The 56,435-nt window shown below is 71.7% G+C and carries 50 protein-coding genes and 1 pseudogene (2 of these 51 running past the window's edge); 29 read left to right on the top strand and 22 right to left on the bottom strand.

From position 1 onward, the window contains the following. Positions 1-422: the end of a small ribosomal subunit Rsm22 family protein gene (locus JT723_RS02945; protein ID WP_251512826.1), read on the top strand. The gene continues 595 nt to the left of window position 1, outside the view; only the last 422 of its 1,017 coding nucleotides appear in the window; its start codon lies beyond the left edge, outside the window; it ends in the stop codon at positions 420-422. A gap of 269 nt (positions 423-691) precedes the next feature. Here the strand turns inward: JT723_RS02945 and corA are convergent, their stop codons facing one another. From corA to JT723_RS02960, 3 genes are all read right to left on the bottom strand, one after another. Then, positions 692-1,810, bottom strand: coding sequence for a magnesium/cobalt transporter CorA (gene corA, locus JT723_RS02950; RefSeq protein WP_205042709.1), 1,119 nt, complete (start codon positions 1,808-1,810; stop codon positions 692-694). Beyond that, positions 1,807-3,348, bottom strand: a complete 1,542-nt coding sequence (locus tag JT723_RS02955) for a phytoene desaturase family protein (RefSeq protein ID WP_205042710.1) — start codon at positions 3,346-3,348, stop codon at positions 1,807-1,809. The genes corA and JT723_RS02955 overlap by 4 nt, the downstream gene beginning before the upstream one ends. A gap of 271 nt (positions 3,349-3,619) precedes the next feature. Continuing rightward, entirely contained in the window at positions 3,620-3,832 is a 213-nt protein-coding gene (locus tag JT723_RS02960; RefSeq protein ID WP_205042711.1) for a hypothetical protein, read from the bottom strand. A gap of 67 nt (positions 3,833-3,899) precedes the next feature. On the opposite strand from JT723_RS02960, the gene map reads away from it, so the two are divergent. Next, a complete protein-coding gene (map, locus tag JT723_RS02965) occupies positions 3,900-4,757 on the top strand; it encodes a type I methionyl aminopeptidase (RefSeq protein WP_205042712.1) in 858 nt (285 codons plus the stop codon). Between the two features lie 67 nt (positions 4,758-4,824). Then, positions 4,825-5,793 carry an SCO2278 family lipoprotein gene (locus JT723_RS02970; protein ID WP_205042713.1) on the top strand — a complete coding sequence of 323 codons (969 nt, stop codon included), beginning with the start codon at positions 4,825-4,827 and terminating at the stop codon, positions 5,791-5,793. Between the two features lie 24 nt (positions 5,794-5,817). Here the strand turns inward: JT723_RS02970 and JT723_RS02975 are convergent, their stop codons facing one another. Beyond that, positions 5,818-6,561, bottom strand: a complete 744-nt coding sequence (locus JT723_RS02975) for a bifunctional DNA primase/polymerase (RefSeq protein WP_205042714.1) — start codon at positions 6,559-6,561, stop codon at positions 5,818-5,820. Positions 6,562-6,795: 234 nt separating this feature from the next. On the opposite strand from JT723_RS02975, the gene ddaH reads away from it, so the two are divergent. Beyond that, positions 6,796-7,659, top strand: a complete 864-nt coding sequence (ddaH, locus tag JT723_RS02980; protein WP_372441201.1) for a dimethylargininase — start codon at positions 6,796-6,798, stop codon at positions 7,657-7,659. Between the two features lie 88 nt (positions 7,660-7,747). Then, positions 7,748-8,464 carry an NADPH-dependent F420 reductase gene (gene npdG, locus JT723_RS02985; RefSeq protein ID WP_205042715.1) on the top strand — a complete coding sequence of 239 codons (717 nt, stop codon included), beginning with the start codon at positions 7,748-7,750 and terminating at the stop codon, positions 8,462-8,464. Between the two features lie 197 nt (positions 8,465-8,661). Here the strand turns inward: npdG and JT723_RS02990 are convergent, their stop codons facing one another. Beyond that, positions 8,662-9,588 (bottom strand): NADP-dependent oxidoreductase, encoded by a 927-nt coding sequence (locus JT723_RS02990; protein ID WP_251512828.1) that lies wholly within the window; start codon positions 9,586-9,588, stop codon positions 8,662-8,664. A 145-nt stretch (positions 9,589-9,733) separates the two neighbouring features. On the opposite strand from JT723_RS02990, the gene JT723_RS02995 reads away from it, so the two are divergent. After that, positions 9,734-9,901 carry a hypothetical protein gene (locus tag JT723_RS02995; protein WP_205042716.1) on the top strand — a complete coding sequence of 56 codons (168 nt, stop codon included), beginning with the start codon at positions 9,734-9,736 and terminating at the stop codon, positions 9,899-9,901. 28 nt (positions 9,902-9,929) lie between these two features. Here the strand turns inward: JT723_RS02995 and JT723_RS03000 are convergent, their stop codons facing one another. Then, positions 9,930-10,700 carry a site-2 protease family protein gene (locus tag JT723_RS03000; protein ID WP_205042836.1) on the bottom strand — a complete coding sequence of 257 codons (771 nt, stop codon included), beginning with the start codon at positions 10,698-10,700 and terminating at the stop codon, positions 9,930-9,932. 523 nt (positions 10,701-11,223) lie between these two features. Here JT723_RS03000 and JT723_RS03005 point away from each other — a divergent pair. Then, on the top strand, positions 11,224-14,577 hold the full coding sequence (locus JT723_RS03005) for an AfsR/SARP family transcriptional regulator (protein WP_205042717.1): 3,354 nt from the start codon (positions 11,224-11,226) through the stop codon (positions 14,575-14,577). A 26-nt stretch (positions 14,578-14,603) separates the two neighbouring features. On the opposite strand, the gene JT723_RS03010 is transcribed toward JT723_RS03005, so the two are convergent. From JT723_RS03010 to JT723_RS03035, 6 genes are all read right to left on the bottom strand, one after another. Then, the gene (locus JT723_RS03010) at positions 14,604-15,437 is read right to left on the bottom strand and encodes an ABC transporter permease (RefSeq protein ID WP_205042718.1); all 834 of its coding nucleotides are present in this window, start codon (positions 15,435-15,437) and stop codon (positions 14,604-14,606) included. Next, positions 15,434-16,459 (bottom strand): ATP-binding cassette domain-containing protein, encoded by a 1,026-nt coding sequence (locus JT723_RS03015; protein WP_205042719.1) that lies wholly within the window; start codon positions 16,457-16,459, stop codon positions 15,434-15,436. Before JT723_RS03015 ends, JT723_RS03010 begins: the two co-directional genes overlap by 4 nt. Positions 16,460-16,652: 193 nt before the next feature. Then, positions 16,653-17,336 (bottom strand): anti-sigma factor family protein, encoded by a 684-nt coding sequence (locus JT723_RS03020; protein WP_205042720.1) that lies wholly within the window; start codon positions 17,334-17,336, stop codon positions 16,653-16,655. Continuing rightward, positions 17,333-17,824, bottom strand: a complete 492-nt coding sequence (locus JT723_RS03025) for a sigma-70 family RNA polymerase sigma factor (RefSeq protein WP_240165023.1) — start codon at positions 17,822-17,824, stop codon at positions 17,333-17,335. The genes JT723_RS03020 and JT723_RS03025 overlap by 4 nt, the downstream gene beginning before the upstream one ends. Before the next feature lie 281 nt (positions 17,825-18,105). Next, the gene (gene panB, locus JT723_RS03030) at positions 18,106-18,978 is read right to left on the bottom strand and encodes a 3-methyl-2-oxobutanoate hydroxymethyltransferase (RefSeq protein WP_205042722.1); all 873 of its coding nucleotides are present in this window, start codon (positions 18,976-18,978) and stop codon (positions 18,106-18,108) included. Positions 18,979-19,138: 160 nt separating this feature from the next. Next, positions 19,139-21,523: an ATP-binding cassette domain-containing protein gene (locus tag JT723_RS03035; protein ID WP_205042723.1), complete on the bottom strand. Its 2,385-nt coding sequence runs from the start codon at positions 21,521-21,523 to the stop codon at positions 19,139-19,141. 176 nt (positions 21,524-21,699) lie between these two features. On the opposite strand from JT723_RS03035, the gene JT723_RS03040 reads away from it, so the two are divergent. The 3 genes from JT723_RS03040 (at position 21,700) to JT723_RS03050 (ending at position 25,500) form a co-directional block, all read left to right on the top strand. Then, the gene (locus JT723_RS03040) at positions 21,700-23,292 is read left to right on the top strand and encodes an MFS transporter (RefSeq protein ID WP_205042724.1); all 1,593 of its coding nucleotides are present in this window, start codon (positions 21,700-21,702) and stop codon (positions 23,290-23,292) included. Then, entirely contained in the window at positions 23,289-23,903 is a 615-nt protein-coding gene (locus JT723_RS03045) for a TetR/AcrR family transcriptional regulator (RefSeq protein WP_205042725.1), read from the top strand. Before JT723_RS03040 ends, JT723_RS03045 begins: the two co-directional genes overlap by 4 nt. A 670-nt stretch (positions 23,904-24,573) precedes the next feature. Then, positions 24,574-25,500 (top strand): endonuclease/exonuclease/phosphatase family protein, encoded by a 927-nt coding sequence (locus JT723_RS03050; RefSeq protein ID WP_372441214.1) that lies wholly within the window; start codon positions 24,574-24,576, stop codon positions 25,498-25,500. A gap of 5 nt (positions 25,501-25,505) precedes the next feature. Here the strand turns inward: JT723_RS03050 and JT723_RS03055 are convergent, their stop codons facing one another. The 6 genes from JT723_RS03055 to JT723_RS03080 all read right to left on the bottom strand — a co-directional run bounded on the left by JT723_RS03055 (position 25,506) and on the right by JT723_RS03080 (position 33,807). Further along, a complete protein-coding gene (locus JT723_RS03055) occupies positions 25,506-27,269 on the bottom strand; it encodes an NAD+ synthase (RefSeq protein ID WP_205042727.1) in 1,764 nt (587 codons plus the stop codon). A gap of 70 nt (positions 27,270-27,339) precedes the next feature. Beyond that, positions 27,340-28,998, bottom strand: a complete 1,659-nt coding sequence (locus JT723_RS03060) for a glycoside hydrolase family 13 protein (RefSeq protein WP_205042728.1) — start codon at positions 28,996-28,998, stop codon at positions 27,340-27,342. A 129-nt stretch (positions 28,999-29,127) separates the two neighbouring features. Next, entirely contained in the window at positions 29,128-30,018 is an 891-nt protein-coding gene (locus tag JT723_RS03065) for a carbohydrate ABC transporter permease (RefSeq protein WP_205042729.1), read from the bottom strand. A gap of 14 nt (positions 30,019-30,032) precedes the next feature. After that, positions 30,033-30,986: a carbohydrate ABC transporter permease gene (locus JT723_RS03070; protein ID WP_205042730.1), complete on the bottom strand. Its 954-nt coding sequence runs from the start codon at positions 30,984-30,986 to the stop codon at positions 30,033-30,035. Positions 30,987-31,074: 88 nt separating this feature from the next. Next, positions 31,075-32,481: an ABC transporter substrate-binding protein gene (locus tag JT723_RS03075; RefSeq protein WP_205042731.1), complete on the bottom strand. Its 1,407-nt coding sequence runs from the start codon at positions 32,479-32,481 to the stop codon at positions 31,075-31,077. A 300-nt stretch (positions 32,482-32,781) separates the two neighbouring features. Continuing rightward, positions 32,782-33,807 (bottom strand): LacI family DNA-binding transcriptional regulator, encoded by a 1,026-nt coding sequence (locus JT723_RS03080; protein ID WP_205042732.1) that lies wholly within the window; start codon positions 33,805-33,807, stop codon positions 32,782-32,784. 297 nt (positions 33,808-34,104) lie between these two features. Between JT723_RS03080 and JT723_RS34800 the strand changes: the two are divergent. After that, a pseudogene (locus tag JT723_RS34800) lies at positions 34,105-34,383 on the top strand (hypothetical protein); the annotation flags it as partial. Positions 34,384-34,412: 29 nt separating this feature from the next. Here JT723_RS34800 and JT723_RS03090 read toward each other — a convergent pair. Then, a complete protein-coding gene (locus tag JT723_RS03090) occupies positions 34,413-35,714 on the bottom strand; it encodes a PucR family transcriptional regulator (RefSeq protein ID WP_205042734.1) in 1,302 nt (433 codons plus the stop codon). 416 nt (positions 35,715-36,130) lie between these two features. Here JT723_RS03090 and JT723_RS03095 point away from each other — a divergent pair, with 416 nt between their 5' ends. The 17 genes from JT723_RS03095 (at position 36,131) to glnA2 (ending at position 53,222) form a co-directional block, all read left to right on the top strand. After that, entirely contained in the window at positions 36,131-36,763 is a 633-nt protein-coding gene (locus JT723_RS03095; protein WP_205042735.1) for a hypothetical protein, read from the top strand. Between the two features lie 108 nt (positions 36,764-36,871). Next, positions 36,872-37,528 carry a PraA/PraB family alkane oxidation protein activator gene (locus tag JT723_RS03100; RefSeq protein ID WP_205042736.1) on the top strand — a complete coding sequence of 219 codons (657 nt, stop codon included), beginning with the start codon at positions 36,872-36,874 and terminating at the stop codon, positions 37,526-37,528. 181 nt (positions 37,529-37,709) lie between these two features. Continuing rightward, on the top strand, positions 37,710-39,398 hold the full coding sequence (locus tag JT723_RS03105; RefSeq protein WP_205042737.1) for a DUF6801 domain-containing protein: 1,689 nt from the start codon (positions 37,710-37,712) through the stop codon (positions 39,396-39,398). 31 nt (positions 39,399-39,429) lie between these two features. After that, complete coding sequence (locus JT723_RS03110) at positions 39,430-40,413, top strand: ABC transporter ATP-binding protein (protein ID WP_205042738.1); 984 nt, start codon at positions 39,430-39,432, stop codon at positions 40,411-40,413. Further along, positions 40,410-41,222: an MlaE family ABC transporter permease gene (locus tag JT723_RS03115; protein WP_205042739.1), complete on the top strand. Its 813-nt coding sequence runs from the start codon at positions 40,410-40,412 to the stop codon at positions 41,220-41,222. The genes JT723_RS03110 and JT723_RS03115 overlap by 4 nt, the downstream gene beginning before the upstream one ends. Before the next feature lie 2 nt (positions 41,223-41,224). Beyond that, positions 41,225-42,040, top strand: a complete 816-nt coding sequence (locus tag JT723_RS03120; RefSeq protein WP_205042740.1) for an MlaE family ABC transporter permease — start codon at positions 41,225-41,227, stop codon at positions 42,038-42,040. Then, positions 42,037-43,302 carry an MCE family protein gene (locus JT723_RS03125; RefSeq protein WP_205042741.1) on the top strand — a complete coding sequence of 422 codons (1,266 nt, stop codon included), beginning with the start codon at positions 42,037-42,039 and terminating at the stop codon, positions 43,300-43,302. Before JT723_RS03120 ends, JT723_RS03125 begins: the two co-directional genes overlap by 4 nt. Further along, on the top strand, positions 43,299-44,330 hold the full coding sequence (locus JT723_RS03130) for an MCE family protein (RefSeq protein ID WP_205042742.1): 1,032 nt from the start codon (positions 43,299-43,301) through the stop codon (positions 44,328-44,330). The genes JT723_RS03125 and JT723_RS03130 overlap by 4 nt, the downstream gene beginning before the upstream one ends. After that, the gene (locus JT723_RS03135; RefSeq protein ID WP_205042743.1) at positions 44,327-45,430 is read left to right on the top strand and encodes an MCE family protein; all 1,104 of its coding nucleotides are present in this window, start codon (positions 44,327-44,329) and stop codon (positions 45,428-45,430) included. Before JT723_RS03130 ends, JT723_RS03135 begins: the two co-directional genes overlap by 4 nt. Beyond that, entirely contained in the window at positions 45,427-46,587 is a 1,161-nt protein-coding gene (locus JT723_RS03140) for an MCE family protein (protein ID WP_205042744.1), read from the top strand. Before JT723_RS03135 ends, JT723_RS03140 begins: the two co-directional genes overlap by 4 nt. After that, positions 46,584-47,741 carry an MCE family protein gene (locus JT723_RS03145; RefSeq protein ID WP_205042745.1) on the top strand — a complete coding sequence of 386 codons (1,158 nt, stop codon included), beginning with the start codon at positions 46,584-46,586 and terminating at the stop codon, positions 47,739-47,741. The genes JT723_RS03140 and JT723_RS03145 overlap by 4 nt, the downstream gene beginning before the upstream one ends. Further along, positions 47,741-49,024 (top strand): MCE family protein, encoded by a 1,284-nt coding sequence (locus JT723_RS03150; protein WP_205042746.1) that lies wholly within the window; start codon positions 47,741-47,743, stop codon positions 49,022-49,024. The genes JT723_RS03145 and JT723_RS03150 overlap by 1 nt, the downstream gene beginning before the upstream one ends. Then, entirely contained in the window at positions 49,021-49,542 is a 522-nt protein-coding gene (locus tag JT723_RS03155) for a hypothetical protein (RefSeq protein WP_205042747.1), read from the top strand. Before JT723_RS03150 ends, JT723_RS03155 begins: the two co-directional genes overlap by 4 nt. A 20-nt stretch (positions 49,543-49,562) precedes the next feature. Then, entirely contained in the window at positions 49,563-50,369 is an 807-nt protein-coding gene (locus JT723_RS03160) for a hypothetical protein (RefSeq protein WP_205042748.1), read from the top strand. A 20-nt stretch (positions 50,370-50,389) separates the two neighbouring features. Beyond that, positions 50,390-51,004, top strand: coding sequence for an Rv1363c family protein (locus JT723_RS03165; protein WP_240165024.1), 615 nt, complete (start codon positions 50,390-50,392; stop codon positions 51,002-51,004). Between the two features lie 28 nt (positions 51,005-51,032). Further along, positions 51,033-51,731, top strand: a complete 699-nt coding sequence (locus tag JT723_RS03170; protein WP_205042749.1) for a nuclear transport factor 2 family protein — start codon at positions 51,033-51,035, stop codon at positions 51,729-51,731. A gap of 129 nt (positions 51,732-51,860) precedes the next feature. Further along, positions 51,861-53,222, top strand: coding sequence for a gamma-glutamylpolyamine synthetase GlnA2 (glnA2, locus tag JT723_RS03175; RefSeq protein WP_205042750.1), 1,362 nt, complete (start codon positions 51,861-51,863; stop codon positions 53,220-53,222). A 327-nt stretch (positions 53,223-53,549) separates the two neighbouring features. On the opposite strand, the gene JT723_RS03180 is transcribed toward glnA2, so the two are convergent. Together JT723_RS03180 and JT723_RS03185 are read right to left on the bottom strand one after the other, a co-directional pair. Further along, positions 53,550-54,176, bottom strand: a complete 627-nt coding sequence (locus tag JT723_RS03180) for an NADPH-dependent F420 reductase (RefSeq protein ID WP_205042751.1) — start codon at positions 54,174-54,176, stop codon at positions 53,550-53,552. 34 nt (positions 54,177-54,210) lie between these two features. After that, positions 54,211-54,945, bottom strand: coding sequence for an SDR family NAD(P)-dependent oxidoreductase (locus tag JT723_RS03185; RefSeq protein WP_205042752.1), 735 nt, complete (start codon positions 54,943-54,945; stop codon positions 54,211-54,213). 143 nt (positions 54,946-55,088) lie between these two features. On the opposite strand from JT723_RS03185, the gene JT723_RS03190 reads away from it, so the two are divergent. Then, entirely contained in the window at positions 55,089-55,667 is a 579-nt protein-coding gene (locus tag JT723_RS03190; RefSeq protein ID WP_205042753.1) for a TetR/AcrR family transcriptional regulator, read from the top strand. Here the strand turns inward: JT723_RS03190 and JT723_RS03195 are convergent. Then, a protein-coding gene (locus JT723_RS03195) for a TolB family protein (RefSeq protein WP_205042754.1) crosses the window boundary here: on the bottom strand, positions 55,664-56,435 show its 3' portion. The gene runs 251 nt beyond the window's last position; the window shows 772 of its 1,023 coding nt (coding positions 252-1,023); its start codon lies beyond the right edge, outside the window — the gene reads right to left on this strand; the stop codon is at positions 55,664-55,666. The two genes, JT723_RS03190 and JT723_RS03195, sit on opposite strands and share 4 nt — an antisense overlap.

Consider the following 56,435-nt stretch of genomic DNA (forward strand, 5'->3'; position numbering starts at 1 on the left):
GGTTCGCGCGCGTCCTGGACGCACGCGACCGGCTGATCGCCGCCGGGCTGCACGTCCTCGCGCCCTGCCCGCACGACGCGGGCTGCCCCGTCACCGGCGACGACTGGTGCCACTTCGCCGCGCGCGTCCAGCGCACGGCTCTGCACCGGCAGGTCAAGGGCGCGTCGCTGCCCTACGAGGACGAGAAGTTCAGCTACGTCGCCGCCGCGCGCTTCCCGGCCGAGCCGGCGGTCGCGCGAGTGGTCCGGCACCCGCAGATCCGGAAGGGGCTGGTCCTGCTGGACCTCTGCGAGCGCCCTCCGGGCCTGGCCCGGACGACGGTCTCCAAGCGCCAGGGCACCACTTACCGTGCCGCCCGCGACACCGACTGGGGCGACCCCTGGCCGCCCGACCTTCCTCCTGCGGAGGGGGCGAGCGCCTAGGGGCGCCCTTGCGCAGGGCGGCGAGCGTTTTTCAGGGGCGCGGGGAACTGCGCGGCCATCTCCCAGAGCTTCGCCTGGGAGGTACCCCCATCACCGGGGCGCGGGTCGTCACCGGCGCAAAGGGGCTCTTCGGTCCGGAGACGGACCACCCGCCGGTGGGGGCTGGTCGCGCAGTTCCCCGCGCCCCTGGTGGTTGCCCCCTTGCCGAAGGGGAGCCGTACCGCCAACGCGACCGGCGGGAGGTCGCCCCCTGCGCAAGGGGAGGGGGGTCAGAGCCAGCCGATGCGGCGGAAGGCGCGGAAGACGAGGGCGGAGAGGGTCGCGGTGACCCCGAGCATCAAGGGGTAACCGAAGGTCCAGCGGAGTTCGGGCATGTGCTCGAAGTTCATCCCGTAGAAGCCGGCGATCATCGTGGGGATCGCCAGAATCGCGGCGGCCGCACTGATCCGCCGCATGTCCACGTTCTGCTGTACCGCCAATTGGCTGAGATTGGCCGCCAGCAGGCCGTCCACCAGCTCGCTGTACGCGGTCAGCCGCTCCTTGACGTGCGACAGGTGGTCGGAGACGTCACGGAAGTAGCGGCGCATCTCGGCGCCGATCAGGCCGTCCGCGCCCTCGGTGAGCCGCTCCAGGGGGCGGGCCATCGGGTACACGGCGTGCTTGAACTCGATCAGCTCCCGCTTGAGCTGGTAGATCCGCTCGGCGTCGTCGCCGTGGGCGGTGGAGAAGACGTCGGACTCCAGGGCGTCGACGTCGAGTTCCACGGCGTCGGCGACGTCGAGGAAGTCGTCGGTGACCTGGTCGGCGATGGCGTGCAGGACGGCCGCAGGGCCGTGCTTGAGCATGTCGGGCCTGGCTTCGAGTGCCTTGCGCACCCGGGCGAGGCCCGGCGCGCTGCCGTGCCGTACGACGACCACGAAGTCGGGCCCCGCGAAGACCATGATCTCGCCGGTGTCCACGACCTCGCTGGTCGCGGTGAGCTTCTCGTGCTCCACGAAGACGATCGTCTTGAGCACCAGGAAGAGCGTGTCGCCGTACCGCTCCAGCTTGGGTCGCTGGTGCGCCTGCACCGCGTCCTCGACGGCCAGCGAGTGCAGCCCGAAGACCTCGGCGACCTCCGCCAGGTGCTCGGCGTCCGGCTGGTGCAGGCCTATCCAGGCGAAGCCGCCGCGCTTGCGTGCCTCGTCGAGCACCTGCTGCGGCGGCAGCGACGCGGCACGGCAGCCGTCCTCGTACACCGCGCAGTCCACGACGACGTCGGCGGTGCAGCGGCGCTGCTCGGGTACGGACTCGGCGCCGTCCAGGGTGTGCCACCGGCCGCCGCCGCGCCGCCACTGCCGGCCGGTGGCGCGCCGGACCGGCGCCGCCTTGGTGCTGTGCAGCTTCATCGTGCCTTCTCCAGTACCGCCATCGCCGCATTGTGCCCGGGGACACCGCTGACCCCGCCGCCGCGGATCGCGCCCGCGCCGCACAGGTAGACGTTCGCATACGCCGTGCCCACACCCCACCTGCCTGTGGCGTCCGTCACGTCCTGGTCGGCGTAGGGCCACGACAGGTCCCGGTGGAAGATGTGGCCGCCGGGCAGGCCCACCTCGCGCTCCAGGTCGAGCGGCGACTTCGCCTCGATGCAGGGCCGGCCCTCGGCGTCGAGGGCCAGGCAGTCCGCCAGCGGCTCGGCGAGCACCGCGTCCAGCTGGGCCAGGGTGGCCCGCGTCACCGCCTCCTTCGCGCCCGCGGGGTCGGCCGCGAAGAGCCGGGCCGGCGCGTGCAGGCCGAACAGGGTCAGCGTGTGCATGCCCTGCCCCGCCAGGTCGGGGGACAGGATCGAGGGGTCGGTCAGGCTGTGGCAGTAGATCTCCGACGGCGGCGCGTCCGGCACCCGGCCCGCCGCGGCCTGCTCGTACGCGGTCTGCAGCCCGGCGTAACCCTCCGCGATGTGGAAGGTGCCGGCGAAGGCCTCCCGCGGGTCGACCGAGCCGTCCCGCAGCCGCGGCAGGCGGCGCAGCAGCATGTTGACCTTGAGCTGGGCGCCCTCGGGTGCCGGTTCAGGCCGCGGCTCGCCGAGCAGGCCTGCCAGTGCGTACGGGGAGGCGTTCACCAGGACGTCGCGCGCCGCGACGGTGCGGCCGTCGGACAGCGTCAGCTCGGCGCGTACGCCGTCGGCCCCGACCCCCGTCACCTCCGTGCCGGTGGCGAACTCCACGCCCGCCGCACGGGCCGCGTCCGCGAGCGCGTCGGTGAAGGCGCCCATGCCGCCCAGCGGCACGTCCCAGTCGCCCGTGCCGCCGCCGATCACGTGGTAGAGGAAGCAGCGGTTCTGCCGCAGCGACGGGTCGTGGGCGTGCGTGAACGTGCCGATCAGCGCGTCGGTCAGAACGATGCCCCTGACGGTGTCGTCGGCGAAGGCCGCCTCGACGGTCTCGCCGAGCGGCCGCTCGAACAGCGCGGACCAGGCCGCCGGGTCGTCCACCCGGCGCTCCAGCTCCGCGCGGGTGGGCAGCGGCTGCGTCAGCGTCGGGAAGACGGCCTGCGCCACCCGGTGCGTCATCGCGTAGAAGCGCTCCCAGGCCTCGTACTCCCGGTCCGACCCGGTCAGCCGAGCGAAGCCCGCGCGCGTCCTGGCCGGGTCCTGGGCGTCCACCAGCAGGCCGCCGTCGCCCTGCGGGGTGTATGAGGAGATCCGCCGGCGGCGCACCGCGAAGTTCAGGCCGAGGTCGTCGACGATCTTCCTGGGCAGCAGGCTGACCAGGTACGAATACCGGGACAAGCGGGCGTCCAGCCCGCTGAACGCCCGGGTCGAGACCGCGGCTCCTCCGACTGCGTCGAGCCGCTCGACCACCAGTACCGTGCGGCCGGCCCGCGCCAGGTAGGTCGCCGCGACCAGTCCGTTGTGGCCTCCGCCGACCACGACCACGTCATAAGCCATCCCCGCACCCTAGAGGGTCCGCACTCGAGAGGTGGGTGCCACTTGCTGTGGCGTTGCTTCTTTCCCGCTCCCCGGGCTGGGCGCGCAGTTCCCCGCGCCCCTGGAAAACGCTCACCCTGCGTGAAGAGGACACCCCTCAGGGGCGCGGGGAACTGCGCGCCCAGCCACGACGGTGGGAAAAGCGACCGCCCACCGCAAGGGGCAATCACCTGGGGGCGCGGGGAACTGCGGGCGCAACCCGGCGCCGGGGGAAGGCGGGGACGAGCCGGGGCTAGCCCCGGTCGTCCCAGCGGGGGTCGGTGTCCCAGTCGAGATTGCGCTCGGCCGCGGTCTCCATCGCATGCTCGGCGGCGATCTTGGTCGGGTACGGCCCGAAGCGGTTCTTGGACGGGCAGTCCGGGCCTTCCTCGGCCCGTTTGTGGTCGATGCAGTAGAACCACTCGCCCGGCTTTCCTGCCGGCTTCCTGACTCGGAAGACTGCCATCTGTCTCTCCTGCCTGTCGTTGCCCGGGGGCGCATCCCCATTTTCCCGCGCCGATACACTCGGCGGCATGTCTGGTCAGTCGCTGCTCGTCCCCGGCAAGCTGTCGCCCACGCGCCAGGTGCCCGCCTCGATCCCGCGTCCTGAGTACGTCGGGAAGCCCGGCCCCGCGCCGTACACCGGTCCCGAGGTCCAGGACGCGGACACCGTGGAGCGGATGCGGGTGGCCTCGCGGATCGCGGCGCAGGCGATGGAGGAGGCGGCGAAGGCGGTCGCGCCGGGGGTGACGACCGACGAGCTGGACCGGATCGCGCACGAGTTCATGGTCGGGCACGGCGCCTACCCCTCGGACCTGGGCTACCGCGGCTTCCCGAAGTCGCTGTGCACCTCGCTGAACGAGGTCATCTGCCACGGCATCCCGGACTCGACGGTACTGCGCGACGGCGACATCGTGAACCTGGACGTGACCGCGTACATCCACGGGGTGCACGGCGACTGCAACGCCACCTACTTCGTGGGCGACGTGGACGAGGAGTCGCGGCTGCTGGTGGAGCGCACCAGGGAGTCGCTGGCGCGGGCGATCAAGGCGGTGCGGCCGGGGCGGCAGATCAACGTGATCGGCCGGGTCATCGAGTCGTACGCCAAGCGCTTCGGCTACGGCGTGGTGCGGGACTTCACCGGGCACGGCATCAACACGTCGTTCCACTCGGGGCTGATCATCCCGCACTACGACGACCCGCGGGCGACGACGGTGATGCGGCCGGGCATGACGTTCACGATCGAGCCGATGCTGACGCTGGGCACCCACGAGTACGACATGTGGGAGGACGGCTGGACGGTGGTCACCAAGGACCGGAAGCGTACGGCCCAGTTCGAGCACACGCTGGTGGTCACGGCGGACGGTGCGGAGATCCTGACCCTGCCGTGAGGGGCGCGCGGCGCCCGGTAGGGTGGCGGCGGTCCGAGCGGATGAGTTGTTTGAGGAGCCGACGCGCATGAACCGCCGCAGGGTGTGCCTCGGGGCTGCCGCCGTCGCTCTGGCGCTGCCGCTGGCCGGCTGCATGACCGTGCACGGGGAGCGGGAGAACATCCCGTCCGCGAGCACGTCCGAGGCGGCACGGGCGCTGGCGGACTTCACCGTGATCAACAACCGGGTCGGCAGGGCGTACGACGCCAAGGGCATCGCCGAGGTCGAGTCGGGCGCGCTCGGTGCGACCGACGCGGCGGGACTGACCGCCAAGCACGCCAACCACCCGCAGGGGAACCCGGATTACAAGCCGCTGGCCTTCTCCGACTCGCACTACCTGATACCCCGGCAGGTCGGCTGGCCGAAGTACTTCGTCGTCGACACCGCCACCAACCGCAGCAGTACGGCCCGCTGGCTGCTGGTCTTCCGCCGGGCGGCGGCCGGCGACCCGTGGAAGGCGTCGTACGTGGCGGCCGTGGCCACCGCCGACATGCCGAAGTTCGCCCGGGACAAGGACGGTTACGCGGTGCCGCTGGGCTTGGCGGGCACCGACCTGCTGGTGCAGCCGGGGCAGTTGAGCGCGGACTACAGCACGTATCTGGGCGGCAGCGGCGGCAGCGACGTCTTCGCGGACGGCCCGTCCACCTCGCAGGTGCGCAGCGACCGCAACGCGCACGCCAAGACGGCCAACTCGGTGACGCAGTACGCGGACCAACCCGCCGCGGGCGGCGACTTCACGCCGGTCGCGCTGCGGACCGCGGACGGTGGCGCACTGGTCTTCTTCGCGTCCCGCCACCAGTCCCGGGCCACTTTCCGGGCCGGCTACCGGCTCTCGATCGACGACGACACCAAGGCGCTGATGACCGGCACCCCGCGTACCTCGGTCACCCTGAGCCGCCTGGCCGACTCGGCCGTCACCGTGCCGAAGGCGGGCGGCGGCAAGAAGGTCGTCTTCCTCAGCCGGGTCGTCGGCCTGGTCACCGCCAAGGGCGAGTAGACCCCGGGCCGACCGCCGCGCCGGTCAGCGCAGCCAGGTGGCCGTCTCGCGCTCGGGCTCGTAGGCGAACTGGGCGCACGCGTCGGAGAGGATGTCGAGCACCGGCAGCGGGTCGGGCAGCGGCAGGTCGGGGCCGTGCTGCGGCAGCCACTCGACGGTGTGCCCCGAGGGCAGCCGGGACGGCGGCAGCAGGACGTAGCTGCCGCGGGAGTGCCAGCGGATGCCGGGGTGCTCCTCCGCGGTCTCCGGGTGGCTGTCCAGCTCGCAGGGCCACCACTCGTCCTCGTCGGCGGGATTGCCGCGGGTCTCGGTGAAGAACAGCAGCCGGTCGGCGCGGGCGGCGACCGGGCCGAGCATGGGGGCACCCCCACGCGAAGCTCTGGGGGAACCGGAGGCGATCAGCCGTTCGATGGCCAGCCGGCCGGCCTCCGCGGGGACATCGAGGACGTCGTGGGCGATGCCGGTGGCGGTGACGAAGTTGGCCAGCGGGTCGGTGCGCAGCCAGTGGCCGATCTTGTCGGCGTCGGTGCTCGCCTGGGTCTGCCAGGCGGGCGAGACGGGGTGGACGGCGGGGATCGGACAGCCGATCCGCTCGCAGGAGCAGCCGAAGTTCGCGGGGTGCGCGGCGGGCGCGACCGGGAAGCCGGCGGTGGCGGCAGCCCTGACCAGGGGGTCTCGGCGCAGGTCCGGCTCGGCTGCCCGGGCGGCACCCGAAGTGCCCTCCGTCCGGCGGCGCACCCACTCGGACAACCTGCTCTTGCCTGCCATCGAGCTCCTTCCCTCGCCCCCGTCCCGCAGTGTCCACGGTACGCGGCTGATGGAGGACATCCTCCCTCTTGCCGGGAATGAACACCCACCCGGGGGGGAAGTGTTCCCCGCCGGAATGTCCCGACATGCGCGATCACGCTTCTGTGCGAAGTCCTGCACCGAAAAGCCCGATCGGGCGCACAATCCTCGTAGAACGTTCCCCGACCGGGCAGACCGTCCGGCGGGGACCGCCCTGTGCACCCCAGGCACACTCACCACCACGAGGAGCCCTCATTGCGCACTGCGACACCCCGCCGGTATCTGATGTGCCCCCCGGCGCACTTCCGTGTGGCGTACTCCATCAACCCCTGGATGGACCCCGACAAACCGGTGGACCCCGCGCTCGCGCTCTTCCAGTGGGAGGACCTCCGCGACCGCTACCGCTCGCTCGGCCACACGGTCGAGATCCTCGACCCCGTCGCCGGACTGCCCGACATGGTCTTCGCCGCCAACGGCGCCACCGTCGTGGACGGCCGGGTGCTCGGCGCCCGGTTCGCCAACCCCGAGCGGGCCGACGAGGCTCCCGCGCACCTTGCGTGGTTCCGCGCGCACGGCTACACCGACGTGCGTGAGCCCGAGCACGTCAACGAGGCCGAGGGCGACTTCGCCGTCACCTCCTCCTGGCTGCTGGCCGGCCAGGGCTTCCGCAGCAGCCCGCTCGCGCACGACGAGGCCCAGGAGTTCTTCGCGCGGCCGGTGATCAGCCTGGAGCTGACCGACCCGCGCTACTACCACCTGGACACCGCGCTGGCCGTGCTCGACGACACCGCCGACGAGATCATGTACTACCCCGGCGCCTTCTCGCCCGGCTCCCGCGCGGTCCTCGCCCGGCTCTTCCCCGGCGCTCTGCTCGCCACCGCGGAGGACGCCGCCGCCTTCGGGCTCAACGCGGTCAGCGACGGGCTCAACGTCGTCCTGCCCCGCGAGGCCACCGGCCTCCACGAGCCGCTGCGCGAACGCGGATACGTCCCCGTCGGCGTCGACCTGGCCGAATTCCACAAGGCGGGCGGCAGCGTCAAGTGCTGCACGATGGAGCTGCGCCCGGCACCGGCCGGCTGAGCCCGACGGTGCAGGGCGCCGGGTGATCCCCGCCACCTGGGCGGGGCACCCGGCGCCGCGGCGCCCGCGGCCTGGCAGGATCGCGGTCATGACTCACGCTGACGACACCACCACCGCCCCCGCCAAGACCCCGGCCAAGGACCCCTGGGAGCTGCCCGACGTGTCCGGCCTGGTGGTCGGGGTGCTCGGCGGCACCGGCGACCAGGGCCGCGGCCTGGCCTACCGGCTGGCCAGGGCGGGCCAGCAGGTGGTCATCGGCTCCCGCAACGCCGAGCGCGCGCAGACCGCCGCGGCCGGGCTGGGCCTGGGTGTCGAGGGCGCCGACAACGCCGAGTGCGCGCGGCGCAGCGACATCGTGATCGTCGCGGTGCCGTGGGACGGCCACGCCAAGACCCTGGAGTCGCTGCGCGAGGAGCTCGCGGGCAAGCTCGTCGTGGACTGCGTCAACCCGCTCGGCTTCGACAAGCAGGGCGCGTACGCCCTCACGCCCGACGAGGGCAGCGCCGCCCAGCAGGCCGCCGCCCTGCTGCCCGACTCCCGGGTCACCGCGGCCTTCCACCACCTGTCGGCGGTGCTGCTGCAGGACCCGGAGGTCGACGAGATCGACACCGACGTGATGGTGCTCGGCGAGGTCCGCGCCGACACCGACCTCGTCCAGGCGCTCGCCGCCCGCATCCCCGGCATGCGCGGCGTCTTCGCCGGCCGGCTGCGCAACGCCCACCAGGTGGAGTCCCTGGTGGCCAACCTGATCTCGGTCAACCGCCGCTACAAGGCCCACGCGGGCCTGCGGCTGACGGACGTCTAGGCCGTGTTCTGGAAGTAGCGCCGTCCGCCCACAGGGCGGGCCCCGCGGCGTCCGGTGCGTGCGATCGCAAGGCGGAGGGTCGTCCTCGTAGTGGGCCTGCTCGGACGACTCCGACAACGCAGCGAGCGTGCGTGCCAGACGTCGCGGGGCAGGCGGGACTTCCAAAACACGGCCTATAGCCCACCGGCCCGCAGGACTCAGGAGACGCGCAGGACGATCTTGCCGCGTCGGCCGTGGTGGTCCAGGGCGGCGTACGCGGCAGCTGTGCCGGACAGCGGGACCACCTGGTCGACCGGCACGGTCAGCCGGCCGGTGTCGGCCAGCCGGGCCAGCTCGGTGAGTCCTTCCCTGTCGGGCTCCACGACGAAGAAGGCGCCGCGCGGGCCGTCCTGCCGGGGCGGCTCGGGCGGCGAGACGATGCTCACCAGCACCCCGCCGTCCCGCAGCACCTGCCACGAGCGCTGCTGGACGTCGCCGCCCACGGTGTCCAGGACCACGTCGACGTCCCCGGCGACGTCCTCGAAGCGCTCCGCCCGGTAGTCGACCGCCCGGGCGGCGCCCAGCTCGCGGACGAAGTCCAGCTGGTCCGCGCCCGCGGTGGCGACCACCTCCGCGTCCAGCGCGGCTGCGACCTGCACGGCCAGCGAGCCGACGCCGCCCGCGGCGCCGTGCACCAGCACCCGGCCGCCCTTCGTGAGCCCGCCGTGCCGCACCAGGCCCTGCCACGCGGTCAGCCCGGCCAGCGACAGGGCCGCCGCCTCGTCGAAGGTCAGGCCCGCGGGTTTCGGCGCCAGCACCGCTGCGGGTACGGCGGTGAACTCGGCCGCGGCACCATCCCTGGTGAAGGGGATCAGCCCGAAGACCTCGTCGCCCGTGCCCGGGCCTTCCACCACGACGCCCGCCAGCTCCTTCGCCGGGACCGCGGGCAGCCGCGGCCGCCCGCCGGGCTCCAGGCTGTCGGTCCAGGTGGCGTCCCAGGCCAGCTCGCCCGGGGTGATCGCCGCCGAGCGCACCCCGACCAGCACCTCGCCGTCACCCGGCACCGGGCGCGGCGCCGTCTCGTACGCCAGTACCTCAGGACCGCCGCGGCGGTGGCCGCGAACCGCGTGCATGGTGGTCTCCACGGGACGTCCCTTCCGCGCGCCGGACGGCGCTGCCGCCCCCAGTCAAACCGCTGCGCGGGCCGCCCGCCTCCCCGGTGCGGAGCATGGGGGACAATGGGCGGGCCGGATGCCGACAGCACACGTCCAGGACAGGAGCCGTCCGCCCATGCCCCGCCTCGCCCTCTACGCCCTCGTGGTGTGCGTGCTCGCCGTCGCCGCCGCCGTCGTGTCCTTCGTGAACGGCAACTGGCTCGGCGTGGTGTGGGTGCTGCTCGCGGGGGCCTCCAGCAACATGTGGTGGTACTACCGGCGCAAGGCCCGCGCCTCGGCCTGACGCGCCCGGCGCGCTCGGGCGCCGCCGGTCAGTGCTTCCAGAAGCGGAAGAGCCAGTCGCCGTAGCCGGTGATCTCGACGGGCACGTCGAACCAGCTCAGGATGCGGAAGACGCCGTCGAAGAACTTGTCGTTGACCGCGGGGATGTACAGCACCCCGAAGGTCGCGATCAGCCCGAAGGGCGCGAAGGGCTCCACCTGGCGGCGCAGGCTGTACGGCAGCCACGGCTCCAGGATGCCGTAGCCGTCGAGCCCCGGGATCGGCAGCAGGTTCAGCAGCGCCGCGCTGACCTCCAGGAAGGCCAGGAAGGCCAGACCCGCCAGGAAGACCATCGGCCACTTGCCGACGGCGCCCAACATGAACGGCAGCATCAGCAGGGCGGCGAACACGACGTTCATCAGCGGGTCCGCGGCCGAGATCAGGCTGTGGCGCCAGCGGCCCCGGATACGGTGCCGCTCGATGAAGACGGCGCCACCGGGCAGGCCGATGCCGCCCATGATCACGAAGATCACCGGCAGGGCGATGGACAGGGCGGCGTTCGCGTACTTCAGCGGGTTCAGGCTGAGGTAGCCCTTGCCGCCGATCGTGATGTCGCCGCTGTGCAGGGCGGTGCGGGCGTGGGCGTACTCGTGCAGGCACAGCGAGACGATCCAGCCGGAGACGACGAAGAGGAAGACGGCGAAGCCGGGGTCTGAAGCGAAGCCGCTCCACACGGCCCAGCCGGACGCGGCCATCACCGCCGCGATGCCCAGGAAAACGGGGCTGATGCCCCGTTCCCCGCGGCTGCGGGCCTGACGAATCGGCGTGACGCTCATACGAGTGCTCCAGCTTCCGACGGCAACCATCCCCCCGGTGACTCCACGCCCCCGGTCGCCCGATCATCCCACGCCCCCGCGCCCCCACCTCCCCGGCGGGGCCGCGCCCTCCCCGCCTGCCCCCCGCGACAGCCCCGAGCCCCCGGGGCGTGCCCCCTGCGCCGGAGGGTGAGCGTTTTGGGGGCGCGGGGCTGCATCTGATCTGCGGCCGGCGCCGCGCGGGCGCGCTCAGCCCTCCACCGGCCGGTGGTCCGGCTCCGGACCGGGGAGCCCCTTCGGTCCGGTGACGACCTGCGCGTCCGGTGGGGGTTGGTCGCGCGGTTCCTCGCGCCCCTGAAAAGCGCTCGCCGCCGGGCGTATGTGGGCCACCGCGGCCCGGGGGGTGCCACCGAGGGGCGCGGGGAACGGCGCGCTCAGCCCACCACCGGCCGGTGGTCCGGATCCGGAGCGAGGAGACGCTTTGGGGCGGTGACGGCTCGCGCGTCCGGTGCGAGGGGAGAATGGGGGCGTGCGATATGGGATTTTGGGGAGTACGCGGGCCGTCAGGGAAGACGGCGAGCCGGTCGCCCTTGCGGGCGGCCGGCTCCGCGCGCTGCTGACGGCACTGGCGCTGCGGCCCGGCCGCACGGTGTCCGCGGACGTGCTGATCGGCGAGGTGTGGGACGGGGAGCCGCCGGCCGGGGCGACCGGGGCCTTGCAGGCCCTGGTCGGACGGTTGCGCCGGGCCATCGGGCACGACGCGCTGGACTCGGTCGAGGGCGGCTACCGCCTGGCCGCGGTGCACGACGACGTCGACCTCTACCGTTTCGAGCGGCTCGCCGCGGAGGGCGCGCGGGCGCTGGCCGACGGGGACCCCGTAAAGGCGACCGCGCTGCTCGCGGACGCGCTGGCGCTGTGGCGCGGCCCGGCGCTGGCCGACCTGCCGGACCGCGGCACCGCGGCCGTACGCAGCGAGGCGCTGCGCCTGGACACCCGCCGGCTGTGGCTGACGGCGGAACTCGACCTCGGCCGGGCGGCACACGTGCTGCCCGAGTTGGCGGGGCTGGCCGCCGACCACCCCCTGGACGAGCCTGTGCACGCCCTGCACATCAGGGCGCTGCGTGCGGCGGGCCGTACGGCCGACGCGCTGGCGGCCTACGAGTCGGTGCGCCGGTCCCTGGCCGACGAACTGGGCACCGACCCGAGCCCGGAACTGCGGGCGCTGCACGCCGAGTTGCTCAACCCCGGGCCGCAGCGGCCGAAGCAGCCGGAACCTCCGCGGCCGGGCGCGCCGGCCGGCGCGGCAAGGGCCGCGGGCAACGCCCGTACCCGGCTGACGAGCTTCGTCGGCCGGGAGGCCGAACTGGCAGCGGTCGGTGCCGACTTGTCCCGGGCGCGGCTGGTGACGCTGACCGGCCCGGGCGGCACGGGCAAGACCCGGCTGTCGCAGGAGGCCGGCGACCTGGTCGCGGGCAGGTGGCGGCACGGCGTCTGGTACGTGGAGCTGGCCCCGGTCAGCGACCCCCGTACCCTCCCCGAGGCGGTGATCAGCGCGCTGGGCCTGCGCGACACCCGCCTGCACGGCTCCGCGGCGGAGACCGCGCTCGCCGCGGAGCCGAAGGCGAAGGAGCCGCTGCGCCGTCTCACCGACCATCTGGCGACCCGCGAGATACTCCTGGTGCTGGACAACTGCGAGCATGTGATCGACGCGGCGGCCACGCTGGCCGAGCGGCTGCTCGCGGACTGCCCGGGCCTCGCGGTGCTGGCCACCAGCCGCGAACCCCTGGGCGTACCGGGGGAGTTGGTGCGCCCCCTGGACCCGCTGCCGGAACCGACCGCACTGCAGCTGCTGGCCGACCGGGGCGCCGCGGCCCGCCCGGGCTTCTCGGTGGACGACGACCCGGTCGCGTGCGCCGAGCTGTGCCACCGCCTGGACGGGCTGCCGCTGGCGATCGAGCTGGCCGCGGCCCGGCTGCGCAGCATGTCGCCGCGCGGGCTGGCCGACCGGCTCGACGACCGCTTCCGGCTGCTGACCGGCGGCAGCCGTACGCTGCTGCCGCGCCAGCAGACGCTGCGGGCGGTGGTGGACTGGTCCTGGGACCTGCTGGCCCCGGCCGAGCGCACCCTGCTGCGCCGCCTGGCGGTCTTCCGCGGCGGCTGGACGCTGGAGGCCGTCGAGGCGATCTGCACCGACCCGCAGGGCGCCTCGCGCCTGGAGGCCGCGGACGCCGCACCGCTGCTGGCCTCGCTGGTCGACAAGTCCCTGGTGCTGGCGGAGCTGACCGCGGACAGCGAGCGCTACCGCATGCTGGAGACGATCTCGGAGTACGCGGGGGAGCGGCTCGACGAGTCGGGTGAGCGCTCGCTGGTGGAGCGCCGGCACATGACGTACTTCCGCGAGTACGTCCGCACCGCGGACCCGCTGCTGCGCCGGGCGGGCCAGCTGGTGTGGTTCGAGCGCCTGGAGGTGGAGCACGAGAACCTGCGGGCGGCGCTGCGCCGGGCGGTGGACGCGGGCGACGAGCAGGAGGCGCTGCTGCTGGTGCTGAGCTGCTCGTGGTTCTGGGAGGTGCGCAACTACCTGTCGGAGCGCCGCTACTGGCCCAAGCGGGTGGCGGACATGGGCGAGGACCCCTTCGGCGATCCGCCGATCACCGAGCCCGTCGGGCGCGGCCCGCTGGAGGACCCGCCGCCGCTGACCGGGGCGCGGCTGGTCGAGGCCCGTCGCTGGGTGCGGATGGTGGAGATGTCGGCCAGAGAGGGCGACACGGAGTGGTGGCAGCTGCCGAGCGTGGTCAGGATCGGCGAGTCGATGATCGCCAACTACCCGCCGCACCTGCCCCAGTCGGCCCGGCTGCCGGGCCTGATGCGGCCCTACAGCGCCTTCTTCGCCGGCCGTTTCGACGAACTGTCCGGGCTGGTGGACGAGTCGGTGGACGCGTGCCGCCGGCACGGCAGGGACTGGGAGCTGGCGTATGCGCTCCAGTTGCGGGCGAAGGTCAACAACGACGTGCCGGACCGCCTGGCCGACGCGATCCACGACGTCGGCGAGAGCCGGCGGATCTTCGAGCGGCTCGGCGACGAGTGGGGCACGGCCGAGACGCTGTCGGCGGAGGCCGAGGCGGCGAGCAACGCGGGCGACTGGGCGCACGCGGCCGAGTGCTGCCGCCAGGGCATCGTGCTGGCCCGCAAGATCGGCTCCTACCAGCGGGTCCCGGTCCTCACCGTCCGGCTCGGCGAGAACCTGGTCAACATGGGCCAGGTCGAGGAGGGCCTGCGCACCCTGCGCGAGGGCGTGGCGAATGCCGAGAAGTTCGGCGCGGACAGCGAGGGGGCCGGCTTCTTCGGCAGGATGCTGCTGGCTGCCGCGCTCAGCCACACCGGGCAGGTGACCGAGGCCCTCGGCGTGGTCGAGGAGATGATGCGGGACGGCACCGCCGGGTCCGGCCAGCCGGCTTTCGTGGCCGGCATGCTGCTGGCGCTGCGCGGCTATCTGATCGGCCGGCTGGGCGAGCCCAAGGCGGGTCTCGACCTGCTCAGCGAGGGCATGAAGGACCTGGCCGACCACCCGCTGGCCAATGTGATCACCCCGCGGCTCGGCATCCTGCTGGCGCCGGGTGCGATCAGCCTGCTGTCGGTGCTCGCCGAGCAGGGCGGCCCCGGGGGTCTCGGCGAGCGCCGCGCCCGCCGGGCCGCGGCCCTGGTGAGTGCGCACGACCGGCTGCGCCCCTCGGTGATCCCGCCGGGCGAGGTCGCGGAACTCGACGCCGCCAAGCGGCGGTTGCTCGCGGTGCTGGGCGAGCAGGGCTACGCGGCCGCGTACGCCGAAGGTGACGGCCTCGACACGGTCGAGGCCGTCACCTTGATGCGCGACGTGGACTGAGCCCTGTTCTGCCGGTCCTGCTGCGGTCAGGTCTTCTTGCGGAAGCGCGCCACCGCCAGCGGCGCCGTGACCGCGGTGATGCCGACCGACCAGGCGAGCGTGATCCACACCGAGTGGGCGACAGCGCCGCCGTTGATCATGGCGCGGGCCGCGTCGGCCAGGTTGGACAGCGGGTTGACCTTGGTGAATCCCTCCAGCCAGCCCGGCATCGTGGTGGGCTTGGCGAAGATGGAGCTGCCGAACTGCAGCGGCATCAGTACGAGCATCGCGACCCCCTGAACCGCCTGCGGCGTCTTCATGGTCAGGCCCAGCAGGATGAAGATCCACATCAGCGAGGCGCCGAACACCGCCGACAGGGCGATCGCGCCCAGCAGGTGCAGCACGTCGGTGTGGATGGAAAGGCCGAGCGCGAAACCGACGCCCAGCAGGATCAGCGTGGCGATCATCATCCGGCCCAGCTCGACGACGATCTTGGCGATCAGGACCGAGGAGCGCGCGATGGGCATCGTGCGGAAGCGGTCCATGACCCCCTTCTTGAAGTCGTCGTTGATGCCGGTGCCGACCGCCATCGCGATGTTCATGCCCATCATGGCCATCAGGCCGGGCACCACGTAGTTGACGTACTCCTGCTGGTTGCCCTTGCCCGCCACCGCGCCGCCGAAGACGTACACGAACAGCAGGGTGAAGATCACCGGCATCAGCAGGACGTCGAACATCGACTCCGGGTCCTGTTTGATCTGGAGCATGTTGCGGCGGGCGAGTGCGCCGATGTGGCGCAGGTTGGCCCGCAGCCCGATCCGGCCCTCGCCGGCCGCGGCGGCCTTGGCCGGCCGCTCCAGGGTGGCCGTGGCCGTGGTCATACCGTCACCTCTTCCTTGTTCTCGGCGGGCGCGGCGGTCCGCGCGGGGCCGCGCGGTTCTGTCGGCCTGCCGGTGATCGCCAGGAACACCTCGTCCAGGCTGGGCAGGTGGGTGCCGATGTGCGCGATGCCGAAGCCGCAGGTGGCCAGCAGGCCGACCACCGCGGTCAGCTGCTCGTCGGTGAGGATCGGCACGTTGACCGCGCCCGCGGCCAGGTCGGTCTGCACCCCGGCGATCCCGTCCAGGCGCGCGTCGCTGATCGCGGTGGCCATCGCGGACAGCCGGGCCGGGTCGGTCGGGACGATCTGCAGGGTGCGGCCGCCGACCTTCGCCTTCAGCTCGGCCACCCTGCCGTTGGCGATCACCCGGCCGCGGTCGATCACGGTCAGCTCGCTCGCCAGCTGCTCGGCCTCCTCCATGTACTGCGTGGTGAGCAGCACGGTGGCGCCGTCGGCGACCATGCGCTGGACCTCCTCCCACACCTCGTTGCGGGTGCGCGGGTCCAGGCCGGTGGTCGGCTCGTCCAGGTAGAGCACCGCGGGGTGACCGATCATGCTGGCCGCCAGGTCGAGCCGGCGGCGCATGCCGCCCGAGTACTGCATCGCGGGCCGCTTGGCGGCCTCGGTCAGCGAGAACCGCTCCAGCAGCTCGTCCGCCCTGGCCTTGGCCTGCCTGCTCGACAGGTCGAGCAGCCGCCCGATCATGTAGAGGTTCTCCCGGCCGGACAGCTTCTCGTCCACCGAGGCGTACTGACCGGTGAGCCCGATCACCCGGCGCAGCTCGCGGGGCTGGCGCAGCACGTCGTAGCCCGCCACCCGGGCGCTGCCCGCGTCGGGCTTGACCAGTGTGGACAGCACCCTGACCAGGGTGGTCTTGCCGGCTCCGTTGGGGCCGAGCACGCCCAGTACCGTGCCCTGCCGTACGTCGAGGTCCACCCCGTCGAGTGCCTTGGTCCGGCCGTAGTGCTTGACCAGCCCCCGTACCTCGACGGCGGCGCCTTTTTCACTCAGTCGCGTCGTCATGCCCACCACAGTGCCGGAGCCCGCTGACACGGCACCGACACGCCGCCGACGCGGGCCGCCTGCCGGTGTCGGCGGGATGTCGGCCACGGCGTCGGTGCCGTGTCGGGGGCCGTGTCAGGCGGGGTCAGGCAAGGTCAGGCAAGGTCAGGCAAGGTCAGGCAAGGTCAGGCAAGGTCAGGGGGGCCGGGCGGGGTCAGGTGGGGACGGTGACCAGCAGCGCGCCGGTGTCGGTGCGCACGTCGAAGCGGGTGATGTCCGAGGCGTGCAGCCCCGCGGCCCCGTGCACGGTGAGCGGCGCGGGCTGCGTGTCGGTGCCGTAGCCCTCGGCGGGCACCGACCAGGTGGCGACCGTCTGCCCGCTGCCGTTGACCGCGTACGCGATGAGGCTGCAGGTCAGCGGCCCGTGGACGCCGGTCAGCCGCAGGTCGACGACGCTGCCCCAGCCCTTGTCGGTGATCCCGACGACCGCGGACACGCCCGTCGTGGCGTTGGAGGCCCTGTGCTGGTCGGAGCCGAAGCTCTGGACCGCGGCGGGGGAGCCGTTGCCGTTGTCCTGGACGGCCAGCACCGCGATCGCCGGGCCGCCGACGACCAGCACCGCGGCAGCCGCGACCGAGACCAGGCGGCGCCGCCGGTGCGCCTTGCGCTCGCCCGCGACCTCGGCGAGCAGCCGGTCGAGGACCGCGTCGCCGCCGGGCATCCCGGCGATCGCCAGCCCGTCGGGTCCCAGTTCGTCCAGGACCGGTACGACCCCGCTGAGCTGGTCCAGCTCGTGCCCGCACAGCTCGCAGTCCACCAGGTGCGCCTCGAAACGCGCCATCTCGTCGTCGTCCAGCGCGCCGAGCAGGTAGGCGCCCACATCCACATGCGGGTTCATGAGGTGGTCACACCTCTCTCCTCCAGAGCGTTCCGCAGGGCGCGCAGCGCGTAGAAGACCCGTGACCGTACGGTACCGGGCGGCAGGCCCAGCTCCTCGGCCGCCTCGTTGACCGTACGGCCGCCGAAGTAGGTGGCCACCAGTGCCTCGCGGTGCGCCTCGGACAGGTCCTGGAGCGCGTCCGAGATCGTCATCAGCCGCAGCGAGCGCTCCATGTCGTCGTTCGCGGGCAGCTGCTCCAGGGCCGCGGGCGAGGTCTCCGGCGGGCGGGCCTGCCGGCTGCGGTGGCCGTCGATCACGATCCGCCGGGCCACCGTGACCAGCCAGGGCCGCAGCGACCTGGCGGCGGGGTCCAGCCGGGAGGCGCTCTTCCAGGCGCGCAGCAGCGTCTCCTGGACGACGTCCTCGGCCAGGAAGCGGTCGCCGGCCACGAGCCGGAGCACGTAGGTGTAGAGCGCGCCCGCGTGCTCGCGGTACAGCGCCCGCATCAGCTCCTCCTCCGGTGCCGAGCCGGCAGGCCCCGAAGGTCCGAGGGGTGGTCCGTCCACGGGCGCATCCTGCCCTACCCGGGGCGCCCGGTCGAGTTCGCCTCCGGCAGGACCGGAGATCGTGCGGCTGCTGAAGGTCATCTGGCTTCCCGTATGCGCCGGTGGCCGCCGCCCGGGGGTGGCGCTCACCGACTCATACGGACGCGGCGGCGGGTTGTCTCAAAACGAGCCATGGCACATCGGAAAAACCCGACGTGTCGGGACACCCGCCGCCGGACTTGTCAGTGGAAGGTGTGCTCCTCGGCCGGGAAGGCCCCGCCGACGACCTCCTGCGCGTACGCCTTGGCCGCGTCGCCGAGGGTCTGCCGCAGGTTCAGGTACTGCTTGGTGAAGCGCGGCACCTTCCCCCCGGTCAGGCCCACCATGTCGGTCCACACCAGCACCTGCGCGTCGGTGTCGGGGCCGGCCCCGATGCCGATCACCGGGATGTGCAGCGAGCGGGTGACCTCGGCGGCCAGCTCGGCCGGGACCAGTTCCAGCACCACCGCGAAGGCGCCGGCGTTCTGCGCCGCCTTCGCGTCCCTGACCAGCTGCTGCGCCGCCTCCTCGCCGCGGCCCTGCACCCGGTGGCCGAGGGTGTTCACCGACTGCGGGGTCAGCCCCAGGTGCGCCATGACCGGGATGCCGGCCTGCACGATGGTCTCGGTCTGCGGCAGCGACCGCTCGCCGCCCTCCAGCTTGACCGCCCCGACCCCGGCCTCCTTGACCAGCCGGGTGGCGCTGCGCAGCGCCTGCACCGGGCCTTCCTGGTACGACCCGAACGTCAGGTCGCCGACGACCAGCGCCCGGCTGGTGCCGCGTACGACGGCCGCGGCCAGCATCGTCATGTGGTCCATCGTGACCGGCACCGTGCTGTCGAAGCCGAGGTGGCAGTTGCCCATCGAGTCGCCGACCAGCAGCACCGGGATGCCCGCCTCGTCGAAGACCGACGCGGTCATCGCGTCGTAGGCGGTGAGCATCGGCCAGCGCTCGCCGCGCTCCTTGGCCAGGGCCAGGTCCCGCACGGTGACCCGGCGGGTGCCGGTGCCGCCGTAGAGCGCCTTGGGGTTGTCGCTGCCCGCGGGCGGGTTCTGGGCAGCCGGAAGTTGCGTCATGGTGACAGCTCCCTCATGTCATCTCGAGGCGCCCTGACGGCGTCCCCGGACCACCTCCCATGCTGGCACGCCTGGCGTGCCGCGCAAAGGGGAGCCGCGGTGTGCCGGAGGGCACACCCGCGGCTCCCGGTGGCGGCAGGCGGGGCACGGCCCCGCGGCCTCAGCCCCGCGGTGCCACGTAGGCAGCCAGGTGGCGGCCCGTGAGGGTGTCGGTGCCGACCAGCTCCGCGGGAGTGCCCTCGAAGACGACGCGGCCGCCGTCGTGGCCCGCGCCCGGGCCGAGGTCGATGATCCAGTCGGCGTGCGCCATGACCGCCTGGTGGTGCTCGACCACGATGACCGACCGGCCGGAGTCGACGATGCGGTCCAGCAGGGCGAGCAGCTGTTCGACGTCGGCCAGGTGCAGGCCGGTCGTCGGCTCGTCGAGGACGTAGACGCCGGCCTTGTCGGCCATGTGGGTGGCCAGCTTCAGCCGCTGGCGCTCGCCGCCGGACAGCGTGGTGAGCGGCTGGCCGAGGCTGAGGTAGCCCAGGCCCACGTCGGCGAGCCGGCCGAGGATCGCATGGGCCGCGGGGGTGTGTGCCTCGCCGGGGCCGAAGAAGTCCGCGGCCTGGTTCACCGGCATCGCCAGCACCTGCGAGATGTCCTGCCCGCCGAAGCGGTAGTCGAGCACCGAGGCCTGGAAGCGCCGGCCCTCGCACTCCTCGCAGACCGTGGCGACACCCGCCATCATCGCCAGGTCGGTGTAGACCACGCCGATGCCGTTGCAGGTCGGGCAGGCGCCCTCGGAGTTGGCGCTGAAAAGCGCCGGCTTGACGTCGTTGGCCTTCGCGAACGCCTTGCGGATCGGGTCGAGCAGCCCGGTGTACGTGGCCGGGTTGCTGCGCCGCGAACCGCGGATCGGGGCCTGGTCGACCGACACGACGCCGGCGTCGGCGGGGATCGAGCCGTGCACGAGGGAGCTCTTGCCGGAACCGGCCACACCGGTGACGACGGTGAGCACCCCCAGCGGGATGTCGACGTCCACCTTGCGCAGGTTGTGGGTGGCCGCCCCGCGGATCTCCAGCGCCCCGGCCGGCTTGCGCACCTGCGGCTTCAGCGCGGCCCTGTCGTCCAGGTGCCGCCCGGTGACGGTGTCAGAGGCGCGCAGGCCCTCGACGGTGCCCTCGAAGCACACGGTGCCGCCGTCGGTGCCCGCGCCCGGGCCGAGGTCCACCACGTGGTCGGCGATCACGATCGCCTCCGGCTTGTGCTCGACCACCAGCACCGTGTTGCCCTTGTCCCGCAGCCGCAGCAGCAGGTCGTTCATCCGCTGGATGTCGTGCGGGTGCAGGCCGACGGTCGGCTCGTCGAAGACGTAGGTGACGTCGGTGAGCGGCGAGCCGAGATGGCGGACCATCTTCACCCGCTGCGCCTCGCCGCCCGACAGGGTGCCGGCGGGGCGGTCGAGCGAGAGGTAGCCGAGGCCGATCTCCACGAAGGAGTCCAGGCTGTCGCGCAGCGACTCCAGCAGCGGGGCGACCGAGGGCTCGTCCAGGGCGCGCACCCAGTCGGCCAGGTCGCTGATCTGCATGGCGCAGGCGTCGGCGATGCTGACCTTGCCGATCTTCGAGGCCCGCGCGCCTTCGCTGAGCCGGGTGCCGTCGCACTCGGGGCAGGTGGCGAAGGTGACCGCCCGCTCCACGAAGGCCCGGATGTGCGGCTGCATCGCGTCCTTGTCCTTGGACAGCATCGACCGCTGCACCCGCACGACCAGGCCCTCGTAGGTCATGTTGATGCCCGCGATCTTCATCCGGGTCGGCTCGCGGTGCAGGAAGTCGTGCAGCTCCCGCTTGGTGAACTTCGCGATCGGCTTGTCCGCGTCGTAGAAGCCGGACTCGGCGTACAGCCGCGAGTTCCAGCCGCCGCCGGTATAGCCGGGCACGGTGATCGCGCCCTCGTTCAGCGACTTGGACGCGTCGTAGAGCTGGGCCATGTCGATGTCCGAGACCGAGCCGCGGCCCTCGCAGCGCGGGCACATGCCGCCGGTGCGGTGGAAGGTGGCCTTCACCGCCTTCTTCTCACCCCGCTCGACGGTGATCGCGCCGCTCGCGCTGACCGAGGGCACGTTGAAGGCGTACGCGCCGGGCGGGCCGATGTGCGGCGTGCCGAGCCGGCTGAAGAGGATGCGCAGCAGGGCGTTGGCGTCGGTGGCGGTGCCGACCGTGGAGCGCGGGTCGGCGCCCATCCGCTGCTGGTCGACGACGATCGCGGTGGTCAGCCCGTCGAGCACGTCGACGTCGGGACGGGCAAGCGTCGGCATGAAGCCCTGCACGAAGGCGCTGTAGGTCTCGTTGATCAGCCGCTGCGACTCGGCGGCGACGGTGCCGAAGACCAGCGAGCTCTTGCCTGACCCGGAGACCCCGGTGAAGACCGTCAGCCGGCGCTTGGGGATCTCGACGTGCACGTCCCTGAGGTTGTTCACCCGGGCTCCGTGCACCCGGATCAGGTCGTGGCTGTCGGCTCCCTGCGGAGCCTGCGTGCTCTTCCTGCCGGCCGCGCTCATGCTCTCTCCCTCTGCGCTACGGTCCGGTCCGCCGTCCCCGGTGCGGACCCGCGACCACGCTAACCGGCGGCGGGACCGGCGTGCTTCTCGCTTCCTGACCGGTCGCCGCGGGGTTTTACCCGGTCTTTACGATACGAGACGCATCCGTATCGTAAACCGGACCTACGCTGACAGGTATGGCCGACAATGCGAGTTTCACCGTCCCTGAGGCGATACACCGCCGACGCTGGGCGATCCTCACCGTGCTGCTGTTCAGCCTCCTGGTCGTGGTGCTGGACAACTCGATCCTCAACGTGGCGATGAAGACGATCGCGCAACCCAAGCCCACCGGGCTCGGGGCGACGCAGAGTCAGCTGGAATGGGCGATCAACTCCTACACCCTGGTCTTCGCGGGCCTGCTGTTCACCGCGGGCCTGCTCGGCGACCGGCTCGGCCGCAAGAAGGTGCTGCTGTTCGGCATGCTGGTCTTCGGCATCGGCTCCGCACTGTCGGCGTCCGCCGGGTCCGCCGGCGAACTCATCGCCTACCGCGGCCTGATGGGCTTCGGCGGCGCCTTCATCATGCCCGCGACGCTGGCCATCATCATGAACGTCTTCCAGCGCGAGGAGCAGCCCAAGGCCATCGGCATCTGGGCCGGCGTCGTCGGCCTGGCCATCGCCATCGGCCCGATCACCGGCGGCCTGCTGCTCCAGCACTTCTGGTGGGGCTCGGTCTTCCTGGTCAACGTGCCCATCGTGGTCGCCGGCCTGATCGCGATGTTCGTGCTCGTGCCCGACTCCAAGGACCCGCGCCCCGGCCGGCTCGACCCGGTCGGCGTGCTGCTGTCCATGGCCGGCCTGGTCCTGCTGATCTACGGCATCATCAAGGGCGGCCAGGCAGGCGACTTCACCAAGCCCGAGGTCTGGGCGACCTCGCTCGGCGGTGTGCTCATCCTGGCCGGCTTCGTCTGGTACGAGCGGCGCGTCGAGCACCCGGCGCTGGACATGTCCTACTTCAAGAAGCGGCAGTTCTCCGCGTCCGTCGCCGCCATCGGCCTGGTGTTCTTCGCGCTGATGGGCGTCACCTTCTTCATCGTCTTCTACACCCAGTCCGTCCGCGGCTACAGCGCCCTGCAGTCCGGCCTGCTGCTGCTCCCGCTCGCCGGTGCGCAGATGGTGTTCGCGCCCCGGGCGCGGCTGCTGGTCGACAAGTTCGGCGCCCGCGCGGTCTGCGCCGGCGGCATGGCGCTGACCGGGGTGTCCTTCCTCGGCTTCCTGCTGCTCGACGCCGGCACCCCGATCTGGGTGCTCGAAGTGCTCTTCTTCCTGATGGGCGGCGCCATGGCGCACGTCATGCCGCCCGCCACCGTGATGATCATGTCCTCGCTGCCGCGCGAGAAGGCCGGCTCGGGCTCGGCCGTCAACAACGTCTTCCGCCAGGTCGGCGGGGCCGTCGGCGTCGCCGTGCTCGGCTCGCTGATGTCCACGGTCTACCGCAACGGCATCAACGGCCACCTCGGCGGGCTGCCCGCCCCCGCCCGGCACTCCGCGGGCGAGTCCATCGAGGCCACCCTCGGCGTCGCCGCCAAGTACGGCCCCAAGGGCCAGGCGCTGGTCGAACCGGCACACAACGCCTTCATCCACGCCATGCACGTCACCGCCGCCGCCTCAGGCGGTGTGGCCCTCTTCGGCGCGCTCGTGGTACTGGTCTTCCTGCCGGGCAAGCCCACCACCGCTCCCGCCCAGCCCGGCGGTGAGGCGGAACTGACGATGGCAGGTGCCGAGCAGTGACCGTGCCGGATACGACGGCCGTGCCGCGCGGGCGACCGCGCGACGCGGCCGTCGGCCACAAGGTCGTCGAGACCGTCCTGCGGCTCATCGCCGACGGGACGACCTTCGGCGACCTCACGATGGAGGGCATCGCCCGCGAGGCCGGCGTCGGCAAGGCCACCGTCTACCGGCGGTGGGCCAGCAAGGACGCGCTGCTGCTCGATGCGATGGCCGAGGTCGACAACGCGGCGATGCCGGTGCTGCCCGGCACGTCCTTCCGCGACGACCTGGTCGTCGCCGTCGAGACGATACGCCGGCGGGGCCTGGCCAAACGCGACTCGGCGATGCTGCGCAACATGCTCACGCAGGTGCAGAGCAACCCCGAGCTGTGGCAGCGCTACCACGAGACGGTCATCGCCAAGCGCCGCGCCGCGCTGGCCCGCCTGATCGAACGGGGCGTGGCCACCGGCGAAGTGCGGTCGGACCTCGGTTCCGACCTGGAACTCCTGGTCGACTTCGTGACCGGCCCGATGCTCACGCGTACGGCGTTCCGCCATGACGCGCCCCTCGAAGCGGGGCTCTCCGAGCGCATAGTCGACCTCATCCTCCACGGCATCGCCCCCGGGGCGTAAGGGGCGCCCTTGCGCGGGGCGGCGAGCGTTTTTCAGGGGCGCGGGGAACTGCGCGACCAGCCCCCACCGGGGCGCGGGTCGTCACCGGCCGAAAGGGGCTGTTTCTGTCGGAGACGGACCACCGGCCGGTGGGGGGTTGCGCGCGCAGTTCCCCGCGCCCCTGGGGTGCCGCCTGCCGCGGAGGTGGACGCCTTACCGGGAGACGTTGCCCTCTGCCGCAGAGGGTGAGCGTTTTTCAGGGGCGCGGGGAACTGCGCGACAAGCCCCCACCGGGGCGCGGGTCGTCACCGGCCGAAAGGGGCTGTTTCTGTCGGAGACGGACCACCGGCCGGTGGTGGGCTGGGCGCGCAGTCCCCGCGCCCCTCATGTGCTCGGCCCCGCCGAAGAGGCACTCCGGCCGGGGGGCGCGTACCGCGGAGGTAATGGTTATGTCACGAGCAGGGGGATTTGGGGGGTGGGGCGGAACCCGCCCGGGGGCGGGGGCCGTCGGTTGGGATACCGATCGCCTATGGTCGGCAGAGCACCCGGCAACGCAGCGAGGATCCTCATGACCCAGGCGCAGAGCAGCACGGACGCGGCCGCGGGCGGCGACGGCACGCAGGAGCCGGCCGTGGCCGGCAGGCCGGAGCGGGCTCTGGACCGGTTCGTGCGGTGGTGGCGCCCCGCCGGCATGTGGCGGCGGGGCATCGTGCTCGCCGCCTTGTGCGTCCTGCTCACCGGCGTGCTGTTCTTCCACTCCGACATCCCCAACCGGATCGGCAACCTGGGCAGCCTGTCGGAGACGTTCCTGCCGTGGCTGGGGCTCGTGCTGCCGGTGCTGTTCGTGTGCGCGGTGCTGCGGCGGTCGACGACCGCCCTCGTGGCGCTGCTGCTGCCGGCCCTGGTGTGGCTGAACCTCTTCGGCGGGCTGCTGACCGACAAGTCCTCGCCCGGCGGCGACCTGACGGTGCTGACGCACAACGTCAACGCCGAGAACCCCGACCCTGACGCCACCGCGAAGGACGTGGTCGCCGCCGGGGCGGACGTGGTGGCGCTTGAGGAGCTGGCGGAGAGCCAGGCGCCGCGCTACGCGCGGGATCTCGCGGCGGCGTACCCGTACCACTCGGTGCAGGGCACGGTCGGGCTGTGGAGCCGCTTCCCGATCAGCGGGGTGGCGCCGGTGGACATCAAGATGGGCTGGACCCGGGCGATGCGGGCCGCGGTGAGCACACCGGACGGCAAGGTCGCCGTGTACGTCGCCCATCTGCCGTCCGTGCGGGTGAAGTTCGACGCGGGCTTCACCGCGGGGCAGCGCGACCGGGCCGCCGACGCGCTGGGCGAGGCGATCGCGGCCGAGCCGCTGCACAGCGTGGTGCTGCTCGGCGACCTCAACGGCACCATGAACGACCGGGCGTTGGCCTCGGTGACCTCGCAGATGCGCTCCACACAGGGCGCCGCGGGCAACGGCATGGGCTTCAGCTGGCCGGCGGGCATGCCGATGGCGCGGATCGACCAGATCATGGTCAAGGGCGCGGAGCCGCGCTCCTCGTGGACCCTGCCGCGGACGGGCAGCGACCACCTGCCGGTCGCCGCCCGCCTCCAACTGCCGCAGGACTGAGGGGCCTACGCGGTCTGCTCGCCCTCGCGCCAGCGGTTGGTGATGGGCAGCCTGCGGTCCTTGCCGAAGCCCTTCGCGGAGATCTTCGCGCCCGGCGGGTACTGCCGCCGCTTGTACTCGGCGGTGTCGGTGAGTTCGAGGATGCGGGTGACCAACTCCGCGTCGTAGCCGGCCGCGACGATCGCGTCCCGGCCCTGGTCGCGGTCCACGTACATCTCCAGCACCCGGTCGAGCACGTCGTAGTCCGGCAGCGAGTCGGTGTCGACCTGGCCGGGGCGCAGCTCCGCGCTCGGCGGCTTGCTGATCGAGTTCTCCGGGATCGGCGGGGTCTCGCCCTGTGCGGCCGCGGCCGCGTTGCGCCAGCGCGCCAGCCGGAAGACGGTGGTCTTGTAGACGTCCTTGATCGGGCCGTACGCGCCCACCGAGTCGCCGTAGAGCGTGGAGTAACCCACCGCCAGCTCGCTCTTGTTGCCCGGCGCGAGCACGATGTGGCCCTCCTGGTTGGAGATCGCCATCAGCGTCACCCCGCGCAGCCGGGACTGCAGGTTCTCCTCGGCCAGCCCGGTCAGCGCGAGCGAGTTCATGTACGCGTCGAACATCGGCGCGATGGGCACGGTGCGGTAGTTCAGACCGGTCCTGCGGGCGAGGTCCGCCGCGTCGCCCCGGGAGTGGTCCGAGGAGTACGCCGAGGGCATCGAGACGCCGTAGACGTTGGCCGCCCCGACCGCGTCGCACGCGACGGCAGCGACCAGGGCCGAGTCGATACCGCCCGACAGGCCGATCAGCACCGACCGGAAGCCGTTCTTCTCGACGTACGCGCGCAGGCCGGTGACCAGCGCCCCGTAGACCTCGGCGTCGTCCTCCAGCCGCTCGGCGACCTCCCCGGTGAACTGCGGGGCGTACGGGGCCACCGGCTCGGCGGTCAGCGTCACGTGCTGGATCTCCAGGCCGTCGGCGACCCGGCCCGCGGGGGCCTCGGCGGGCGCGGCGGGCAGGTCCAGGTCGAGCAGCACGCACTCCTCGGCGAACTGCGGTGCCCTGGCGATCACTTCGCCGTCCTGGGTGACGGCGATGGTGTCGCCGTCGAAGACCAGCTCGTCCTGCGCGCCGACCATCGCCAGGTAGACCAGGGTGCAGCCGGCCTCCTGGGCGCGCTTGCGCACCAGTTCCAGGCGCGTGTCGTCCTTGTCGCGCTCGTACGGCGAGGCGTTGACCGACAGCAGCAGTCCGGCCCCCGCGGCGCGCGCGCCGGGCACCCGGCCGCCGTCCTGCCACAGGTCCTCGCAGATCGCCAGCGCCACGTCCACCCCGCGGACCCGGATCACCGGCATGGTGTCGCCGGGCACGAAGTAGCGGAACTCGTCGAAGACGCCGTAGTTGGGCAGGTGGTGCTTGGCGAACCGCAGCGCCACCTTGCCGCGGTGCAGCACCGCCGCGCAGTTCTGCGGTGCGCCGGCCGGTTGGCCGAGCCTGGGCCGGGCGTCGTGGCTGCGGCCCAGGTAGCCGACGACGACCGGCAGCTCGCCGAACCCCTCGTCGGCGAGCCGCCCGGCCAGTTCCACCAGCGCGCTGCGGCTCGCCTCGACGAACGACGACCGCAGGGCAAGGTCCTCCACCGGGTAGCCGGTGAGCATCATTTCGGGGAAGGCCACCAGGTGGGCTCCCTGCCCGGCCGCATGCCGGGTCCAGCGCACGACCGACTCGGCGTTCCCGGCGATGTCGCCGACGCGGGCGTCGATCTGGTTGAGGGCGAGTCGTAGTTGAGGCACGCCCCCAGTCTAATCGTCACCTAGACGAAATCGCTGTCGCCCGGGTCACACCCGCGGTTTCCCCTGGTCGCTAGCCCCGCAGCCAGACCGCCGTGTCGGCCGGCAGCCGGCCGTCCGCGAGCGGCCCGCTGGCCAGCAGCACCTCCGTGTGCTCCGGCAGCTCCGCAGGCTCGGCCCCCAGGTTCAGCACGCACAAGAACTCCGGGGAGCGGCGGAAGGCCAGCACCTGCGGGTCGGAGTCCAGCCAGCCGAAGGAGCCGTCGCCGAGCCCGGCCTCCGCCCGCCGCAGCCGCAGCGCCGCCCGGTAGAGCGAGAGCATCGAGTCCGGGTCGGCGCCCTGGGCCTCGGCCGTGCGCGACGCCCAGTCCGCCGGCTGCGGAAGCCACGGCTGGGCGCCTGCGCCCGCCGGGCTGAAGCCGAACGGCGACGCGGTGCCGCTCCACGGCAGCGGCACCCGGCAGCCGTCCCGGCCCGGGTTGGTGCCGGCCGACCGCAGGTACATCGGGTCCTGCAGCTTGTCCAGCGGGATGTCCTCGGCCTCGGGCAGCCCCAGCTCCTCGCCCTGGTAGAGGTAGACCGAGCCGGGCAGGGCCAGGGTCAGCAGCGCCGCCGCCCGCGCCCGCCGGGTGCCCAGCTCCAGGTCGGTGGGTATGCCGAAGGCCTTGGTGGCGAAGTCGAAGCCGGTGTCGGCCCGCCCGTAGCGGGTCACCGTACGTGTCACGTCGTGGTTGCACAGCACCCAGGTGGCGGGCGCGCTCACCGGTGCGTGCGCGGCCAGCGTCGTGTCGATGGAGGTGCGCAGCCTGGCCGGCTCCCAGGGGCAGGCCAGGAAGTCGAAGTTGAAGGCGGTGTGCATCTCGTCGGGCCGCAGGTAGCGCGCGAAGCGCTCGGCGTCGGGCAGCCACACCTCGCCGACCAGGATGCGCGCACCCGGGTAGGAGTCGGCGATCCGCCGCCACCCGCGGTAGATGTCGTGCAGCTCGTCGCGGTCGACGTACGGGTGCGCTGCCAGGACCGCGTCGGCGCCCGCGGCCGGGTCGGGCAGGTCGGGCAGCTGCGGGTCCTTGGAGACCATGGCGGCCGAGTCGATCCGCACACCGCCTGCGCCCCGGTCGAACCAGAACCGCAGGATGTCCTCGTGCTCGGCGCGCACGTCGGGGTGGTTCCAGTTCAGGTCGGGCTGCTCGGAGTCGAAGAGGTTCAAGAACCAGTCGCCCGGTGTGCCGTCCGGTTCCGTGGTCCTGGTCCAGGCAGGGCCGCCGAACTGCGAGGGCCAGTTGTTGGGCGGCAGCTCGCCGTGCTCGCCGCGCCCGGGGCGGAACCAGAAGCGCTCCCGCGCGGCCGATCCCCGGCCGGCCGCGAGCGCCTCGCGGAACCACGGGTGCGCCGCCGAGATGTGGTTCGGCACGATGTCGATGATCGTCCTGATGCCCAGCACGAGGGCCTCGGAGATCAGCTTCTCGGCCTCGGCCAGCGTCCCGAAGACCGGTTCGACGTCGCGGTAGTCGGCGACGTCGTACCCGCCGTCGGCCATCGGCGAGGGATACCACGGGCAGAACCACAGTGCGTTGACGCCCAGCTCGGCCAGGTACGGCAGCCGGGACCGCACGCCGGCCAGGTCACCGGTCCCGTCACCGTTGCTGTCGGCGAAGCTCCGCGGATAGACCTGGTAGATGACCGCGCCGCGCCACCAGTTCTCGTCGGCCTCGGGCTGAGGGGTGTCTGCCACGTCAACGTCCTTTCGGGCAGGTGGGACCCCGCCGCCGGCCCCGGATGGCGGGGATGTGGGCACATGGGACCGGCGGCGGAGTGCTGTGGGGTGGTGCGTTACGGAAGGCTGCGCGGCGTCATGGGCCGGTCAGCCCTTGAGGCTGCCGGCGGTCAGGCCGGACATGATGTTGCGCTGGAAGAGCAGGAAGATCAGCAGGGTCGGCAGCGCGGAGATGGCGAGCGCGGCGATGAGCACGTTCTGCGGCACGCCCTGCGACAGCGAGTTGATGCCGATGTTGATGGGCTGCTTGGACGGGTCGGGCTCCACCAGCATCGGCCAGAGGAAGTCCTTCCAGACGTTGACCACGGCGAAGATCGACACCACACCGAGGATCGGCCGGGACATCGGCAGCACGATCGACAGCAGGGTGCGCATCGGCCCGGCCCCGTCGATGGCCGCCGCGGCCATCAGGTCGTTGGGTATCGAGTCGAAGAACCGTTTGAGCAGGAAGATGTTGAAGCCGTTGGCCACCGTCGGCAGCCAGATCGCCCACGGGTGGTTGATCAGGTTGACGTGCAGCAGCGGCAGGTCGAGCACCGTCATGTACTGCGGGATGATCAGCACCGCCGACGGGATCATCAGCGTGGCCAGCATGCCGCCGAGCACGATGTTGCCCAGCACCGGGCGCAGCTTGGACAGCGCGTAGGCCGCGGCCACGTCGAAGACCAGCTGGAAGGCCAGCGCACCGAAGGCGTAGTAGAAGGTGTTCCACAGCAGCTTGGCGAGCTTGAGCTGGGTCCATGCCGTCTTGTAGTTCGACGGGTGCGGGTCCTTGGGCACCAGGGTCGGCGGGTTGTGCAGCACCTCGTGCACGGACTTGAAGCCGCTGGTGGCCATCCAGTACAGCGGTCCGACGAAGACCAGCGTGAAGACCACCAGGACGACCGACAGCACGGTCCAGTAGATGACCTTGCCCCGGGGCCTGGCCAGGGTCGCGGACGAGATCAGCGTCCGGTTCGCGGGAGTGAACTCTGCCATGATCGTGATCCGTCCTAGTCGCTGTTCCGGTTGAGCCGTGCGTACAGGCCGGAGAATCCGGCGAGTACCAGGAGCAGGAAGAGGCCGAGTGCGGCCGCGCCACCGAAGTTGTTGTAGCGGTAGCCGTACTGGTAGACCATGTAGACCACGGTCATCGTGGAGTTCTCCGGGCCGTTTCCGCCGGCCATCAGGAAGACGTTGGTGAATTCCTGCATGGTGGCCACGATCTGCAGCAGCAGCATCAGCGAGAGCACCAGCCGGGTCTGCGGCACGGTCACGTGCCAGATCTTGCTCCACAGGCCCGCGCCGTCGAGGTCGGCGGCCTCGTACAGCTCACCGGGTATGTTCTGCAGCGCCGCCAGGTAGATCAGGGTGGCGCTGCCCATGCTCATCCAGGTCGCCGCGATGACCACCGAGATCAGCGCGGTGTGGGACGAGTCGAGCCATTGCGACGTCGGCAGGTGGAAGATCTTGAGAATGCGGTTGAACAGGCCGTATTCGGGGTTGTAGAAGTACTTGAAAAGCAGCGCGCCGGCCACCGGCGGGAGCATGACCGGCAGGTAGACCAGAATCCGCAGATAAGCCCGGGCGTGCCGCAGTTCGTTGAGCAGGATGGCCACGAAGAAGGGCACCACGAAGCCGATCAGCAGCGCGTAGAGCGTGAACATCCCGGTGTTCTTCCACGCCGTCCAGAAGTACGGGTCGTGGTAGACGGTCTTGATGTTCTTGAAGCCGACCCAGCTGGTCACCCCGCGCCTGGTCTGCTGGAAGCTCATGATGAACTCCCGGACCATCGGGTACCAGGAGAAGAACCCGAAGCAGAGGATCGCCCCGATCAGGAACCCGTAGGCCTGGAGGTTCTGGCTCACTTTGCGGCTCAGGCCGCCCCGGCCGCCTTGGGTCCTGGGACCCGCCGCGCGCCCGGCGTGGCGCCTGGTTGTCTTGTCGGGGACGGTCGTCGCCGCCATGGAGGCTCCTCGGCTGGGAAGCGGTGCTTGGTGTCCGTGCCGCGCCGCGGGGGCCGGTCGCCGACCGGCCCCCGCGGGGGCTGCGCTGCTACTGGCCGGCGGCCAGCAGCTGGTTGGCCTGCGTCTCGGCGGCCGAGAGCAGCTTGCCGATGTCGGCGCCCTTGTTGCTCAGCACACCGGACATCACGGTGTCGAGCACGGTGTAGAGCTTCTGCGCGTTCGGCGGCTCACCCTTCACCGGCACCTGCGCGTCCACGTAGGACTTGTAGTTCGCCACCGGCACGGTCGCGTACTGGGTCTTGTCCGCGGTGTCGGTCGCCTTGGACTGGCCGGTGAAGAAGAAGGGCTGCGGCAGGCCGACCGGGATGCCGTCGGCCTTGTTGCGCGCGTAGTTGAACTGGCCCTTCTTCAGGGTCAGGAACTTGAAGTTGATCCAGGCGATGCCGGCCTTGATCTGGTCGGGGGAGTCCGACTTCTTGAAGAAGTAGTCGTTGCCGCCCATCAGCGAGGTCTTGCCGCCGGGGATCGGCGCCATGCCCAGGTCGTTGAAGTTGGCACCGTACTGCTGGACCATGAGCTGGATGTCGTCGGGCGCGGCGAGGTACATGCCGATCTGGCCGGCGCCCATCGCCTTCTGGCTCTCGCCCCACTCCTTGCCGGCGCTGGCCGGCATGCTGTTGTCGACCCAGCGCATGTCGTGGATGGTCTGCAGGATCGAGGTGGCCTCGGGGCCGTTGAAGGCCGCCTTGGTGCCGTCCTCGCTGACCACGCTGTTGCCCGCGCCGTACAGCGCCGAGGTCAGGTGCCAGCCGCCCTGGTTGCCCGCGCCGTACTCGAAGAAGCCGTGGATGCCCTTGCTGCCCAGCTTGTCCTGGATGACCTTGGCGTCGGTGCGGATCTCGTCCCAGGTCGTCGGCGGCTTGTCGGGGTCGAGGCCGGCGTCCTTGAAGATCTTCCGGTTGTAGATCAGGCCCATCGAGTAGTTGGTCGTGGGCAGGCCGTAGAGCTTGCCGCCGTCCTTGAGGATCGCCAGGACGTTGGGGTCGATGTCCTTGAGGTTCGGCACCGTCTTGTCGTTGACGTAGTCGGTGATGTCGGCGGCCTGGCCGGCGTCGAGGACCTGGTTGAGGTCGGTGACGTAGCTGTAGAAGACGTCGGTCTCGGACGAGCCCTGCAGCTGGGCGGTGAACTTGTCCGTGTCCTCGCAGGGGAACGTGTCCTTGGAGTTGATGGTCACGTTCGGGTACGTCTTGTGGAACTCGGCGATGTCGTCGAGCCACTGCTTGCGCTCGGGCTTCTTCGTCGTGGGCGGCATGCAGTCGACGCTGATGGTCACCTTGGTCTTCGGGTCCAAGGGCGTACCGGCGCTGGAGCTGCTGGCCTTGCTGCCGCCGTTGTCGTCCTTCTTGTCGCTGGAGGAGCACGCGGCACTCGTCAATCCGATGCCTGCGACCAGCGCGAATGCCACCAGTCTGCGGTAGCGGATTCTGCTCATGTTCAAACCCTTCCCCTGAACCACTGCGCGTCGTTGGACTGCGATCTGGGACCCCCGCGGCGCATGATGCACATGATGTCCGGCGCAGGTGCGCGCCACCGTCTCGGGTTGGCTCAACGTACTTAACCCGATAGATGTCCGCAAGATGTCGCGTGAATTTCGCAAAGACACGACTCGGTTACGACGGTCCAGGGTGCGACTGTGCTGCGGAGACGGCAGAGCGCGCAGCCGCACCGCGCCGGCGCCCGGCACGGTGAACTGCGCGCTCTGCCCCGCGGACGGCCGCCCGGGGAGCTTTCGCTAGGCGTTCGTACGCGCCTCCGGATGCGGGATGCGGGCGGGGTGCGGGGCCGGTCCCGTGGAACCGCGCACCACCAGTTCCGGTTCGAAGAACAGCTCGTCGTGGTCGACCGAGGCACCGCTGATCTCGCCGGCCAGCAGGTCCACCGCGGCCCGCCCCATCGCCTCGATGGGCTGCCTGACGGTGGTCAGCGGCGGCTCGGTGCAGTTCATCAGCGACGAGTCGTCGTAGCCGATGACCGACACGTCCTCCGGCACCGACAGGCGCCGCCTGCGGGCGGCCCTGATGGTGCCGAGCGCCAGCAGGTCGGAGGCGCAGATGAAGGCCGTGATGCCGCGCGCCAGCAGCCGGCTCGCGGCGGCCTGGCCGCCTTCGAGGGTGAACAGCGCGTGCTCGACGGTCACCGAGGGGTCCACCCGGCGGGCCGCGGCCAGCTTGCGGCGGGACGGCACGTGGTCGGGCGGGCCGAGCACCAGCGCGATCCGCTGGTGGCCCAGCGAGATCAGGTGGTTCATCGCCTGCTCCACCGCCACCGCGTCGTCGCAGGAGACCCGGGGGAAGTCGAGATGGTCGATGGCCGCGTTCATCAGGACGGTCGGCAGGTTGCGTTCCGCGAGCCGTGCGTAGTGGTCGTGCGGCGATTCGGCCTGGGCGTAGAGCCCGCCGAAGAAGACCACCCCCGAGACGTGCTGCTGCAGCAGCAACTCCACGTAGTCGGCCTCGGAGACCCCGCCCGCGGTCTGGGTGCACAGCACCGGGGTGAAGCCCTGCTGTGCCAGTGCGCCACCGACCACCTCCGCGAAAGCGGGGAAGATCGGGTTCTGCAGCTCGGGCATGACCATGCCGACCAGCCGGGCGCGTTCGCCCCGCAGCTGGGTGGGCCGTTCGTAACCGAGCACGTCAAGGGCGGTGAGGACCGCGGCCCGGGTCGCGTCGGAGACGCCGGGCTTTCCGTTCAGCACCCGGCTGACGGTGGCCTCGCTCACCCCGACCTTCTTTGCCACCTCGGCAAGTCGTCGTGTCATGGCGTCGATTCTAGTACAGGTGGCGCAAGATTCTTGCGGTGATTTTGCGGGATCTCTGCAAGTCATCCAAATTTTGCGAAACCCGGTCGACATATTGCTGCGTCAGGTCGTGAACCCTGGGGTTTCGCACGTCACTCCAGCGACTCCCGTCAGAAGGGAACCCCCCACCGCATGGATCTCAGACGCCACAGGTCGGCCTGGCTCGCCTCCGCGACCGCCGCGGCCCTCGCCGCCGGCGGACTCGGCCTCACCCTGACCACGACCGCGGCCCACGCCGCCCCGGCCGCCGCCGTCTCGCCCTTCGCCGTCAGCGGCGGCGTCAGCGTCCGCAACGAGAACTCGCCCGACAACTTCGTCACCGGCAGCCTCGGCCCCAACTCCGTGGTGTCCGGCATGTGGGTGCAGCGCGAGAAGGTCGGCCTGTGGCTGACCGGCAACAACGACAACCTGGTCGTGCAGAACAGCCGGATCGTCGGCACCACCGCCGACGGCCTGAACCTGGACGGCAGCGCCCACAACGTCACCGTCAAGAACAACTTCCTGCGCAACAACTCCTTCACCGGCAACACCGGCTGGCCCGCGGCCCAGCTCTCCGAAGTGGAGGCCTACACCTCGTAGGCGGACCTGCTGTGCGACGGCGGGCGGCGGTGCTCCTCGCGGGCGCCGCCGTCCGCCGCCGTACGGGTCAGCGCGGGGCTGTCGGCCGCCTCGCCGTGCTCGCGCAGGTGCAGGGCGCGCAGCGCGATCTCGGTCGCGAACCGGTGGTCAGGGTCGGCCAGCTGGTCGCCGAAGGCCCGGTCGAGGATGCGGATGCGGTAGCGCACCGTCTGCGGGTGCACCCCCAGCTGGTCGGCGACCTGGGCGGCGGTGCCGCGGGTGGTCAGCCAGATCCGCAGGGTGTCGATCAGCCGGGCGCGCTGTGCCGCGGTCAGCCCGACCAGCGGGCCGAGGTACTTCCTGGCGATCTGGTTGACCAGCGCCGGGTCGCCCAGCAGCCACAGCGGCAGCAGGTGGTCCTCGCACATCGCGACCTCGGCCTCGTCGATGACGCCCGAGTCGGCGAGTGCGAGGGTGTGCCGCGCCCAGCGCAGCGAGTCGGCCGCCTCGCTGATCGAGGTGGTCAGCCCGACCGCGGCGCGGCAGCCGGCCAGCGCCGCCGTCAGCGACCTGCGGCGCTCCTCGGTGAAGGGCCCCGGCACCAGCAGGTGCGGCTCGGGGTCGGCGAAGTCCAGCAGGATGTCCTTGTCCAGCGCCGCACGCGGCGGCCGGGTGTCCGGTGCGATCGCCACCAGCGTGACCTCGTCGGGCAGCGGCCAGGCGGAGTGCTCGGCGAGTTCGGCAAGTGCGCTGCGGGCCACCGCGGTTCCGCCGAGGATGCGGCGCAGCAGCCGGCGGCGCCGGTTGTCCGGCTCCTCGCCCAGCTCGGCGAGCGCCTGCACATAGCCCTCGCGGGACAGTTCGGCCAGGTCGCCCATGTAGGCGAACAGCGCGTCGGCGAAGGTGAGCATGAAGGACGCCGACAGGCTGTAGCGGCGTCCCACGGTACGGACCCGGCGCAGTGCGACCTGGCATCCGATCCGGTAGGCGGCCTGCAGGTTGTCCAGGCTGCGGCCCTCGTACGCCTCGAAGCGGCCGAACCTGCGGCACAGGTCGTCGCGTAACGCGGTGGTGGCGGTGGGGGCGGCCACCCGGTCCACGAAGGTGGCGATGCTCTGCTCGATGCCGATTTTGATCACCCGGGCGTTGGGGCCTTCCAGCAGGTGACCGTATTCGGGGATGGCGGTGACGATTTCAGCCGCCATCTCTTTTAAAAGACTTGGCAGTTCAGGACGCATGACGGCGGCGAACTCGCGCGGAATCGGACCGGGGGGTTCCGCATTCTCGGGTGTCTGACGCATGACGGTCATGCCCCTCCCCTCCGGATGCGCCGCTTCGCGCTCCGTGACCTCGCTGCAACATAGACCAATCGTGCACGGAGCGCAGCACCCCGGACACGGAAACGTTGTCGGCGGTGCCGCGGCGGCCGACCGTACCGCCGCCGCGCGGGGTACGGGCGCCGGGCGGGGAAATGCTCACCCGCGGACAAAAAAGCGATGCCGCACTGTCTCCCCGGTGACAGGAAAATACCCGGCGGTAAGGTCCGCCGGGAAATCTTGGCCGGACTTGTTGCGCCCCGAGTTACCCGTGCGTAACGTCCAGCACCGCAAGAGCAGCCGACCGGATTCGGCATCGAACGTTCCAGGTAGTGAGTCGCAACCGAATTCCCCGCCACCGGCCGGGACCCGGTTTATCAGGCACGTCAACTCCCAGGAAGGACCCAGCCGTGCGCAAGCTCTCCACCCTCACCAAGAGCAGCCTCGTCACCGGTGCCGCGATGGCAGCCGCGATCGGTCTTGCGGCCAGTCCCGCCTCGGCGGCGGGCACGTGGACCGTCACCGGCGGCGGCAGCTTCACCGCTTCCGCGAGCCACCCGATCCTGAAGGACAGCAACACCGGCACCACGCTGGACTGCACCTCGTCGGCCGCCTCCGGCAGCGCCGCGAACGGCACCGGCCTGTCCGGCACGAACATCGCCACCATCAGCGGGCTGTCCTTCACCGGCTGCACCGGCCCCGCCGGCATCAGCTTCACCGTCGCCCCGCAGGGCCTGCCCTGGCACCTCAACGCCGCGTCCTACGACGGCTCCGACGTCACCACCGGCACCCTGACCGGCGTCATCGCCAAGCTCAGCGGCCTGTGCAACGCCACCTTCGCCGGGACGACCAGCTCGACGTCCCCCGCGACGCTGACGGCCACCTACACCAACAGCACGCACACCCTGGCGATCACCGGCGGCAGCCTGAAGGCGTACAGCGTCTCGGGCATCTGCCTCGGCCTGATCAACAACAACGACCTGGCGGTCTTCACCGGCAAGTACGTGGTGACCCCGTCCACCCTGAAGCTCACCTCCCCGTGATCGCGGGCTGATCGCGACCGATCGCGGGAATTCCCGCGTATCAGGGACCCCGGCCCGGTATTCGGGCCGGGGTCCCGTCCGAGAAAGGCACGGCAAGGGGGACGAGAGATGAACCGCAACATCAACACCGGTGACCGCACCGCACGTCACCGCACCACGGGAAGAAGAGCGCTGCGGATATCCGCCGCGGTCGCGGCCGCATTCACCGCCGTCGTCGCACTGGCCGGCTCGGCCTTCGCCGGCACGGTGTCGCCCGGCGGCTCCTTCACGGCGACGAAGTCGCCGTGGACCGTCACCGACCCCACCACCGGGGTCACCCTCTCCTGCGGCTCGCTGACCCTCGCCGGGACCCTGGCCAGCTCGCCGAGCACCCTGATCGGCACCATCAACTCGGCGTCGGCGACCGGGTGTTCAGGACCCGCGGGGATCACTTTCAGCCTGTCCTTCCAAGGCCTGCCCTGGCGCATCGACGAACTGGCCTACAACGCCTCGACAGGCGTCGCCACCGGCACGATCACCGGCGTCATCGCCAGGCTGAGCGGCCTGTGCAACGCCACCCTCGCCGGGACCGGCGGCCCCACGTCACCGGGCACGCTCAACTGGAGCCACAACAACGGTGCCCCGCAGATCCTGAACGTCACCGGCAGCGGCCCGCTGCGCGCCTCCTCGGTGAGCGGCACCTGCCTGGGCCTGATCAACAACGGCGACACGATGACCGTCGGCACGGGTGCGTTCACGCTGAACCCGCCGCAGACGATCAGTTAGCACGGCAGGCCCGCGCCGCGGATTGCGCGCCCGGTGACAAAGTCCCGGACGGCCTTTGTCATCAGGTGACAAGAAATCACGGCCCCGAAAGATTGCCGGGTGTTCGCCTGTTCGATCACTTGTCGGGCCTTATTACCCGCACGTAATGTCCTGCCGCCGAACCTGTTGGAGGAATACAGAGATGAGGGGTGCCGTGCTACCGGGTCGAACGGTGCGCTTCGCCACGGTGATGACGGTCGCGCTCCTGGCCGGGCTGCTGTCCGGGCCGGCCTCCACGGCCATCAGCGGCGGCGGGGACGGGACGACGACGCTCGCCTACACGTGCGGGTTCGACTCCGGCACGCAAGCGGTGAGCATCGCCTTCGAGCAGACCTACCCCGGGACCGTCGCGGTCGGCCGGCCGCTCGCACCGGGCGCCCTGACCGCGACCGTGACCATCCCGCGGGCGGGCCTGACCGCGATGCTGCCCTCGCCGGCCGCCACCGTGTCGGGCACCGCGGACCTGACCGTGCACATCACGCAGGGCACGTCGCAGGCCGACGCGTCCTGGCCCGGGCTCACCGCCCCCGCGACCCCGGCCGACGGCACCGACGACCTGCAGCTCGCCCTGGCCGGCACGGTGCCGCCGCTGTCGGTCAGCGCACCGGGCAAGGTGCAGTTCGCGGCCGGTGGCATCGCCCTGACGCTGCACCCGGTGGCCGCGGCCGGTACCCCCACCCCCGCGCCCACCGGCACCGGCACCGCCTCCGACGCGGGCGCCCCCGCCGCAGCGGACACCGCGACCCCCGCGGACACCACGCCCGCACCGCTCGCCGACATCACCGGCACCTGCACGCCCGCCGCCGGCCAGGACGCCCTGCTCGCGACGGTCCTGGCGACCGGCCCGGCCACCGGCACCCCGGCCGCCGGCGGCCGCTCAGGGGGCGCCGCGGGCCGCGGCGGCACCGGCTCCCCGACCGACGGCAGCACACCGGGCCGCACCCCGCTGGACGGCGGCACCGCCGCAGCCGGGGCGCGGGGCGGCACCATCACCCTGCAGACCCCGGTGATGTCCGACAAGAGCGACTGCCCGCCGCCGCCCACCGGCAACCCCGACCCCGCGGTGCTCGCCGCGCAGGCCAAGGAGCGGCCGGAAGGCGCCACCGTCTACCCGGGCCCCGACGACCCGCCCATCGACCGGCTCTCCCAGTGCGGCTTCATCACCGGCCTGTCCAACGTCGCCAAGCTCAACGGGGCCTCGGTCATCAACGACCTCAACGCCCCCGACCCGCCGATGGCCAACATCGCCACCGTGGCGAGCGTCTTCAGCTTCGCCGACCCCGACCACCCCTACGTCGAGCTGGACTCGGTGGCCGACTTCACGATCCCGCCGTCCAAGACCGCCTTCCTGACCTACGGGTTCATGCCGACCACCGCGACGATGCGGCTGACGGCGGAGGGACCCATGACGGTGATCACCACCGGCATCGGCGCCGAGCTGTACGTCACCACCATCTACGGCAAGCAGGACCTGCGGCTCACCGACGTCAAGGTCAACGGGCAGCCGATGGACGTCGGTTCCGGATGCCGGGCGAAGGCGCCGCTGCAGATCAAGCTGGTCGGCACCAACCGCAGCGGGCTCGACGGGGTCGTCACGCCCAGGGACTACGCCATCCAGGAGGGCGGCCCGCTCGCCCAGGACGACCTGTACATCCCGCCGTTCACCGGCTGCCGCACCCCGGCGGGCGAGGACGTCTCCGCCCTGTTCACCTCGGCGATCTCCGGGCACGGCAACTCGCTGAACCTCATCCAGGGACCGCTGTGCGCACCGCTGGCCGACCCCAAGTACTGCACCCCGCACATCCCCTACCCCGTACCGCCGCACCGCTGACCGCCGTACGAACCCCGCCCCGGGAGGTGCAATGGGAATCGAAGTGATCGTCGAAGGTCTGACGAAGTCCTTTGGCAAACAGACCGTCTGGCAGGATGTGACGCTCACTCTGCCGCCCGGCGAGGTCAGCGTGATGCTGGGACCCTCCGGCACCGGCAAGACCGTGTTCCTCAAGTCCGTGATCGGGCTGCTCAAACCCGAGCGCGGCCGGGTCCTGGTCAACGGCGTCGACATGGTCAACGGCCCCGAGCGGGACATCTACCAGACCCGCAAGCTGTTCGGCCTGATGTTCCAGGACGGCGCGCTGTTCGGCTCGATGAACCTCTTCGACAACATCGCCTTCCCCTTGCGGGAGCACACCCGCAAGAAGGAGTCGGAGATCCGCCGCATCGTCATGGAGCGGATGGACATGGTCGGCCTGGTCGGCTCCGAGGGCAAACTGCCCGGCGAGATATCCGGCGGCATGCGCAAACGCGCCGGGCTCGCCCGCGCCCTGGTGCTCGACCCGCAGATCATCCTGTGCGACGAGCCCGACTCCGGGCTCGACCCGGTCCGCACCTCCTACATCTCGCAGCTGCTGATCGACCTCAACGCGCAGATCGACGCGACGATGCTGATCGTCACCCACAACCTCGACATCGCCGCGACCGTGCCCGACAACATGGGCATGCTCTTCCGCCGCGAACTGGTCGCCTTCGGGCCGCGCGAACTGCTGCTGACCAGCGACGTACCGGTGGTCAGGCAGTTCCTCAGCGGGCGCCGCGAAGGCCCGATCGGGATGGCGGAGGAGAAGGACGAGGCCACCCTCGCCCTGGAGCAGCTCACCGACGGCGCCACCGTACCGCTGGCACCGCCCGCGGTCGCGCCGCAGCTGGAGCCCAGCCCGGGGATGCCGCCGCGGCAGGCGGTGCAGCGGCGCAAGGCGCGGGTGCTGGCCATGTGGGACCAGCTGCCGGCCGCCGCCCGCACCGCGGTGCAGGCCGGACTGGCCCCGGTCCAGGGGGAGCCCGCATGAGCGCACCGGTGCGGGTACGCGAACCCGGGCCGCGCCGCGCGATCCCCGGCACCGGGGCGCTGCGGCAGACCGGGCAGCTGATGACGCTCGCCGCCACGACCGTACGCGACACCTTCCGGCGGCCCTTCCAGATGCGCGAGCTGATCGAGCAGTTCTGGTTCGTGGCGAGCGTCACCATCCTGCCCGCGGCCCTGGTCTCGATCCCCTTCGGCGCCGTCATCGCCCTCCAGGTCGGTTCGCTCACCCAGCAGTTGGGCGCCCAGTCCTTCACCGGCGGCGCCAGTGTGCTCGCGGTGATCCAGCAGGCAAGCCCGCTCATCGTGGCGCTGCTGATCGCCGGCGCCGGCGGCAGCGCGATCTGCGCCGACCTCGGGTCGCGGAAGATCCGCGAGGAACTGGACGCCATGGAGGTGATGGGCGTCTCGCCGGTGCAGCGGCTGATCGTGCCGCGGGTGCTGGCCACCATGCTCGTCGCACTGCTGCTCAACGGCCTGGTCTCGGTCGTCGGCACCGCGGGCGGCTACTTCTTCAACGTCATCGTCCAGCACGGCACCCCGGGCGCGTACCTGTCCAGCTTCTCCTCGCTCGCCCAGCTGCCCGACCTCTACATCAGCGAGATCAAGGCGGTGGTCTTCGGCTTCATCGCCGGCATCGTCGCCGCCTACCGCGGCCTGCACCCCAAGGGCGGGCCCAAGGGCGTAGGCGACGCCGTCAACCAGTCCGTCGTGATCACCTTCCTGCTGCTGTTCGTCGTCAACGTGGTCCTCACCGCGATCTACCTGCAGCTCGTACCGCAGAAGGGGGCCTGACGATGGCGCTCCTGGACCGCCCGCTGCGCTGGCTCGACGAGACCGGCGACCACTTCATCTTCCACGTCACCGCCGTGCTGTGGATCCCGCGCACCCTGCGCCGCTACCTCAGGGAGGTGCAGCGGCTGCTCGCCGAGGTCGCCTTCGGCAGCGGCGGGCTCGGCGTGATCGGCGGCACCGTCGGCGTGATGATCGGCATGACCCTGGCCACCGGCACCGTCGTCGGCCTGCAGGGCTACGCGGCCATGAACCAGCTCGGCACCGCCGCCTTCACCGGCTTCATCTCCGCCTACTTCAACACCCGCGAGATCGCCCCGCTGGTCGCGGGGCTCGCGCTGTCGGCGACCGTCGGCGCCGGATTCACCGCGCAGCTCGGCGCGATGCGGATCAACGAGGAGGTCGACGCCCTGGAGGGCATGGGCATCCGCTCCATGCCCTACCTGGTCAGCACCCGCATCATCGCCGGAGTGGTGGCGATCGTGCCGCTCTACGGCATCGGCCTGCTCAGCAGCTACGCGGCCTCCCGGCTGGTCACCGTATGGTTCAACGGCCAGTCACCCGGGACCTACGACCACTACTTCAACCTCTTCCTGTCGCCCGAGGACGTCCTGCTGTCCACCCTGAAGGTGCTCGTCTTCAGCGTCATCGTGATCCTCGCGCACTGCTACTACGGCTACACCGCCAAGGGCGGACCGGCCGGCGTCGGCATCGCCGTCGGGCGCTCGGTGCGCAACGCCATCGTGATCATCTCGATCACCGACTTCTTCCTGTCGCTGGCGCTGTGGGGCGCCACCACCACCGTGCGGGTGGCCGGATGACCGCCACCGAGACCCGTACGCCACCCGCCGCGCCGCCCCGCCGCGCCGCCTGGCGCGGCACCACCGCGGGGCGCAGAACCGCGGGCCTGGTCTTCCTGTTGGTCCCCGCGCTGCTGGCCTGGCTCGCGGTCGCCGTCTACGACAAGGACTTCCAGGACGAGGCGACCGTGACCGTGCTGACCGGCAGCGTCGGCAACGAGATGCACCCCGGCGCCGACGTCAAGGTCCGCGGGGTCGTCGTCGGCCGGGTCAGCGCCATCCACGCCGACGGGCAGGGCGCCCGCCTCACCCTGGCCATCGACCCGGGCCAGCTGCACCGCATCCCGGCGGGCGTCACCGCCCAGATGCTCCCCACCACGCTCTTCGGTGCCCGCTTCGTCGCCCTGGTGCCGCCCGCCGACGCGGTCGCCGACGGCCCCACGCTCACCGCGAGCAGCACCATCGCGCAGGACCGCTCCGGCGACGCCGTCGAACTGCAGCAGGTGCTCGACAACGTCATGCCGCTGCTCACCGCGGTCCAGCCGCAGAAGCTCGCCGCCACCCTGAACGCGGTCGCCACCGCACTCGACGGCCGCGGCACCCAGCTCGGCACCACCCTCGTCCAGCTGGACCGCTACCTCAGCAAGCTCAACCCCGAACTGCCCGCGCTCAACGACGACATCAAGCAGCTCGTCACCGTCAGCCACATCTACGACGCGGCCGCACCCGACATCGTGCAGGCCCTCACCGACTTCACCAGGACCAGCGGCACCATCGCCGAGGAGCAGGCCAACCTCAGCACCCTCTACGGCACCGCGACCGGCACCGCCCAGGACGTCACCACGTACCTGCGGCAGAACAGCCCCAACATCATCCGGCTCGCCGCCGCCAGCCGCGGCACCCTCGGCCTGCTCGCCGAGTACGCCCCGTCCTTCCCCTGCACCCTGCGCACCCTGGCCGACTTCGTGCCCGCCATGGACAAGGCACTCGGCAAGGGCACCGGGCAGCCCGGTCTGCACGTCGACCTGACCACCGTGCCGTCCCGGGGGAGTTACGCCGCGGGCAAGGACACCCCGGTCTACGGCAAGAGCGGCGGCCCGCAGTGCTACCCCGTCCCCTACACCGGCAAGGGCACCACCCCGCTGGCCAACTCCCCGCAGGAGAACGAGCTGATCGACGAACTCCTCGCGCCCGGCGCCCACACCTCGCCCGGTGACCTGCCCGACTGGAGCAGCCTGCTGACCGGTCCGGTCTTCCGCGGAGCGGAGGTGACCGTCAAATGAAGCGCAAGAGCCTGGCCGGGCCGATCGTCAAGTCGCTGGTCTTCATCCTGGTCACCGCGATCGCCACCACCGTGCTGGCGATCAGCATCGCCGGCTCCGGCGTCGGCGACACCTCCGGCTACAACGCCCTGTTCACCGACACCACGGGGCTGATGTCCGGCGACAGCGTCCGTATCGCCGGGGTCAAGGTCGGCCAGGTCGACTCGATCACCGTCTACCGGCACAACCTGGCCAAGGTGCACTTCTCCGTGCAGCGCGAGCGCACCCTGCCGCGGTCCGCCGACGTCACCATCAAGTACCTGAACCTGGTCGGCCAGCGCTACATCGACCTCGAACAGGGCACGGGACCCGTGGGCGAGACCCTGGAGCCAGGCCAGACCATCCAGCTCGACCACACCACACCGGCCCTCGACCTCACCCAGCTCTTCGCCGGCTTCCAGCCGCTCTTCGAGGGCCTGTCCCCGAAGGACGTCAACCAGCTGGCCGGCGAGATCGTGCAGGTCCTGCAGGGCGAGGGCGGCACCGTCGACAGCCTCATCGGCAGCATCGGCTCGCTGACCACCACCCTGGCCGCCAAGGACCAGGTCATCGGCCAGGTCATCGACAACCTCAACTCCGTGCTGACCACCGTCAACACCCGCGAGGCCAACTTCAACGACCTGGTCACCACCCTCCAGCAGCTCGTCACCGGCTTCTCCGGCGACCGCGAGCCGATCGGCCAGTCGATCACCGCGATCTCCCAGCTGACCACCAGCACCGCGGGACTGCTCACCGACGGCCGCGAGCCGCTGAAGGACTCCATCGCGCAGCTCGGCAGGCTGTCGGCCAACCTGGCCGACTCCACACCGCAGTTGCAGCAGTTCCTGGTCAACACCCCGCAGAAGTTCCGGGCGATCGGCCGGGCGTCCAGCTACGGGTCCTGGCTCAACCTCTACCTGTGCCAGGCCACCGTCGCCGGGGTGACCACCTCCGACGGCAGCAAGCCGCCCACCGGGATAGCGATCAGCGAATCGAGGTGCCGGTCATGAAGCGGCCACGCATTGCCCTTCCCGCGCGCTTCCCCTTCCGCCCACGCGCCCGCGCCGACCGCGGCAGGCCGCTCTTCCGGCCGCTGCGGGAACGCAACCCGGTGGCGGTCGGCGCGGTCGGCCTGCTGGTCCTCGCGCTGGCCGGCCTGGTCGCCTACAACGCCGACGCGCTGCCGGTCATCGGCGGCGGCACCACGTACTCGGCGAACTTCACCGAGGCCGCGGGCCTGCGCCCCGGCAACGAGGTGCGGGTCGCGGGCGTCAAGGTCGGCAAGGTCACCGGGGTCTCGCTGGACGGAACCGACAGCTACACGGTGAAGGTCACCTTCAAGGTCCGGCACACCTGGATCGGCGACGCCAGCACCGCCGCCATCGGCATCAAGACGCTGCTCGGCGAGAAGTACCTGGCCCTCGACCCGCTCGGCAGCCGCAAACAGGACCCCGGCACCCGTATCCCGAAGAGCCGCACCACCTCGCCGTACGACGTCACGCAGGCCTTCGACGGGCTCGGCCAGACCCTCGGCTCGATCGACACCGAGCAGCTCGCGGCGAGCTTCCAGACCATCACCGACACCTTCAAGGACACCCCCTCGTCGGTACGCAGCGCCGCCACCGGCCTGGCGTCGCTGTCGCAGACCATCTCCAGCCGCGACGCGCAGCTCGCGCAGCTGCTCACCGGCAGCAAGCAGCTCACCCAGACCCTGTCCGACCAGAACAGCCGCTTCCAGACCCTGATCTCCGACGGCGACCTGCTGCTCGGCGAGATCCAGAAACGGCGGGACGCCATCCACACGCTGCTCACCGGCACCCAGGACCTGGGCATCCAGCTGAACGGCCTGGTCGCCGACAACACCCGCCAGCTCGCCCCCACGCTGGACGCCCTCGACCGGGTCACCGGGGTGCTGGTCGCCAACCAGTCCAGCCTCGACCAGGCGCTCGCGCTGGCCGGCCCCTACTACCGGCTGGTCGGCAACACCCTGGGCAACGGGCGCTGGTTCGACAGCTACCTGTGCGGCCTGGTGCCCAAGAGCTACCTGCCGCCCGGCACCCCGCCCGGCGGCGACTGCCGCTCGCCCAAGGCCTCAGGGGGTGCGTCATGACCCTCACCCCTGCCAGGCCGCGCCCGCGGCTGCCCAGGCCACCGCTGCCCGCGGTCCGCATCTCCCGGCGGCTGCTGGTCGCGGCCCTGGTGCTGGCGGTCGTGGCGGCCGGCGCCGTCACCGCGGGCTTCGCGGCCTTCGACGGCCCCGGCGGCAACCGCGTCACCGCCTACTTCGACCGTACCGTCGGCATCTACAAGGGCTCCGACCTGCGCATCCTCGGCGTGAAGGTGGGCCGGGTCGAGGGGGTGCACCCCAAGGGCAAGCAGGTCGAGGTCACCTTGCACCTCGACCACGGCGTCAAGGTGCCCGCCGACGCCGGGGCCGTCGTCGTCGCCCCCAGCGTCGTCGCCGACCGCTACGTCCAGCTCACCCCCGCCTACACCGGCGGCCCGCAGCTGAAGGACCATGCCGTCATCCCGGCGAGCCGCACCGCCACCCCCGTCGAGATCGACCAGCTCTACGACAGCATCACCCAGCTCAGCGACGCGCTCGGCCCGAACGGGGCCAACACCACGGGGGCGCTGTCCGGGCTGCTCGACACCGGCGCGCAGAACCTCGACGGCAACGGCAAGGCCATCGGCGACAGCATCAACCAGCTCGGCCAGGCCTCCAAGACCCTCGACAGCCACAGCGGCGACCTCTTCGCGACCCTGTCCTACCTGCAGTCCTTCACCACGATGCTGAAGAACAACGACGGCAAGGTGAAGGCCGCGGCCGACCAACTCGCCACCGTCACCGGCTTCCTGGCCGCCGACAAGCAGGACCTCGGCGGCGCCCTCCAGCAACTGTCCACCGCGCTCGGCCAGGTGAAGACCTTCATCCAGGACAACCGGGGCCGCCTCACCACCAGCATCAACAAGCTGGCCCCCATCACCCAGACCCTGGTCGACCAGCGGGCCTCGCTCGCCGAACTCCTCGACACCGCACCGCTGGCCGCCGACAACCTGCTCAACGCCTACGACCCCGGGCACCAGACCATCGACGGCCGCGCCGACATCAACGAGCTGAGCCTGGGCGGCAGCGTCGACCCGCCGGCCGGCCTGCCCGCCGGCACCCCGGCCGCCACGACTTCGACGGCCTCGAAGACCGCCAAGCACCTGCCGCTGCCCTTCCCCGCGGCCGGGGACGTCATCACCCAGGGGGGCGTGCGATGAACCGACGGCGTACGAACACGGTGAACCGGCGGCGTACGAAGCGGAGCACGGCGGTCGCCGCCGCCGGGGCGCTGCTCGGCCTCACGCTCGGCGGCTGCTCCTTCGGCGGGGTGCAGAGCCTCCCGCTGCCCGGCGGCGCCGACCTCGGCAGCCACCCCTACACCGTCAAGGCGCAGTTCGCCGACGTCCTCGACCTCGTACCGCAGGCGTCGGTCCGGGTCAACGACGTCGCCGTCGGCCGGGTCACCTCCATCCACGTCGCCGACGACGGCTGGTCCGCCCTGGTCACCATGAAGGTCAACGGCAAGGTCCGGCTGCCCGCCAACGCCTACGCGCACCTGGAGCAGTCCAGCCTGCTCGGCGAGAAGTACGTCCAGCTGTCCGCGCCGCCCGCCGGCGAGACCGCCCGCGGCAAGCTCGCCGGCGGCTCGGTCATCCCCACCTCGCACACCAACCGCAACCCCGAGGTCGAAGAGGTCTTCGGCGCCCTGTCGCTGCTGCTCAACGGCGGCGGCATCCAGCAGCTCAAGACCATCAGCACCGAGCTGAACAAGGCGCTGACCGGCAACGAGCCCGAGGTGCGCGACATGCTCACCCAGGTCGACACCCTGGTCACCGACCTGGACACGCACAAGCAGGACATCACCGACGCGCTCGACGGCGTCAACCAGCTCTCCGCCACCCTCGCCGTCCGCGACCAGAAGATCGGCACCGTGCTGACCGGGCTGAGCCCCGGCCTGAAAGTGCTCGACCAGCAGCGCGGGTCGCTGGTCACCATGCTGCGGGCGCTCGACACCCTCTCCGGCGTCGCGGTGGACACCGTCAACCAGAGCAAGGACGACATGGTCGCCGACATCCAGGCCCTCGCGCCGACCCTGCAACGGCTCGCCGACTCGGGCAAGGACCTGCCCGACTCGCTCCAGGTGCTGCTGACCTACCCCTTCACCGACGAGGTCCTCAACGGCGTCAAGGGCGACTACCTCAACGTCTACCTCGACCTGACCGCCGCCCCCGGCACCCGGCTCATCCCGACGCTCAAGTCCCAGGACAACACCTACGACCAGGGCGCCCAGCCGCTGAGCAAGAAGAACACCATCCCCAAGGGGCTGCCGCTGCCGCTGCCCACGGTCACCACCACCGCCGGGGGCCGCTGATGCTGACCAGGGCCACCGTCGTCAAGAACATCGCCTTCCTGCTCGTCGCCGTGCTCGTGATCGGCTACGCCGGGGTCCGCTACGCCGACCTCGGCCGCTACGTCGGGCTGCGCGGCTACTACACCGTCAAGGTCGAACTGCCCGAGGCGGGCGGCCTGTTCGAGCACTCCGACGTCACCTACCGGGGCGTCTCGGTCGGCCGGGTCGGCCCCATCCGGCTCACCGCCGACGGCGTCGAGGCGTCGCTGCGCATCAACAACTCCGCGCCCGACATCCCCGCGCACCTCCAGGCGGTCGTCGCCAGCCTGTCCGCGGTCGGCGAGCAGTACATCGACCTGCGGCCCAGCACCGGCAACGGCCCCTATCTGCACGACGGTTCACGCGTCGACCAGGCCGACACGCAGATCCCCGCACCGGTCACCAACCTGCTCACCAGCGTCAACGACCTGGCGGCGTCCGTCCCGCTGAACTCGCTGCGCACCGTCGTCGACGAGTTCGGCCAGGCCTTCAACGGGCAGGCCGACAACCTCCAGTCGCTGCTGGACTCCAGCGGCCACTTCATCTCCGCCGCCGACACCAACCTGCCCACCGACACCCAGCTGATGGTCGACGGCCAGACCGTGCTGCGCACCCAGGCCGACGAGGGGGCCGCCATCAAGTCCTTCGCGGACAGCGCCAACCAGCTCGCCGCCCAGCTCAACTCCTCCGACACCGACCTGCGCCGGCTGATCGCCGCGGCACCCGAGGCGGCCACCCAGGTCAGCGCGCTGCTGCGGGACGTCGGACCGCAGCTGAGCGTCGTGCTGGCCAACCTGCTCACCACCTCCGACATCGCCGCCACCCGGCAGCGCGGCATCGAGGAGTTCCTGGTGACAGTGCCCGCCGTGGCCGCCGCGGGCTCCACCGCCGTCAGCCCCAAGGGCCTGCGCTTCGGCATGGCGGTCACCTTCTTCGCCCCGCTGCCCTGCACCTCCGGATACGGCGGCACCACCTACCGCAACGGCACCGACACCAGTGCGCCCGCCACCGCCTTCAACACCGCGGCCCGCTGCACCGCCCCCGCCTCCAGCGGCACCGACGTGCGCGGCAGCGCGCACGCGCCGTCCGGGGGCGCCCTGCCGCCGCCCGCCGAACCCGGCTCCGTCCTGCCCACGCACTCCGGCACCGGCGGCACGCCCTATGCGGCCCCGTCCGGCCCCGCCCTGCCCGGTGCGCTCGGCCTGCCCGCACTGCCGTCCGACAGCCCCACCGGGCTGGCCGGCCTGCTGGGGGTGCGGCCATGAGGCTCCCGCGGCTCCTTCGCGGCCGGGCGGCCGGGTGGACCGCCGCCTGGACGGTCGCCGCGGTCGTCTGCGCGCTCGGCGCGTGGTCGTACGCCGACACCCGCGGCGACGACGCGCTCAGCTACGGCAAGGCGCGGGACGCCGCACTCGCCGACGGGCAGCGCGACATCGCGCTGCTCAACACGGTCGACGCCGCCCACGCCGACGCGGACCTCGGCCGGTGGCTCACGGTCACCGCCGGCCCGCTGCACGACCGGATGGCCGGTACGCACACCGCGGACGCGGCCACCCTCAAGCAGTCGGGCACCTCCACCCGCGGCACCGTCACCGACGCGGCCGTCACGGAACTCGACACCAGGGCGGGCACGGCCAAGCTCGTCGCCACCGTCCAGGTCCGCGTGACCCCGGCCACGGGCACGCCCACCACCGACCGCAAACGCTTCGAAGCGGGCCTGTCCCGCACCCCGGGCGGCTGGAAGCTCACCGCCCTGACGGCCGTACCGGTCGGTGCGAGTTGACTCCGCAGGAGGGCACCCGGATGAAGACGAAGACCCCGCTCGGGGAGGACACGGCCGCCGAAGCCCCGCCGCCCGCGGCGGGCGGCGACGTCCCGGCGCGGGACGGCGCAGGTGCCGGTGCGGCCGCCGGACCGCCCGCCGCCGGCGACGCTCCGGCGCCGGACGGCGCGGAGACCGCGCGCCCCGCGGACGAGCCCGCCTCAGACGCCGCGCCCGCCCCGTCCGCCGCGGACGGCGATCCGGCCGAGGAAGCCGACCGCAGCCGGCGGCGCCTGCCCTGGCCGGGCGTCCTGCGCGGAAGGCGGCCCGCGCTGCCGCGGGCCGTACGGGCCAACCCGCTGCGTGCCGCCGCCGTCGCGGGGATCGCCCTGCTGCTGCTGGCCGGCGGCGGACTCGGTTACGCGGCACAGCAGTTGAAGGACCCGGGCGCGGCCCGCAACCACGCACTCACCGACACCGAGGCCACCAGCCGGCTCACCGGCGACGTCAGCGACGCGCTGAGCCGGATCTTCGCGTACACGCCCGACGACACCCAGACCACCGCCCAGGCGGCCCGCGACCTGCTGGAGGGCGCGGCGGCACAGCAGTACCAGACGCTCTTCACGCAGATCCGGCAGCAGGTCGCCGACCAGCGGCTGACCCTGAGCACCCGGGTGGTGCGGGCCGGCGTCGTCTCGCTCACCGGCGACCGCGCCCGGCTGCTGGTCTTCCTCGACCAGACCGCCCAGCGCGCCGGCGACACCGCCACCACCGCGGCGGCCCAACTCTCGGTCAGCGCCCACCTGGTGGGCGGCCACTGGCGGATCAGCGACCTCAAGGCCCGGTAGGAGAAGCCCCGATGGCACGTATGCAGCGTATGCAGTCCCCGCGTGTGCAGTCCGTCCTCCGGCGCCGTCCGCGCCGCCCCCTGCTCGCGGTCGCGCTCACCCTCGCGGTGGCCGCGGCCGTCGCCGCCGCGCTGACCGGCTGGTCCTGGTACGGCGCCGCCCACGACGGCGACGCCTCCTTCGCCCGCAGCCGCGACGCCGTCCTCGCGGCCGGCGAGCAGGCCGTGCAGAACCTCAACACCCTCGACCACAACGACCTCGACCACGGGTTGGACATCTGGGAGGCCTCGACCACCGGCGACCTGCACAGCCAACTCACCCAGGGGCGTACCGACTTCGCCAAGCAGGTGCAGCAGGCGCAGACCGTCAGCACCGCCAAGGTGCTGTCCGGCGCGGTCACGGAACTGGACACCAGGACCGGCAAGGCCAGCGTGATGGTCGCGCTGCGGATCACCGTCCAGGCGCCCAAGGCCAAGCCCGCCGTCAAGGAGAGCCGGATGCTCGGCGAGCTGACCAGGACCGCGGACGGCTGGAAGCTCAGCGCGCTCGGCCAGGCGCCGACGGGCGACAGCGCCCCCGAGGCGACGGCCCCCGCCCCCACGTCCACCACGCCGCAGCCCACCGCGGGCCACTGACGCCGTTACGCGAGAGGACCGACGCGCCATGTCGACCACCCGTCATCTGATCAACCGGCAGCGCAGGCTCGCCGCGGTGTCCGCGGCGGCGGAGGAGCGGACGGGGGAGCGTACGGTACGCCCGGCGCCCGCACCGGGCCGGGCGCGTACCCGTACCGCCGCCGCCGTGGACGTAACCCCCGCCGCCGACCTGCCGCGCAAGGCGCCCGCGCGCCCCTTCCCGCTCGCCGTCACCGTGCTGGCCGTGCTCGCCGTCCTGCTCGGCGGCTTCGCCGCGGTCGCCGCAAGCCGGGCCTCCGCCCTGCACGGCACCGTCGCCACCCACAACACCGCGCTCACCGACACCGCCCGCACCAGCGAGGTCAAGGGCCAGATCGCCGAGGCGGTGAACGCCGTCTTCTCCTACGACTACGCCGACACCGCCCGCACCGACACCGCCGCCCGGCGGCTGCTCACCGGAAAGGCCGTACAGCAGTACGCGTCCATGCTCGCCGAGGTGCGCGCCCAGGCCCCGGCGCAGAAACTGGTGCTGACCACCACCGTGACCGACACCGGCGTCGAGACCATCGACGGCGACCGCGCGCACGTCCTGGTCTTCGCCGACCAGCGCAACACCAGTACGGCCGAGGCGGGCGCCGGCAGCACCTACGCCGCCGCCATGTTCGCGGTGGACGCCGTCCGCCAGGACGGCACGTGGAAGATCGCCTCGATCGACACCTTCGGCTGAGGCCTCGCAGCAGGCACTATGGGGGTGAGCCGCGACTGCAACGCACCCGAAACGGTGTGATGCAATGCTCATGATCCCCCGCCCGGACCAGGCCGGGGAGCGGTGCCTGACCGGCGAGGATGGATGGATATGGATAAGCAGCAGGAGTTCGTTCTCCGGACCCTGGAGGAGCGGGACATCCGCTTCGTACGGCTGTGGTTCACCGACGTACTCGGCTACCTCAAGTCGGTCGCCGTCGCCCCCGCCGAGCTGGAACAGGCGTTCGACGAGGGTATCGGCTTCGACGGCTCCGCCATCGAGGGCTTCGCCCGGGTGTACGAGTCGGACATGATCGCCAAGCCCGACCCCGGCACCTTCCAGATCCTGCCCTGGCGCGCCGAGGGACCCGGCACCGCCCGGATGTTCTGCGACATCCTCATGCCCGACGGCTCACCGTCCTACGCCGACCCGCGCTACGTCCTCAAGCGCGCCCTCGCCAAGACCTCCGACCTCGGCTTCACCTTCTACACGCACCCCGAGATCGAGTTCTACCTGCTCAAGGACAAGCCGCTGGACGGCGGCCGCCCCACCCCCGCCGACAACTCCGGCTACTTCGACCACACCCCGCAGAACATCGGCATGGACTTCCGCCGCCAGGCCATCACCATGTTGGAGTCGATGGGCATCTCGGTGGAGTTCTCCCACCACGAGGGCGCCCCCGGCCAGCAGGAGATCGACCTGCGGTACGCCGACGCGCTGTCCACCGCCGACAACGTCATGACCTTCCGGCTGGTCATGAAGCAGGTCGCCCTGGAGCAGGGTGTGCACGCCACCTTCATGCCCAAGCCGTTCTCCGAGTTCCCCGGCTCCGGCATGCACACCCACCTGTCCCTCTTCGAGGGCGACCGCAACGCCTTCTACGAGTCCGGCGCCGAGTTCCAGCTCTCCAAGGTCGGCCGGTCCTTCATCGCCGGCCTGCTGCGGCACGCCGGCGAGATCTCCGCGGTCACCAACCAGTGGGTCAACTCCTACAAGCGCATCTGGGGCGGCTCCCAGCGCACCGCCGGCGCCGGCGGCGAGGCCCCCTCGTACATCTGCTGGGGCCACAACAACCGCTCCGCGCTCATCCGTGTCCCCATGTACAAGCCCGGCAAGACCGGCTCCACCCGCGTCGAGGTCCGCTCCCTCGACTCCGGCGCCAACCCCTACCTGTCCTACGCCGTCCTCCTGGCCGCCGGCATGAAGGGCATCCAGGACGGCTACGAACTCCCCCCCGGCGCCGACGACGACGTCTGGGCACTCTCCGACTCCGAACGCCGCGCCCTCGGCATCGAACCCCTCCCGCAGAACCTCGGCGAGGCGATCGACCTGATGCAGCGCAGCGAACTCGTCGCCGAGACCCTGGGCGAGCACGTCTTCGACTTCTTCCTGCGCAACAAGAAGCAGGAGTGGGAGGAGTACCGCTCCGAGGTCACGGCCTTCGAGCTGCGGAAGAACCTGCCGGTGCTGTAGCGGTCTTCGGACGGCTGACGACGTGCGGGGGGTGCGGGCGGGCGGTGGCGACCCGGGTGGACGACTGCGGATCGTGGCAGACGGTGTGGCTGGAGCCCGACGCGGTCGTACGCCGTCCTTCCGGGCCTCCGGCCGGTCCGCCCACCGGAATGCTCCCCGAGGGCGTTCTGCGTGACGACTGCTCCCCCTACCCCTGGCACCCGCTGACGCCCCACCACGAGGCCTTCGTGAACACCCTGGTCCGGCGGCCCGACGTGCGTACGTCCTGGTTGCGACGGCGCCGCCGGCCGAGCTGGCCGGGGCCAGGACGGGGCAGGGCCGGCGGGGTCAGGAGGCGGGGAGTTCGGTGGCGCCGAGGGCGAAGTCGAAGTTGCCCACGCCGTGGTTTGCGAGGCTCACTGTCAGGAGGCCGGCTCCTTCCAGCCAGTGGGACATCTTCAGGGGGCCGGCGTCCAGGGGGCGCAGGCCCAGGGTCTTGACGAAGGTCTCGACGCTTGCCTTCGCCTGGGGGTCATCGCCGGCGAGGAAGATGTCGGGGCGGCCTTTTTCCAGGACGTGGCGGAAGACGGTGTTGAAGGCCTTCACCACGGCGGTGCCGGCCGGGGCGGCCTTGGCGGCTTCCTGGGCGGTGGAGGTCCCCTCGGGGTGGGCGAGCCCGTCGAAGGAGGCGTTGAAGGGGTTGCTGATGTCGACGACGACCTTGCCCGCGAGCGCGTCGCCGTACTGGGTGACGGCCGGTACGACGGCGGTGTGGAGCAGGGCGACGATGACGATGTCCCCGGCCGGGGCGGTGGCCCATTCTCCCGTCGTGGCGCCGCCGCCGAGGGCCTCGGCGAGGTCGGCGGCCTTGGACCGGTCACGGCCCATGACCTCGACGGTGTTGCCGCCCGCCAGCGCCCGCGCGCCGATGGTGCGCGCCATGTTCCCGGTGCCGATGATGGTGATGCTGCTCATGAGGTGTCCTGACCTGGTGGTGTGACGTGCCGGTTCAGAGTGCGGTGGTGCCGCCGTCGGCGACGAGTTCCATGCCGTTGACGTAGCTGGAGTCGTCGGAGGCGAGGAAGAGTGCGGCGCTGGCGATCTCGTCGGGGCTGCCCATCCGGCCGCGGGGGATGAGGGACTCGAACTGGCGCTTGGTGGCCTCGTCGAAGAGTTCCTCCTGCTTGGCGGTGGCGACCTGGCCGGGGGTCAGGACGTTGACGCGGATGCGGCGGTCCCTGAGTTCGTTGAGCCAGACGCGCGCCCAGGCCTGCTGTACGGCCTTGCTGCCGGCGTAGACGCTCCAGCCGGGGAAGGCCCCGAGGGAGGCGTTGGAGCCGGTCATGAGGATGGAGCCGCCGTCGTTGAAGAGCGGGAGCGCCTTCTGGACGGTGAACAGCGTGCCGCGGGCGTTGAGCCCGAACCAGGTGTCGAACTGGGCCTCGGTGATCTCGCCGAGCGGTGCGGGCTCGCCGCCGCCGGCGCTGGCCCAGAGCACGTCGATGCTGCCCTTCTCCCGCTTGACGGTGTCGTAGAGGCGGTCCAGGTCGTCCAGGTCGGCGGCGTCGCCCTGGACGCCGGTGACGTTGCGGCCGATCTGCCGTACGGCCGCGTCCAGGGCGTCCTGGCGTCGGCCGGTGACGAAGACGTGCGCTCCCTCGTCGACGAACAGCTTCGCGCCGGCCAGCGCCATGCCGGCCGTGCCGCCGGTGATGACCGCAACCTTGCCGTCGAGCTTTCCCACAGTCGCTCCCTGGGGTCGGTGGTGCCGTGTGCACCCGGACGGCACTGTTAAGTACACCGCCCTGTGTGCTTACCGTACGGTGCGAGCTGCCGGGGCGCAAACTATGTACACCGGTCGTTACCCGAAAGCGGTAGCATGGGCTCATGACGGAGTTGGAGAAGGGCCCCACGGGCCGCCGCCGCGGCCGGGGCGCCCGCGAGCGCATCCTCGGCGCGTCCCGGCAGCTGTTCCGCGAACAGGGCATCAACCGCACGGGCATGGACCAGCTCTGCGCCGAGGCACAGGTGTCCAAGCGCACCGCCTACCAGCACTTCACCGGCAAGGACGAACTCGTCGCCGAGTACCTGCGCCAGTTCGACCCCGCCGTCATGTCCGGGGTCTTCGACCGCACCGACCTCACGCCCCGCGAACGGCTCCTGGCCGCGTTCGACATCCCGCCCACCACACCCCTGTGCCCCTACATCGGCGCCGCCGTCGAACTCCACGACCCGGAGCACCCGGCATCGCAGTACGCGCGCGACTACAAGAAGGCCGTCGCCGCGCGGCTGGCCGGCGCCGCACGCGAAGCCGGCGCCGCCGACCCCGAGCAGCTCGGCGAGCAGCTCGCGCTGCTCCTCGACGGCGCCGCGGCCCGCACCCGCGTCCTCGATGCCGACGCCTTCCCCACCGCCGCCGCCGTCGCCGCCGTCCTGATCGACAGCGCGATCCGCGCCACGGCCTAGTCCAGCCAGGACGGGGACAGGGCCGAGCGGGTCAGCAGCCGGGGGGTGCCGGGGGCGGCGGCCGGGACCGTGTAGAGGTCGGAGCCGTAGTCGCCGGGGAGGGAGTAGGCCAGGGTCTGGTCGTCGGTCCAGACGGCCTGGTCGTCGACGTTGCGGGTCTCGGCGGTGGGGTGGTCGCGGAGGGTGGCGAGGTCGAGGACGTACAGGCGCCAGGGGGCGTCGGGGGACAGGCCGGGGACGCGTTTCTTGAAGGCGATGCGGGTGCCGTCGGGGGACAGCGAGGGGCACTCGACGTTGGTGCGCAGGGTGACGGCGGTCCTCGCCGCGACGTCGCCGCGGATCAGGTAGGTGCGGCCGCCGGTCGCCGCGGTGGCGTAGAAGTGGGTGTCGTCGGCGAAGGTGACGCCCCAGTAGTTGAGGTCGGCGGCGCGCAGCCGCTTGCCGTCGCGGGTGAGGGTGTAGTCCTCCAGGGTCGGCTGCAGGTCGCCGGTCCTGGTGTCGAGGATCGAGGTGCGGGTGGAGAAGTCGGTGCCCGCGTAGGAGTCGCCGCCGACGAAGACCGTCCAGGCGGCCATGCGGCCGCTGGGGGAGACCCGGGCGCGGGTCGGGATGCCGGCCAGGCCGACGCGCCGGGTGGTGCGCAGGCGGGAGTCGAGGACGAGGGCGCGGTAGGTGTCGTTGACCGGGCCGCGTTCGGCCTGCAGGCAGATGCCGGTGCCGGCGGCGGCGTAGAAGCGCAGGCAGCTGACCCCCGAGGCGGTGCGGGGG

The sequence above is a fragment of the Actinacidiphila bryophytorum genome (assembly GCF_016916835.1).
Taxonomy (GTDB): domain Bacteria; phylum Actinomycetota; class Actinomycetes; order Streptomycetales; family Streptomycetaceae; genus Actinacidiphila; species Actinacidiphila bryophytorum.

What these genes read in the sequence shown, in the direction of transcription:
- JT723_RS03160 (WP_205042748.1), top strand. Translation starts at nt 49,563, where the DNA reads ATGAAGACGAAGACCCCGCTCGGGGAGGACACGGCCGCCGAAGCCCCG.
- glnA2 (WP_205042750.1), top strand. Translation starts at nt 51,861, where the DNA reads ATGGATAAGCAGCAGGAGTTCGTTCTCCGGACCCTGGAGGAGCGGGAC.
- JT723_RS03115 (WP_205042739.1), top strand. Translation starts at nt 40,410, where the DNA reads ATGAGCGCACCGGTGCGGGTACGCGAACCCGGGCCGCGCCGCGCGATC.
- JT723_RS03150 (WP_205042746.1), top strand. Translation starts at nt 47,741, where the DNA reads ATGCTGACCAGGGCCACCGTCGTCAAGAACATCGCCTTCCTGCTCGTC.
- corA (WP_205042709.1), bottom strand. Translation starts at nt 1,810, where the DNA reads ATGAAGCTGCACAGCACCAAGGCGGCGCCGGTCCGGCGCGCCACCGGC.
- JT723_RS03025 (WP_240165023.1), bottom strand. Translation starts at nt 17,824, where the DNA reads ATGCGGGCGCTGTACCGCGAGCACGCGGGCGCGCTCTACACCTACGTG.
- JT723_RS03145 (WP_205042745.1), top strand. Translation starts at nt 46,584, where the DNA reads ATGAACCGACGGCGTACGAACACGGTGAACCGGCGGCGTACGAAGCGG.
- JT723_RS03135 (WP_205042743.1), top strand. Translation starts at nt 44,327, where the DNA reads ATGAAGCGGCCACGCATTGCCCTTCCCGCGCGCTTCCCCTTCCGCCCA.
- JT723_RS03140 (WP_205042744.1), top strand. Translation starts at nt 45,427, where the DNA reads ATGACCCTCACCCCTGCCAGGCCGCGCCCGCGGCTGCCCAGGCCACCG.
- panB (WP_205042722.1), bottom strand. Translation starts at nt 18,978, where the DNA reads ATGACGCAACTTCCGGCTGCCCAGAACCCGCCCGCGGGCAGCGACAAC.
- JT723_RS03020 (WP_205042720.1), bottom strand. Translation starts at nt 17,336, where the DNA reads ATGAACCCGCATGTGGATGTGGGCGCCTACCTGCTCGGCGCGCTGGAC.
- map (WP_205042712.1), top strand. Translation starts at nt 3,900, where the DNA reads ATGTCTGGTCAGTCGCTGCTCGTCCCCGGCAAGCTGTCGCCCACGCGC.
- JT723_RS03165 (WP_240165024.1), top strand. Translation starts at nt 50,390, where the DNA reads ATGCAGCGTATGCAGTCCCCGCGTGTGCAGTCCGTCCTCCGGCGCCGT.
- JT723_RS03090 (WP_205042734.1), bottom strand. Translation starts at nt 35,714, where the DNA reads ATGACCGTCATGCGTCAGACACCCGAGAATGCGGAACCCCCCGGTCCG.
- JT723_RS03035 (WP_205042723.1), bottom strand. Translation starts at nt 21,523, where the DNA reads ATGAGCGCGGCCGGCAGGAAGAGCACGCAGGCTCCGCAGGGAGCCGAC.
- JT723_RS02975 (WP_205042714.1), bottom strand. Translation starts at nt 6,561, where the DNA reads ATGGCAGGCAAGAGCAGGTTGTCCGAGTGGGTGCGCCGCCGGACGGAG.
- JT723_RS03180 (WP_205042751.1), bottom strand. Translation starts at nt 54,176, where the DNA reads ATGAGCAGCATCACCATCATCGGCACCGGGAACATGGCGCGCACCATC.
- JT723_RS03120 (WP_205042740.1), top strand. Translation starts at nt 41,225, where the DNA reads ATGGCGCTCCTGGACCGCCCGCTGCGCTGGCTCGACGAGACCGGCGAC.
- JT723_RS03125 (WP_205042741.1), top strand. Translation starts at nt 42,037, where the DNA reads ATGACCGCCACCGAGACCCGTACGCCACCCGCCGCGCCGCCCCGCCGC.
- JT723_RS03105 (WP_205042737.1), top strand. Translation starts at nt 37,710, where the DNA reads ATGAGGGGTGCCGTGCTACCGGGTCGAACGGTGCGCTTCGCCACGGTG.
- JT723_RS03170 (WP_205042749.1), top strand. Translation starts at nt 51,033, where the DNA reads ATGTCGACCACCCGTCATCTGATCAACCGGCAGCGCAGGCTCGCCGCG.
- JT723_RS03075 (WP_205042731.1), bottom strand. Translation starts at nt 32,481, where the DNA reads ATGAGCAGAATCCGCTACCGCAGACTGGTGGCATTCGCGCTGGTCGCA.
- JT723_RS02995 (WP_205042716.1), top strand. Translation starts at nt 9,734, where the DNA reads ATGCCCCGCCTCGCCCTCTACGCCCTCGTGGTGTGCGTGCTCGCCGTC.
- JT723_RS03015 (WP_205042719.1), bottom strand. Translation starts at nt 16,459, where the DNA reads ATGACGACGCGACTGAGTGAAAAAGGCGCCGCCGTCGAGGTACGGGGG.
- JT723_RS03100 (WP_205042736.1), top strand. Translation starts at nt 36,872, where the DNA reads ATGAACCGCAACATCAACACCGGTGACCGCACCGCACGTCACCGCACC.
- JT723_RS03010 (WP_205042718.1), bottom strand. Translation starts at nt 15,437, where the DNA reads ATGACCACGGCCACGGCCACCCTGGAGCGGCCGGCCAAGGCCGCCGCG.
- JT723_RS02970 (WP_205042713.1), top strand. Translation starts at nt 4,825, where the DNA reads ATGAACCGCCGCAGGGTGTGCCTCGGGGCTGCCGCCGTCGCTCTGGCG.
- npdG (WP_205042715.1), top strand. Translation starts at nt 7,748, where the DNA reads ATGACTCACGCTGACGACACCACCACCGCCCCCGCCAAGACCCCGGCC.
- JT723_RS03065 (WP_205042729.1), bottom strand. Translation starts at nt 30,018, where the DNA reads ATGGCAGAGTTCACTCCCGCGAACCGGACGCTGATCTCGTCCGCGACC.
- JT723_RS02960 (WP_205042711.1), bottom strand. Translation starts at nt 3,832, where the DNA reads ATGGCAGTCTTCCGAGTCAGGAAGCCGGCAGGAAAGCCGGGCGAGTGG.
- JT723_RS03070 (WP_205042730.1), bottom strand. Translation starts at nt 30,986, where the DNA reads ATGGCGGCGACGACCGTCCCCGACAAGACAACCAGGCGCCACGCCGGG.
- JT723_RS02955 (WP_205042710.1), bottom strand. Translation starts at nt 3,348, where the DNA reads ATGGCTTATGACGTGGTCGTGGTCGGCGGAGGCCACAACGGACTGGTC.
- JT723_RS03080 (WP_205042732.1), bottom strand. Translation starts at nt 33,807, where the DNA reads ATGACACGACGACTTGCCGAGGTGGCAAAGAAGGTCGGGGTGAGCGAG.
- JT723_RS03110 (WP_205042738.1), top strand. Translation starts at nt 39,430, where the DNA reads ATGGGAATCGAAGTGATCGTCGAAGGTCTGACGAAGTCCTTTGGCAAA.
- JT723_RS03155 (WP_205042747.1), top strand. Translation starts at nt 49,021, where the DNA reads ATGAGGCTCCCGCGGCTCCTTCGCGGCCGGGCGGCCGGGTGGACCGCC.
- JT723_RS03130 (WP_205042742.1), top strand. Translation starts at nt 43,299, where the DNA reads ATGAAGCGCAAGAGCCTGGCCGGGCCGATCGTCAAGTCGCTGGTCTTC.
- JT723_RS03190 (WP_205042753.1), top strand. Translation starts at nt 55,089, where the DNA reads ATGACGGAGTTGGAGAAGGGCCCCACGGGCCGCCGCCGCGGCCGGGGC.
- JT723_RS03050 (WP_372441214.1), top strand. Translation starts at nt 24,574, where the DNA reads ATGTGGCGGCGGGGCATCGTGCTCGCCGCCTTGTGCGTCCTGCTCACC.
- JT723_RS03040 (WP_205042724.1), top strand. Translation starts at nt 21,700, where the DNA reads ATGGCCGACAATGCGAGTTTCACCGTCCCTGAGGCGATACACCGCCGA.